Source organism: Streptomyces sp. NPDC014882, from assembly GCF_043081325.1.
GTDB lineage: Bacteria > Actinomycetota > Actinomycetes > Streptomycetales > Streptomycetaceae > Streptomyces.
In genome coordinates this window covers 115,343-173,013 of sequence record NZ_JBIBWL010000014.1, presented here as the reverse complement: position 1 = coordinate 173,013, position 57,671 = coordinate 115,343, and the positions used below count along the sequence as shown (strand labels likewise).

The following is a 57,671-nucleotide window of genomic DNA, read 5'->3' as shown; positions in this document are numbered from 1 at the left end:
AACCTCGACCTCGCGGCCGTGAAGCAGGACATCGCCGAGGTGCTGACGACCTCGCAGGACTGGTGGCCGGCCGACTTCGGCAACTACGGTCCGCTGATGGTCCGGATGGCCTGGCACAGCGCCGGCACCTACCGCATCAGCGACGGCCGCGGCGGCGCCGGCGCGGGCCAGCAGCGCTTCGCCCCGCTCAACAGCTGGCCGGACAACGCCAACCTGGACAAGGCCCGCCGGCTGCTGTGGCCGGTGAAGAAGAAGTACGGCCAGAGCCTGTCCTGGGCCGACCTGCTCGTCCTCACCGGCAACGTCGCGCTGGAGCAGATGGGCTTCGAGACCTTCGGCTTCGGCGGCGGCCGCGAGGACGTCTGGGAGCCCGAGGAGGACGTGTACTGGGGTCCCGAGACCACCTGGCTCGACGACCGGCGCTACAGCGGTGACCGCGAGCTGGAGAACCCGCTCGGCGCCGTCCAGATGGGCCTGATCTACGTCAACCCCGAGGGCCCCAACGGCAACCCGGACCCGCTGGCCGCGGCCCGCGACATCCGTGAGACGTTCCGCCGCATGGCCATGAACGACGAGGAGACCGTCGCGCTGATCGCCGGCGGCCACACCTTCGGCAAGACCCACGGCGCGGGCCCCGCCGACCACGTCGGCGACGACCCCGAGGCCGCCTCCCTCGCGGAGCAGGGCCTCGGCTGGAAGAGCACCTACGGCACCGGCAAGGGCGGCGACACCATCACGTCCGGCCTCGAGGTCACCTGGACCGCCACGCCGACGCGGTGGAGCAACGGCTTCTTCAAGAACCTGTTCGAGTTCGAGTACGAGCTGACCGAGTCCCCGGCCGGCGCCAAGCAGTGGGTGGCCAAGGACGCCGAGGCCATCATCCCCGACGCCCACGACGCGTCGAAGAAGCACCTGCCGACCATGCTCACCACCGACCTGGCGCTGCGCGTCGACCCGGTCTACGAGCAGATCTCGCGCCGCTTCTACGAGAACCCCGACCAGTTCGCGGACGCCTTCGCCCGTGCCTGGTACAAGCTGACCCACCGCGACATGGGCCCGAAGTCGCTGTACCTCGGCCCGGAGGTCCCGGAGGAGACCCTGCTGTGGCAGGACCCGCTGCCGGAGCGGACGTACGAGCTGGTCGACGCCGACGACGTCGCCGCCCTGAAGGAGCAGATCCTCGCCTCGGGCCTGACCGTTTCGCAGCTGGTGTCCACCGCCTGGGCGTCGGCCTCGACGTTCCGCGGCAGCGACAAGCGCGGCGGCGCCAACGGCGCGCGCATCCGCCTGGAGCCGCAGCGCGGCTGGGAGGCCAACGACCCCGACCGGCTCGCGCTCGTGCTGCGCACCCTGGAGGGCGTCCAGCAGGCCTTCAACTCCGGCCGCACCGACGGCAAGCAGGTCTCGCTGGCCGACCTGATCGTGCTGGGCGGCGCCGCCGCGGTCGAGCGGGCCGCCAAGGAGGGCGGCTTCGAGGTCGAGGTGCCGTTCACGCCGGGCCGGGTGGACGCGACCGAGGAGCACACCGACGCGGAGTCCTTCGCCGCGCTGGAGCCGGCCGCCGACGGGTTCCGCAACTACGTCGGCAAGGGCAACCGCCTGCCGGCCGAGTACCTGCTGCTCGACAAGGCCAACCTGCTGACCCTGAGCGCCCCCGAGATGACCGTCCTCGTCGGCGGCCTGCGCGTGCTGGGCGCGAACCACCAGGAGTCGCAGCTCGGCGTCCTCACCACCACGCCCGGCGTCCTGACCAACGACTTCTTCGTCAACCTGCTCGACCTGGGCACGACGTGGAAGGCGACCTCCGAGGACCAGAGCACCTTCGAGGGCCGCGACGCCGCCACCGGCGAGCTCAAGTGGGCCGGCACCCGCGCCGACCTCGTCTTCGGCTCGAACTCCGAGCTGCGCGCGCTGGCGGAGGTCTACGCGAGCGACGACGCGAAGGAGAAGTTCGTCAAGGACTTCGTCGACGCCTGGGTCAAGGTCTGCGACCTGGACCGCTTCGACCTGGTCTGACCTTCTCGCGCACCGGCCGGGCCGCTCCCCTCGGGGGCGGGCCCGGCCGTCCGCGTTCCCCGGGCGCCGGATCCACCGGCACGCCGTCCGGCAGCGCCCCGCCCCGTCCGGCCCGGCCCGCCCGCCCGCCCGCGCGAGGGGGACCCGGGGGGACCGGGCGGGACCCGGGGGCGGGGCCGGGCGGCGGCGTCGCCCGCCACGCCCCGTCACAGGGCGACGACGGCCCGTACCACCGTGCCGTGGGGGGACCGCCGCACGGACGTGTCCAGGGAGTACGCGTCGACCAGGGCGAGCCCGCGGCCGAAGCCGGCGTCCATGTCGGCCGCCTCGCGGCGCCGGGAGGGACGTTCCCGCCACCGACCGTGGTCGCGCACCACCACGGTCAGCTCGCCGTCGCCGGCCACGAACATCACCTCGAGGTCGGCGCTGCCGCTGTGCAGGACCACGTTGGTCGCCAGCTCGGTGACGATCACGGCGAGCGCCTCCTCCGCCGCCGCGGACAGCCCGCGGCTGTGCGCCAGCGCCTTCGCCAGCCGGCGCAGGCAGGGCACGGCGGGCGCGGACGCCGTGAGGGCCGCCATCGCCAGGACGTGCCCGGTGCCGGGGGGCACCGTCTCGCGGAGGCACACGAACTCCGGCGGCCTCTCCACGCCGGGGAGCACCCCGCCGGGGCTCGGATAGGTCACGTTGCTCACGCCGGACTCCTGCCTGGCAGTCGACCGCGTCGGTGGCGGGCCCTGCCGGTACCACTGACCACGGGCCTTACGCACTCCACCGTGCCCGCCCTCCGGAAGCCGCGGCAATCAGGGCAGACTGAGTACGGATACGCAAACAACAAGGCGACGTGTGTGAAGACGGGGTGACGAACCATGCCGGACACCGCCGCACCGGCGGGCGGGGCCGAGGACGCGCTGCTGAGACGGATCACGGCGGCCCTCGCGCCGGAAGGGCCCGGCCGGCCCCTCCTGCTGCTGGTCGAGGGCGCCGCGGGAACCGGCAAGAGCCGCCTGCTGCGCCGGCTCGCGGCGGGCCGGACCGGGACCGTGCTGCGGACGGTCCCCGACGGGCCGCTGCCCGGTCACGGCCCCGTGCTGCTCCTCGTCGAGGACGTGCACCGGGCGGCGCCCGCCGACACCGCGCGGCTGGCGTCCCTGCTCGCCGCCCCGCCCGCGCGTCTCGCCTGCGTCCTGAGCTACCGCCCCGAGGAGCTCGCCGAACCGGGGCTGGTCCTGGGGCCGGGCACCGAGTTCCCCGCCTCCCTCACCGTGGTCCGGCACGTCCTCGGACCGCTCGACGTCGCCGCCGTCCGCCGCATGGCCGACCACGCCCTGGGCGCGGACCGCGTCACGGCCGGCCTGGCCGAGACCCTGCACCGCGCCTCCGGCGGTGTCGCGCAGGTCGTCGCCGACCTGCTCGACCAGCTGGCCGCGGACTCCCCCGCCGGCTCTCCCGCCGGCGGCCGGCCGCTCTGCGTCGACGCCGACCGGCTGGACGCGCCGCCCCGGCTGAACACGCTGGTGCTGCGGCGCACCGCCGCCGTGCCCGCGGAGCACCGGCAGATCGTGTTCGCCGCCGCCGTCCTCGACGAGCCCGCCACCTCCCGCGACCTCGCCGTCGTGGCGGGTCTCGCCGGCCGGGCCGGCCACGACGCCCTGGTCGCCGCCCTGCGGGCCGCCGCCCTCCAGGAGTGCGGCGACGGCCGGTACGGCTTCGCCTCACCGCTCGCCGCCGCCGCCGTCCGCGGCGCGGCGGACGGGCCCGACCGGGAGGCGCTGCACCGGCGGGCCGCACGCCTGCTCGCCGGGCGCCAGCCCGTCCCCTGGGAGCGCGTGGCCGGTCACCGCCGTGCCTGCGGCGACGAGCGGGGCCGGCTGCTCGCCGTCGAACGCGCCGCCCAGCAGTACGAGGACGCCGGCGAGCAGCCGCGCGCCGTGGGTCTCCTGGAGTCGGCGCTGGAGACCGGCACGATTCCCGAGCAGGTCCGCTCCCGGCTCGCCATGCTGCTGGCCCGCTGTGCCGTGGTGGGCCTGCGCTCCGACCAGACGCTGAAGGTGCTGCGGCACATCGTGGCCGACCCCGGCCTGCCTCCCGCCGTGCGCGGTGAGATCCGTCTGGACCTCGGGCTCCTGCAGTGCAACCAGATGGGCCAGGTCATGGAGGGACGGGACGAACTCGCCCGCGCGGTGGAGGAGCTGGCGGGCCGGCCGACGCCGCTGGCCCGGGCGATGTCGGCGCTCGCGATGCCGTACGGGCCGGACGCGTCCTTCGCCGAGAACGTCGTCTGGATCGAGCGTGCCGTGGCCGTCGCGGAGGAGTCGGGGGACCCGGTGGTCCAGGCCGCCGTCGCCGCGAACCGGGTGAGCGTGCTGCTCAACGGCGGCGACCCGGCCGCCTGGCAGCTCGTCGACCGCCTGCCCCGCGACAGCGACATCGTCGGCAGCCGGCAGCAGACCTCCCGCGGGCTGTGCAACGCGGCGGACGCGGCGGTGTGGCTCGGCCACTACGAGAAGTCACGGGCCCTGCTCTCCGAGGGGGTGGAGCTGGCGGCGCGCAGCGGCGCCGTCTACGCCGAGCAGACCGGCCGCGGCTGCGCCCTCGTCCTCGACTGGGCGACCGGGAACTGGTCCGGGCTCGCCGACCGGTGCCGCGCCTTCGTCGACGAGGCCGGTGACATGCCCTACCTCGCCTCCGACGCCCGGATGGTCCTCGGCCTGCTCGCCCTGTCCCGCGGCGAGTGGGCCGGTGCGGTCACCCACCTGACCGGGCCCGGAGCGGCCGACCTCGACACCGGCCCGGTACCGATCTCGGCGACCGTGTCCGGCGCCCTGATCAGGATGGCGCTGGCCCACGAGGACGTCGCCGGCGCGGCCGCGGAGGCGGACGCGGCGTGGCGGCGGCTGCGGGCCAAGGGGCTGTGGGCCTGGGCCGCCGAACTCGCCCCCTGGGCGGTGGAGGCGACCCTGCGGGCCGGGGACGCCCCCGTCGCGAGCGCGATGACCGACGAGTTCGCCGCCGGGCTGGAGGACCGCGACGCGCCGTCGGCCGAGGCGGCGCTCGCCTGGACCCGCGGCGTCCTGGCCGAACACACGGGTGAGACGGCCGAGGCCGCCGCGGCCTACGGCCGGAGCGCCGCCGCGTACCGGGCGCTGTCCCGCCCGTACCACGAGGCGCTCACCTCGGCGGCCGCCGCCCGCTGCGTCCTCGGTCTCCGGGAGGACGACGGTTCCGCCGTCGCCGCGCTCAGTGACCGCGCCACGGTCTTCGACTCGCTCGGCGCCACCTGGGACGCCGCCCGCACCCGCGCCGACCTGCGCCTTCACCAGCCCGCCGGGGAACGGCGGCCGCCCGGCCGCCCCGGCTACGGCGACGTGCTCTCGCCGCGGGAGACGGAGGTCGCCGAACTCGCCGCCGCGGGCATGTCCAACCGGGAGATAGCCACCACCCTGCACCTGTCCCCGCGCACCGTCGAGCAGCACGTCGCCCGGGCCCTGCAGAAGATCGGCGTGCACTCCCGGCAGCAGCTCGCGCACGCCCTCGGGGCGGCGGATTGATTACGTATCCGTGAACGCGCGCCCCGGATGGCGTGGCGGGCCGTGGGCGCACGATGCTCTTCCGGGCGGCGCCGCTCCCCACCCCCCACAGCGGCGCCGCAACGGGGAGGCCGCCACCGCGTGCCACGGCGGACCCGCCGGTCGGCCCGCGGCCCGGCCGTCCGAACCCGACAGCGGACGGCCGGGCCGCGCGCCGACCGGCGGGTCCGCGCACGCGGACCCGCCGCTCCCCGCGGGGCTCCGTCCGGGCCCGCGCCCCGCGGGACGGAGGCGCTCCCGCTCGTCGCCGGGGGCCTGCCGGACGCGGAGACCTCCCATCAAAGCCGCGCCCACCCGTGAGACGGCCGAGGCGTACGTCTCCTCCCCCGTCTCCTCCCCCCGCCCGAACCCGGACCGGCCGTGCCCGGCACCGGCGGAACGCCCGTTCAGGAGCCACCGGACCGGATCACGGGGCGGTCGGATCCTCCCGCCCGGATCCGGCCCGGGTTCACGGGCCCCGATGCCGCTCCCCGAGCCGGTCCGGGCCGGCCCGGACGGACTCCGGCCCGGCCCGAACGGACGGATGGACGGACGGAAGACCCCGGCGCCGACAGCCGCCGGCCCGTGCGGTGCCCGACGGCCGGCACGGTGCCCGACGGCCGGCACGATGGCGCCGTGCACGGGGAGGCGCCGTACACGAAGGCGCCAGGCCGGCTGAAAGGCGCTCCGGTGCGCGAACCGGATTCCGCGGACGTCCGGAGGGGCCTTCGCGCGGACATCGTGACGCCGGCCCGCGCCGGCCGCCGCACGACGTGGCGGCGGGTCCGGACGTACCGGCCGAGGGGACGTCCGGACCGGAGGCGACGTACCGGCGGGTCCGGACGCGCCGGCCGAGGGGACGTCCGAACCGGATGCGGCGGTGTCGACGGCGTGCCTTCCTCGCGGGCGGAACGCGAAAGCAACCGGATTGCGCGCCGGGGCACTTGACGCTCCATCAGAGAGAACTGGCCGGCTCCCACCCGCCGCTTCTCACCGTGCACGGCCGCACGGCACGTCGCACGGGCCGGGCGTGAAACGGCCACCGCGTCCGGACGGCGACCGGCGGAACCGGTCGGCACGCGCTCGCCGCCAGCACCCCCGAAAACGCCGCGTACCGCGTCCGACCGGGCCAACTGCGCTGCGGGGGAGGGTTAATCAGGTATCCGTAGCGGAGCCCACCCCTATAGGCGCACCCGCTTTTCCGGCCGTAGGTTCCCTGCCAACCGGTTGACCGGACAAGCACCCGCGGCGGAGAACTGCGGGCCCGTCCGGCCGGCCGGTGACATGCGCGGCCGAAAGGAGCCGTGTGCGGCGCCGCCGGCCCACCCGGCCGGCGGCGGCGCACCGTGCACCCGGCATCCGGAGACGAGTACGCCCCACCCCTCGGCGCTCGCACCGGGGCTCCCCGGCCCGCCGTGTCGCACACGGCCGCCCCCACAGTCCGATCACGTCCTGCACGCGGCCGCAGGAAGCCCGACTTGTCATGGACCTAACCATTTAGGGGTTCGGTCCCGACACCGGGCCACACCTTCGAAAGGCACTGCCTTGAACGGTTCCCAGCGCATGCGCATATCGCTCCTCACGGCGACCGCCACCGCGCTCCTCTGTGCCGGTACCACCGTCTCGGTGGCCGCGCCCCCCGCCGCGCCCGCCGCGCCCGCCGCGCCCGCCGCCCCCGCGGCCCCGGCCGGCGAGGCCCCCGTCGAGCGCCTCATCGTCGGCTACAAGTCGATGGCCGCCGAGGCCAGTTCGGACGCCGCAGCGGCCAAGGACGTCGCGGCCAAGGGCAAGAAGGCCGGTGAGTCCCTCGACTTCGACCGCCGGCTCGGCACCGGAGCCGCCCTGGTGGACCTCGGCGACGAACTGGGCAAGAAGGACGCCCAGGAGGTCGTGGCCGCCTTCCGGGCCGACCCGGACGTCGCCTACGCCGTCCCGGACCGCCGGATGTACGCCGCGGCCGTGACCCCGAACGACACCGAGTACACCCGCCAGTGGGACCTGTTCGAGGCGACCGCCGGCATGAGGGTGCCGGGCGCCTGGGACAAGGCGACGGGCCAGGGCGTCAAGGTCGCCGTCATCGACACCGGTTACGTCGCCCACTCCGACCTCTCCTCCAAGGTGATCGCCGGATACGACTTCATCTCCGACCCATTCATGGCCAACGACGGCGGAGGACGCGACAGCAACGCCGCCGACCCGGGCGACTGGATGCTGCAGGGTGAGTGCGGCAACAACTACCCCGACCGGGACTACGACAGCTCCTGGCACGGCACCCACGTGGCCGGCACCATCGGCGCCGCCACCAACAACAGCAGGGGCATCGCCGGAATCGCGTACAACGCGACCGTCCAGCCCGTCCGCGTGCTCGGCAAGTGCGGCGGCACGACCGCCGACATCATGGACGGCATCACCTGGGCCTCCGGCGGCTACGTCGCGGGCGTGCCGACCAACCCGAACCCCGCCGACGTCATCAACATGAGCCTCGGCGGCGACGGCGCCTGCGACGCGGGCACCCAGAGCGCCATCAACGCCGCCGTGAACCGCGGCACCACCATCGTCGTCGCGGCCGGCAACAACAACGCCAACGCGGCCAACTTCAACCCGGCCAACTGCAACAACGTCATCACCGTCGCCGCCTCCGACCGTGAGGGCAACCGCGCCTCCTACTCCAACTACGGCAGCATCGTCGACATCACCGCCCCCGGCGGCGAGACCGCGGTCAGCTCCGCCAACGGCATCTGGTCCACGCTGAACAGCGGCTCCCGCGGCCCCGTCAGCGAGAACTACGAGCCCTACCAGGGCACCAGCATGGCCGCCCCGCACATCGCCGGTCTCGCCGCGCTGATGTACCAGGCGAACCCGTCCGTGACCCCGGCCCAGGTCGAGAGCGCGATCAAGAGCAACGCCCGTATGCTGCCCGGTTACTGCTCCGGCGGCTGCGGAGCCGGCCTCGCCGACGCGGCGGCCACCCTCGGCGCGGGCACCACGCCGACGCCCACCGGCAAGGTGTTCACCAACTCCGCCAACGTGAGCGTCCTGGACAACGCCACGGTCACGTCGTCGATCCCGGTGAGCGGCATCGGCGGCTACGGCCCCACCGCCCTCAAGATCGACGTCGACATCAAGCACACCTACCGCGGTGACCTCAAGGTCGAGGTCGTCGCCCCGAACGGCGCCTCCGCCCTGCTGAAGGACTTCAACACCGGCGACAGCGCGGACAACGTCATCACCACGTACACGGTCGACGCCTCCGGCGTCCTCGCGGACGGCACCTGGAAGCTGCGCGTCACCGACAACTACAGCGGTGACACCGGCTACATCGACTCCTGGAGCCTGACCTTCTGACGGGTCCGCTTCCCCGGCCCGGGTGGATCGAGGGGGCCCGCCGATGCCGAGAGGGCGTCGGCGGGCCCTCCCGCCGTTGCCGGCCCGGCGGCTCCCCCGTACCCCTTCCGCGTCCCTCACGAGAACCTTCACGAGAACCGACTCCGCCGTACCGGGCGTCCTGTTCTACGGTGCCATCAGTCATCCACGGCCAGGGAGGAACCGTGCAGCAGCCCGGGACGGCGCTCGCCGAGCGGATCGCCGAGCGGAGAAGGGGCGGGGACGATCCCCGTGCCCTGGTCGGGGAGATGCGGCGCTCGGTACTGCTGGTGCCGGTGGCCGACGGGGGTCTGTGGTCGGTGCGTTCGGGCGGGGTGCGGTGGGTCTGCGGGTTCACCGACGAGACGGCCCTGGCCCGGTTCGCGCTGCGGCACGGGCCCGGTGACCGGCCGGTGGAGTACGCGGCGCTGCTGGGCGCGCGCATCGTCGACGAGATCCTGCCCGCCCTGGACGAGCCCGCCGGCCTCGCCGTCGACATCGCCACCGAGGACGGGTCGATGTTCTTCCCGCCGGTCGCCGGCATCGTCCCGGACGCGGCCGCCGTCGACACCGACGCCGGTACGGCGGGACGTCCGACGGGACCTGGGACGGAACGGGGGCCGCGGTCATGAGCGGTGACGGTACGGACATCGGTCTCGACAAGGCGTCCGTCGCCAAGTTCACGCAGGGCGTGGGCGCGACGATCGACCAGCTCGGCGACCTCGGCGGCGCCACCGGATCGATCATGGGCAAGGGCTTCTCGGAGCTGGCGATGACCGGCATGGAGGCCGGGCACCACGGCCTCTCGGTCGACTTCGAGGACTTCTGCGAGCGCTGGGAGTGGGGGGTGCGCGCGCTGGTGCACGACGCGAGCGAGCTCGCGAACCGCCTCGGCCTGGCGGCGGGCACCCTGTGGGAGCACGACCAGTACGTGGCGGGCACGCTCAAGGTGGGCGCCAACTCCCTGTTCGGCGGCAACCCGCACGCCAGTGAGGAGGAGATCGCCCGGCAGGACTGGGGCGAGGTCTTCACGCCGGACTACCTGGACCCCGACTGGAGTGCCGAGTCGTGGGACAAGGCCGGCGACGAGATGGGGCAGACCTGGAAGGACACCGGCCGCACCGTCCTCACCGAGGGCCGGGGCGGTCAGCAGTCGGAGATCCTCAACGACGCGCTCGGCATCTCCGACGACCAGTGGAACCAGGCGCTGGACGACACCTTCGGCCCGTCGCCGGAGGAACGCGCCCGGCAGGAACAGCAGCAGGGTGAGCCCGGGGGGAACTGACCATGGGTATCGGCGACTTCATCAGCGACATCACGCCCGACTCCGTCGAGGACGTGGTCGAGGACGGCGTCGAGTGGGTGGGCAACCGGGTCGAGGACGCGGGCAACTGGACCGCCGACCGGCTGGACGACGCCGGCTGGGAGTCCGGCGCGGACTGGGTGCGCGAGCAGTCCCGTTCGGTGGCCAACCGGCTGGGCGCCGAGGTCGACGAGATGGACCTCGGCCAGACCGAGGACAAGACCAAGCTGGTCTACGGCAGCCCCGCCAAGATCACCGCCACCGCCACGAGACTGCGCGCCTTCCAGAAGGCCTTCGACGGCACCGGCGACGGCCTCAAGGGCATGGACCCGGCCCGGCTCAAGGGCGAGACGGCCGACGCGCTGCGGGCCGCGGTGAGCACCCAGCCGCCCAAGTGGTACGGCGCCGCCGACGCGGTCGAGAAGGCGGCCACCGCGCTGGACGCGTTCGCCGACACCGTCACCTGGGCGCAGGGGCAGGCGCAGACGGCGATCGACAAGTGGAAGGAGGGCGTCAAGGCCTCCGAGGACGCCGCCGACGCCCACCGCAAGAAGATCGACGACTACAACGGCGCCGTCGATTGCCTCAACGCGCAGCCCGCGGACAAGCGCGACCCGTCCTCGCTGCCGCCCAAGCCCGCCCCGACGTTCGACGACCCCGGCAAGAAGCTGATGAAGGAGGCCCAGGACATCCTCGCCGAGGCCCGCACCCAGCGGAACTCGGCGGCGGAGACCGCCCGCACGGCGGTGCGCGCCGCCCGCGACATGGCTCCGAAGAAGCCGTCGTACGCCGAGCAGTTGGGCGACGGGCTGCAGGAGCTGCAGATCATGGGCGACCACGTCGGCGGCGGCATCATCAAGGGCACGGCCGGGCTGCTCAACTTCGTGCGCGGCGTGAACCCGTTGGACCCGTACAACATCACGCACCCGGCCGAGTACGCCACGTCCCTGAACAGTCTGGCCGCGGGTCTGGTGGTCGCCGCCAACGACCCCGTCGGCACCGGCAAGCAGATGATCGGCGACTTCATGAAGGACCCGGCCGAGGGCTTCGGCCGGCTCATCCCGGACCTGGCGCTGACCGCGGCCACCGGTGGCGGCGGCGCCGCGGTGAAGGGCATCCGCGTCGCCGAGGAGGCAGCCGACGCGGCCCGGCTGCGCAGGCTGGTCGACGACGCCCCGGACGGCACCCACAACCGGCCCGACGGCGAGCGCACCACCGACGGCACCGACCCCGTCGACCTCGCCTCGGGCCGGATGTTCCTGCCCCAGACCGACCTGGAGATCCCCGGCATCCTGCCGCTGGTCTTCACCCGCCGCACCGAGTCCGGCTGCACCGCCGGCCGCTTCCTGGGCCCCGCCTGGACCTCCACCGTCGACGAGCGCCTCCAGGTCGACGCCGTCGGCGTCCTGCACGTCACCGCCGACGGCCTGCTGATCCCGTACCCGCACCCGGTCCCCGGCGTGCCCACCTTGCCGGAATCGGGCCGGGCCCGCACGGTGCTGGCCCGCGAGCCCGACGGCGACTACACCCTCACCGACCCCGACAGCGGCCTGGTCCGCCGCTTCACCGCCCCGCCCGGCACCGAACCGGGCGACGACGGCACCGCCTGGCTCTCCGCCCTCACCGAACGCAACGGCCACACGGTCACCGTCGACCGCGCCGAGGACGGCCTGCCGTCGGCCCTGGTCCACTCGGCGGGCCACCGGGTGACGCTGACCACCGCCGACGGCCTGGTCACCGCCCTGTCCCTGGCCGGCGCGGGCGCGGACGGCACGGACCTGCCCCTGATGTCGTACGGCTACCGGGACGGCGACCTGACCACCGTCACCAAACCCTCGGGCGCCGCCACCGCCTTCGTCTACGACGACCGCCGGCGCGTCATCGCCTGGATCGACTCCAACGGCAGCCGCTACGACTACCTCTACGACGACCACGACCGCGTCGTCGCGGAGGGCGGCGAGGCCGGCCACGTCCAGATCACCCTCGCCTACACCGGACCCGACCCCGCCACCGGCCACCGCACCACCACCCTCACCACGGCCGACGGCCACGCGACCCGCCACCTCGTCGACCGCCACTCCCGGGTGATCGCCACCACCGACCCCCTCGGCCACACCACCCGCTTCCGCCACGACGCCCGCGGGAACGTCCTGAGCCGCACGGACCCGCTGGGGCGGACCACCGCGTACGCGTACGACGAGGAGGGCCGGGTCGTCTCCGCCACCCGCCCCGACGGAAGCGAACTGCGCACTGTGCGAGGCCCGTTCGGCCTGCCGGTGGAGGTCTTCGCACCGGACGGCACCCGCATGGTCCACACGTACGACGAACGCGGCAACCGCACCTCGGTCACCGACCAGGCCGGCTCCACCACCCGCTACACCTACGACGACGCCGGCCGGCTCACCTCCGTCACCGACGCCCTCGGCGCCACGACCCGCGCGGTGTGCGACGCGGCCGGGCTGCCCGTGGAGGTGACCGGTCCCGGCGGCGCCGTGACCCGCACGGAGCGGGACGGCCTCGGCAGGCCGGTCCGGGTCACCGATCCGACGGGTGGCGTCACCCTCCTGGAGTGGCACGCGGACGGGCAGCTCGCCCGGCGCACCGGTCCCGACGGCGCCACCGAGTCGTGGACCTACGACGGCGAGGGCAACTGCCTCAGCCACACCGACGCGTCCGGCGGCGTCTCCCTGTTCGAGTACACCCACTTCGACCTGCCGGTCGCCCGCACCCGGCCCGACGGCGCCCGGTACGAGTTCGAGCACGACGCCGACCTCCGCCTCACCCGCGTCACCAACCCGCAGGGTCTGACCTGGACCTACACGTACGACGCCGCGGGTGACATCGTCTCCGAGACCGACTTCGACGACCGCACCCTCACCTACCGGAAGGACGCCGCCGGCCGGCTCGTCGCCCGCGTCGACGCGCTCGGCGGGACCGTCTCGTTCGAGCGTGACGAGCTGGACCAGGTGATCCGCAAGGACGTCGACGGCCGCGTGACGCACTACGCGTACGACCGGGCGGGCCGCCTCGTGGAGGCGACGGGGCCGGACGGTGAACTGCGCTACCAGTACGACCGTCGCGGACTCACCAAGGCGGAACTGGTCGACGGCCGCCCGGTCCTGTACGCGTACGACGCCCTGGGCCGCCGTACCCGCCGCACCACGCCCACCGGCCACGTCACCACCTACTCCTACGGCGCCGACGGGCTGCCGCAGCGCCTGACCAGCGGCGGTCACCGGATCGACTTCACCCACGACACCGCCGGCCGGGAGCTCGCCCGGGTCTTCGGCGACGCGATCACCATGGCCTCCGCCTGGGACGAGGCCGGACGGCTCGCCTCGCAGCACATCACTGCCGGCGGACGCGACGTCAACAGCCGCGCCTACTCCTACCGCGCCGACGGCCGCCTGACCTCCGTCACGGACGGGTTGTCGGGCTCGCGCACCTTCGACCTCGACCGGGTTGGCCGCGTCACCGCCGTCCACGCCCGGGGGTGGACGGAGCGGTACGCCTACGACGACGCCGGCAACCAGACCTCGGCATCCTGGCCGTCCGGCCACCCCGGCCACGAGGCCACCGGAACGCGCGCCTACACCGGCACCGCCCTCACCCGCGCCGGGGACGTCCGCTTCGAGTACGACGCCCTCGGCCGGGTCGTCCTGCGGCAGAAGACCCGCCTCTCCCGCAAGCCGGACACCTGGCGCTACACGTGGGACACGGAGAACCGCCTCACCTCCGTCACCACCCCGGACGGGACCCGGTGGAGGTACCGCTACGACCCGCTCGGCCGCCGCACCGCGAAACAGCGTCTGGCGGCCGACGGTGAGAGCGTGGCCGAGGAGGTCCGTTTCACCTGGGACGGCCTCACCCTGTGCGAACAGACCAGCCACCAGCCGGACGCCCCGCACACGGTCGCCCTCACCTGGGACCACCGGGACGTCGTCCCCCTGGCCCAGACCGAGCGCATCCTCACGACCGACACCCGCCAGGAGGAGATCGACCGGCGGTTCTTCGCCATCGCCACCGACCTGGTGGGCACACCGACCGAACTCGTCGACGAGAGCGGCGACATCGCCTGGCGCACCCGCAGCACACTCTGGGGCACCACGGCCTGGTCCCGCGACAGCAGCGCGTACACCCCCCTGCGCTTCCCCGGCCAGTACTACGACCCCGAGACCGGCCTCCACTACAACTGCTTCCGCCACTACGACCCCGAGACCGGCCGCTACACCTCCCCGGACCCGCTGGGGCTGGGTCCGGCCCCGAACCCCGTCGCGTACGTGGAGAACCCGCTCGGCGGGTGCGACCCGCTGGGCCTCATGCCCAAGTACACGAAGGAGGAGAAGGCACAGAAGCGGGTCGACAAGATCGTGGACGAAGTCCTCGCCCGGGCGCAGAACGGCGAACTCAAGAAACACGCCGACTACCACGGGGACACAGGGCACGGCTTCACCGACGAGCGGGTTCTCGAAATCCTGAAGAACCCCGATGCCGTATACCAGTCATCGGGCCAGTCAGGAAACTTCATCTTCCGAAAGGACAATGACATCGCCGTGGTCTACGGGCCCGGCTCCAAGCAGGGCCAGGCCATCACGGCGTACGGAGAGTCGGGCATCAAGGGTGATTCCGGCGCGAAGGCGCTCGGCGGCAGTCCGTCAGACCCCGGTAAGCCGGTTACCCACGAGGATGTCGTGGAGGGCAGGATTCCGGGCAAGTTCGGCAACCTGGCCCCAGGAGTACAGATCAGATGAGGCATGAATGACCACCAAACTGTCGTTCGACGGCGACTGGCGCGCCACGGTGACGGACGACCCGCTGCACATCACCCCTCGCTTCGCAGGCGACTCTGTACGCGTCATGCACTACGCGGACACGGCGGAGCGTGTGCGGTTCCTCGCGGACACCTTCGGCAGCCAGGACTGGCTGTGGGACACGCCTGACGTCCTGCGGTTCGACCCGCACAGCCGGAAGCTGGTCGGGGCCGAGCTCCAGCTGCCGTACGTGTCCGCGGCCGCCGAAACCTCCACCCGCCTCCCCGTCCTGCCCGCGGTACGGCCGGGCGGGCTCCGTGCGGACGAGGTCCGGGACTTCCGACACGAGACGTGCACGGTGCTGTGCCGCTCTCCCGGAGACGCCGTACTGGTCTCTCTGCGCGATCTCGACGTGCTGGAAGAACCGGTGGACGCCTGCATCGGCATCGCCCCCGACGTGGCGCTCCTCGTCCAGCACGGCGCCGTCGTCGGCTGGAGCCTCACCGACCCCGCGCGCCACCTGACCCTGGCCTACGTCGACCCGGACCCCGCCCCACCGTCGCCGGCCACCCGTCGGCTGCTCGCCGAGTGCCTGGACCTGGTCACACAGCCAGTCGTCGACGACCTGCTGGACGGCGAGCCGAACGCCCTGGCCCGGCTCCGGGCCGCCGACGAGTCCCTGCGGGACCAGCACGAGGACCGCCACCGCGCCGCCGCCCTGCGATCACTCATCGCCTCCATGGTCCAGGACTACGGGAGTTGAGAGCCCCGGGGTCCATGAAATCGTCGGAGTACGCGGTATCCGGGTTACTGGTCACCGTGCGGCGAAGGCAGGAGTCGGACATGTATCGAGAGTTCATCGCCCCCGGCGACGAGGAGGTCTACCAGGCAATCGGCGAGTGGCCCTGCTCCGACGAGAGCGGCGCGCGGGTTCTCACCCTGCGAAATGATTCCGGCCAGTCTCTCGTCCTCTCCTACGACGCGCCTGCGAGGTCGGTGAGGATTCGCTGGGTGGACGACCGGGGAATCGAGGTGCTGGACGTCTTCCGCGAGAGCGCGACGCGCCTTTCCTTCACCTCAGGGCGCCCCACCCGGAACATTTCCATCGATTTCGACATGGGTGAGTGCACGGGGACGGTGGAGATCCAGGTGACGCCCCACCTGTCTGTACGCGATCGCCTCTTGTTCTCATAGAAAGCGCAATGAGTTTCCATGGTCACCGAAGGACCAGAACACCGAGAGTCACGGGACCTGACGAAGGCACTGTCCGTGGCCGCCGCTCACCGGCCTGGCCACAGGGCCTGGTCGCGTCCCTGTGACGTCGACCCGTCCAGTGCGGCAGCACGGCAACTGGCGCTGCTGGACGCGCTCACCGACGGGACGTGTGCCGCACCGGACTTCGCGCACGGCTGGTGGAAGGCCCGGCGCGCTTCCCAGGCCGACGGGGAAAGGATCCAGGGGGCCCTCGGCGATCTCTTCGACCAGGTGTTCATGATCCTCGAGGACTACTCGGTCGACCCCGACCTCGCCGAACCCGGCGACCTCGACGACGCCGGACTCCAGACAGCAGTGTCCGCGGCCTGGGGGACGTTCCGTCGCCAGGAAGTCGACCGGACCCGCCAGTGAGGTCCTCCCGGCCCGATTTTCGCTTCCGTACCGATGACAACGGGCGCCCCGCATTGGATTCCCGTGGATTCATTGAAATCGCACGCAGGGTCCTGAAGGGCGATGCGCAGGCCCGAGAGCGCGCCGCCGACGAGGTGACCGACCACCTGGGCGCCTGGACACCGGCTCAGGCCTCGGCCCTGGCGACACTCCTGGCGGCCGCTGCCGTCTCCGAAGGGAGCAACGCCGCCCTGGAAGCCGAGTTGCACGCCCTCGTCGAGCTCGCCTCCACCGGCCACGTCGGCCTCGGCACGCTTTCCCCACTGCGTGAGATCCCCCTCGCCGGTCTTCCTCCTCAGTTGCGGGGCTACGTCGATGATCTGCTGGAGGAGGGATCGTGAGGGGAGCCGCGAGAACCGGCACCGGGCCGACGCCCTGCTCGAACTGATCGCCATCTACGCCGAGGACTGCGGGAACCGATGACGACCGACCGGGAAGCCGCCGTACGGCTGCTCGAGCGCTGCGGGCTCGAGGTGACGGGAGGGGTGGCGCACGGCGGCCCACCCGTGGATGCCGCCCTCCACGCGGTCAACGGGTTCGAGGTCGAGCCGGTCGCCACGGTCCCCGCCAGCACCCCGCACGCCGCCGGCGAACTGGACGCGGCGTGGCATCACCACGCGGCGCAAGCCTCACTGCGCACGGAGGACGGCGAGTTCCTCGTCCTGCCGCCCATGCCGGGCGGGAGCGGGGTCGGCTGGATCCGCGTCAAGGACCGGGGCGGCGAGAACCTCCCGTCCCGCGTCTCCGACGTGACGGGCTCACCCGAATTCATGGCCGCGTCGGTCGAGGGCCGCCGGCTGTGCGCCGTCTCGGTCGAGGAGGTCGACTACTGGGTGGTGGTGCACGAGTTCCCCGTCCGTCAGGAGGGGCGGGACATGCCCGATCCGATCCCTGCGGCCAGGAGCCTCGGCCGGGCGGTCGACGGCGCCGACAGCCGGCAGGTCGACGAGGCGGCTCGTGAGTTCGTCGAGAAGCTCACCTTCGCGACGGCCGCCGAGATCCTCGCCATGCTCCGGGACGTCCTCGCCGAGGACTGGACGGCCCTGCCGCCCTGGGCCCGGAACCTCGCCTACCGTCTGGCCTGCCTGCAACGCCCCGACGACCCGCGACTGCTCCGGGAGGCGGCAGCGGACCTGCTGTGCTTCGGACCCGACTGGGACACCTTCGCCGAGGACCTCAAGAGGCGCGCCGCGGAACTCGAATAGTCCGGTCACGCAGGGCTCAACCGGCATCTCGGCTCCCGTCCGGCGCGGCCGCCCGTACGAAGGCGGCGATGCTCGGGAGGCCGGGGGCGTAGCCGTCCGAGGTGTCCACCGCCAGGGTGGGGACGTCGAGGGAGATCGGCACGAAGGACTCCAGCGAGTGCTCGCCCGCCGCGATCCTGTCGAGCAGGTCGCGGTCGCCGTGCGCGGCCCGGTGGGCGTCCTCCTCGGCCCGCCGGACGATGCGGTCGTGCGCGATCGCGGCGGGCGTGACGCAGCGGACGACGCGGATCCGGGCGAGGTCCGTGAGGGGTTCCAGGTGCGGCCGCCACAGCCGGTCCTGGTAGGCGGCCTCGGCCACGGTCGTCACCCCGGCCCGGAGCATCACCTCCAGCACGCCGAAGAACGCCTCCAGCGCGGGGCGGTTCAGTGGGTCGTCGCCGCCGCCCCGGTAACCGGGGGTGGACAGGACCAGACCCTGCTTGATCTCGTCCCGGACGACCGCGGGGCAGCCCAGCTCCCGTGCGAGGGCGTGGGCCAGCGTGGTCTTCCCCGTGCCGGGGCCCCCGCTCACCACGGCCAGCGTGGCTGAGGTCATGACAGGTTCACCCGCTCAGCCGCCCGTCCTTGACGGCCGAGACGAAGGAGGCCCAGCCGGCGGCCGGGAACACCAGCACCGGGCCGTGCGGGACCTTGCTGTCCCGTATCGGGACGGCGGCGGTGGCGAAGTCGGGGGAGAACTCGAGGCATGCGCCGCCGTCCGAGTTGCTGTAGGAACTCTTGCGCCACGTCACGTTGCCAAGGTCGATGGATCGCACGGTACTTCCTCCAACAGGCGCCGGATGAATTTCAGCGACTCGGCCCGGGTCAGTGCCAGGTCACGGACTGCATCGTAAGCGGCTTGCAGCTTCTCGACCGCCGCATCGTCCTCGATCAGGTCACCCCGGTGCGCGTTCTCCGTGTAGGCCACCGTGCGCTGCTGCGGCAGGCGCAGGAACCACACGTCGGTGCTGTCGAGACCGTAAGGGCCGGCGCTGAAGGGCAGCACCTGAACGGCGATGTGGCGGCGCTCCGCCACCTCGGCGAGGTGCTCCAACTGCCCGCGCCACTCGGAGGTGTCCAGCAACGCCGTCCGCAGGACCGCCTCCGAGAGGATCGTCCGGAACCGGGGCGCGTCCTCGCCCTCCAGCACCTCCCGCCGCCCCATCCGCGCCTCGACCTGCTGCTCCAGCTCCTTGCCCTTGAGGCCGCCCGCCGCCAGTACCTCCCGCGCGTACCCCGGTGTCTGCAGCAGGCCCGGCAGCACGCTCACCGCGAAGTGCCACAGGCTCACCGCCTTCGCCTCCAGCGCCATGTAGCGCCGGTACCACTCGCGGAACTGCGTGTGGTCCCCGGCCGCCAGCTCCCAGAGCGCGAGCAGCACCCGGTGCTCCGCGGGTCAGGTCGACGTCGTCGTCCCGTCCCGCTGGATGCTGTCGCCGCGGTTGTTCACGGAGATGGAGGTGCCGATGCGCCGGAAGTCGTTCATCACGCCCAGCATGCCCTTGTCCGACGGCAGGAGGGCGAGGAGCTCGGGGTCGTCCTTCAGCAGGTCGTGGAGCGTCTTCTTGTAGGCGTTGTAGGCCTTCGCCGTGTAACCGGGCTCCATGGCCGCGCCCAGCCGGTGGTCGTTGGTGACGGCGATGGAGGCGAGGTCCATGAGGTAGCAGTCGAACAGGTCGGTGACGTCCTTGGGCTTGGCGTTCTCCTCCCCGTCGCGGGCGTCGCGCGCGAACTTCCTGGCCATCTCCAGGACGATCTCGCGGTAGATGCGGTGCCGGGTGCTGCTCTGGTAGGCGGCCATGATGTGGTCGGCCTGGCCCGCGCCCTCCGTGCTCATGGTGCGCGGCGGGTTCACGCCCTCCAGCCCCGGCACCGGCAGGGGGAAGCTCTCGAACATCGCCTCCTCGTCCGGAAGGCCCGCGTTCTGGGAGGCCAGGGGGTGCAGGCCGATCTCGTGGGCCAGCATGCCCATGACGTAGCCGATGTCGTACTTCTCGAAGTAGTAGCTGGCGAGGTTGATGTCGACGCCGTCCGCGCCGCGGTCGATCACGTCGGCCGGGGTCTCCGTGGTGCGCACGTGCAGCGTGATGCGGACCGGACGGTCGCCGACGTACGCGCGGATGGTGTCGTGCCCGCGCAACAGCTCGATGATGCGGACCGCCCTGTCGCGGTACCCCTCGTTCGTGTGCTTGAGGTTGGTGAACTCGAAGTTCCCGGACTTGAAGGGAACGAGCATCCGGGGCGCCACGCCACCGGCCATCGCGCTCCCGGCGTGTGCGTCGGCGTCCGTGCCGGGACCGGGGTCGGGGTCGGGGGCCGGTTCGGTCCGCTCCCCGGCCGGGGCGGGCAGCGAGACCGGGTCCACCCACACCGCCTGGCGCCGGTCGGGGACGGCCGCGCCGCGGGCCTCCTCCCAGCTTCGTCCCGCCTCCTCGGGCATCGGGGTCACGTCGCCGATGAGTGCACCCAGCAGGGCGAGGTGGCGGTCGCGCAGGCCGGCGGCGGCGAGGGAGGAGTCCTCCGGGGCGGCGTCCAGGTCGCCGAGCAGGCTGCCGAGGATGTGCGGGCGGTGCGGGGCGTCGGCGTCCCGGTACTCGTCCCGCAGACCGAGCTGGTGGGTCAGCTCGTGCACCAGCTGCACCGGAGCCGCGTCCGCCCACCAGGTGTTCTGGTCCATCGTCCGGTCCCGGCCCACCAGGTCCACCGTCAGGTGCGGCGAGCCGGCCGGATCGACGAACTCCACCGTCACGTGCAGACGATCGCCGCTCGGCAGCCGGTGGCCCGCGGCGTTCAGGAACTCCTGGACACCCCGGTCCAGTTGTTCGCGTACGCGCGCCTTCTGAGTCTCCGTGCCGCGCAGTGCGACCCGCACCGTCAGATCGGTGACCGGCTCGCCCCGGTACGGGAACCGCCGGATGTCGAAACTCGACCGCACCACGAACCGGGGACGGCTGTCCCGCGCGCCCTGCGGGCGTGCCGGGGCGGAGGACGAGGGGGCCGGGTCGGCCTGCGGCAGGCGGGGCCGGGCTTCGGCCGGGCCGCCGGCGGTCTCCGGCGCGGCGGTCTCCGGCGCGGCGGTCTCCGGCGCGGCGGTCTCCGGCGCGGCGGTCTGGATGCTGTCGCCCTTGTTGGTGAACGTGAAGCTGGCGCCGAGGCCGAGGAAGCCGCCCGTCACCTTCCACCAGACCTTCTCCGGCGGCACGAGGCTCCGGAGCGGGCTGTCCTGCGCCAGTCGGGCGATGAGCCGCGTCCGGTAGGCGTTGTAGGCCTTCGCCGTGTTGCGGGGTTCCCAGGCCGCGTCCTTGCGCCGGTCGTTGGTGACGGCGATCGTGGCCAGGTCCATGAGGTAGGTGTCGAACAGGTCGGTGACGTCCGTGGCCCTGGCACCCTCCTCCCCGTTGCGTGCGTCCTCGGCCAGGACTCGGCCCATCTCCAGGACGACGTCCCGGTAGATGCGGTGCCGAGTGCTGCTCGGGTAGGCGGCCATGACGTGGTCGGCCTGGCCCGCGCCCTCCGTGCTCATGGTGCGCGGCGGGCTCGACTCCTCCAGCCCCGGCACGGTCAGCGGGAAGTTCGCGAACATCGCCTCCTCGTCGGGGATGCTCCGGTCCCGCGAGGCCAGGGGGTGCAGGCCGATCTCGTGGGCCAGCATGCCCATGACGTAGCCGATGTCGTACTTCTCGAAGTAGTAGCTGGCGAGGTTGATGTCGACGCCGTCCTCGCCGCGGTCGATCACGTCGGCCGGGGTCTCCGTGGTGCGCACGTGCAGCGTGATGCGGACCGGACGGTCGCCGACGTACGCGCGGATGGTGTCGTGCCCGCGCAGCGTCTCGATGATGCGGATCGCCTTGTCGCGGTACTTCTCGTTCGTGTGCTTGAGGTTGGTGAACTCGAAGTTCCCCGAGGTGAAGGGCACATGGGCCGGCGCCGCCGACTCGCCGGAAGGCGGGCCCCCGTCCTGCGGCATGCGGGCGGGGACGCCGGTGGGCGTCGTGCCGTCGGGGGACGTCGTGCCGTCGGCAGGCTGGGGCAGGGACACCGGGTCCACCCACACCGCCTCACGCGGGTCGGGGACAGCCGCGCTGCGGGCCTCCGCGAAGCCGAGACCGTCCTTCTCCGGCGCCGGGGTCACCTCCCCGATCAGCGCGCCGAGCAGGGCGAGGTGCCGGCCACGGAGACCGGCGGCGGCGAGGGAGGCGTCCTCGGGTTCGGCGTCGAGGTCGCCGAGCAGGCTGCCGGGGACGTGCGGGCGGTGGGGGGAATCGGCGTCCCGGTACTCGTCGCGCAGGCCGAGCTGGTGCGTCAGCTCGTGCACCAGCTGCACCGGGGCCGCGTCCGCCCACCACGACACCTGGTCCATCGCCCGGTCACGGCCCACCAGGTCCACCGTCACGTGCGGGGAGTCCGCGGGATCCACGTGCTCCACCGTCACGTGCAGACGGTCGCCGTTCGGCAGCCGGTACCCGGGGGAATTCAGGAACTCCTCGACACCCGAACCGAGTTGCTCGACGACACGGGCATTCTGCTCCTCCGCACCACGCGTCGCGACCCGCACCGTGAGATCGGTGACCGTCTCGCCCCGGTACGCGAACCGCCGGACGTCGAAACTCGACCGCACCACGAACCGGGGACGGCTGTCCCGCGCACCCTGCGGCCGTTCCGTGACCGACGGACCGTGGGAGGCGGGGTCCGGGCCGGTCTGCGGCAGTCGGGGGCGGGCTTCGTAGGCCGGGGCGGGCCGCTGGATGCTGTCGCCGACGTTGTTGGCCGCGATGCTGGTGCCGAGCCGTGTGAAGTTCGCCGCGACGCCTCGCCACCCCTTGTCGGGGGGCAGGAGGGCCTGGAGCGCGGGGGCGTCCGCCAGCTGTTGGCGCAGCAGCTCCTTGTAGGCGTTGTAGACCCTGGCCGTGTTGACGGGCTCCAGGATGGCCCGTCCCCGGTGGTCGTTGGTGACCGCGATCGTCGCCACGTCCATCAGATACGTGTCGAACAGGTCCGTGACGTCCCTGGCGGCCGCGCCCTCCTCGCGGTCGGCGGCCTGCTGCGCCAGGACGCGCGCCATCTCCACCACCACGTCGCGGTAGATGCGGTGCCGCACACGCTCCGGCGAGGCCGCCATGACGTGGTCCGCCTGCCCCGCCCCGTCCGTGTTCATCACACGGTTCGCCGGCAGCCCCGGCACCGGCTGCGCCACACCCCTGTTGCGGTTCTCGTCCCCTGCCAGCTCGTCCCGCGCCGACGCCAGCGGATGCAGACCGATCTCGTGCGCCAGCATCCCCATGACGTAACCGATGTCGTACTTCTCGAAGTAGTAGCTCGCCAGATTGATCTGGACCCCGCGCATCTCCGCCGGGGGCCGGTCCGCCAGAGCATCCGCGAGATCCGCCCGGGCCGCCTCCGCCGCCTCGTCGTCACCCGAGTCGGCCGCGGCCTGCAGAGCGCTCGTCGCGGCCCTCTGACGCTCCACGTCCAGGTCGATCACGTCCGCCGGTGTCTCCGTCGTCCGCACGTGCAACGTGATCCGCACCGGACGACCACCGACGTACTCACCGATCACGGCATGACTGCGCAGCGTCTGAAGGACACGCACCGCCTTGTCCCGGTACGCGTCGTTCTCGTAGTTCAGATTCGTGAACACGAAATTGCCCGACCCGAACGGCAGCAGCCCCTCCCCCCGCCGCATCCGGGCGGGTACTTCGGTGACGGCCGAGGCATCGGTGTCGCCGGCCGGCCGGGGCAGGGACACCGGGTCCACCCACACCGCCTCGCGCGGGTCGGGGACGGCCGCGCTGCGGGCCTCCGCGAAGGTCCGGCCGGCCTCCTCCGGTGCCCGGTCCACCTCCCCGATCAGCGCGCCGAGCAGGGCGAGGTGCCGGTCGCGCAGACCGGCCGCCACGAGGGAGGAGTCCTCGGGGGCCGCGTCCAGGTCGCCGAGCAGACTGCCGAGGACGTGCGGGCGGTGCAGGGCGTCGGCGTCCCGGTACTCGTCCCGCAGACCCAGCTGGTGCGTCAGCTCGTGCACCAACTCCACGGGGGCCGCATCGGTCCACCACGTGTTCTGGTCCATCGCCCGGTCCCGACCCACCAGGTCCACGGTCAGGTGCGGCGAATCGGACGGGTCGACGTACTCCACCGTCACGTGCAGACGGTCCCCGCCGGGCAGACGGTAACCCGGATCGTTCAGCAACTCCTGCACGCCCAGGCCGAGTTGTTCGCGTACACGCGCGCCCTGCTCCTCCGTGCCGCGCAGCGCGACGCGGACGGTCAGGTCGGTGACCGGGTCACCGTCGTGCGTGAACCGGCGGGCGTCGAAGCCCGACCGCACCACGAACCGGGGGCGGGTGTCACGCGCGCCTCGCGGCAGCGGCAGGACCTGCCCGTTCACGTTCTCTTCGGTCTGCCGGTCGCCGGTGGTCTCGTGCGGGAGCCGGGGGCGGGCCTCGCCGGCCGGGGCGGGCCGCTGGATGCTGTCGCCCCGGTTGTTCGTCCCCACACTGGTGGCGAGCCGGGCGAAGTCCCCCAGCACACCGAGCATGCCCTTGTCAGCGGGCAGCAAGGTACGAAGGTCACCGTCCGCAGGCAGACGGGCGGCCAACTGCGCCTTGTAGGCGTTGTAGGCCCTCGCCGTGTAGCCCGGCTCCGTGGCCGCCCGTCCCCGGTGGTCGTTGGTGACCGCGATCGTCGCCACGTCCATCAGGTACGTGTCGAACAGGTCCGTGACGTCCCTGGTGCTGGCCCCCTCCTCGCGGTCGGCCGCCTGCTGCGCCAGGACGCGCGCCATCTCCACCACCACGTCACGGTAGATCCGGTGCCGCACACGCTCCGGGGAAGCCGCCATGATGTGGTCCGCCTGCCCCGCACCCACCGTGTTCATCACACGGTTCGCCGGCAGCCCCGGCACCGGCTGCGGCTTCCCCGCGTTGTCGGCCTCGTCCCGGCCCAGACCGTCCTGCGCCGAGGCCAGCGGATGCAGACCGATCTCGTGCGCCAGCATCCCCATGACGTAACCGATGTCGTACTTCTCGAAGTAGTAGCTCGCCAGATTGATCTCGACGCCGCGCATCTCCGCCGCGGGCCGGTCCGCCAGAGCATCCGCCAGCTCCAGCCGGGCGGCCTCCGCCGCCTCGTCGTCACCCGAGTTCGCCGCGGCCTCCAGCGCACGCATCGCGGCATCCTGACGCGCCACGTCCAGGTCGATCACGTCCGCCGGCGTCTCCGTCGTCCGCACGTGCAACGTGATCCGCACCGGACGGCCACCGACGTACTCACCGATCACGGCATGACTGCGCAGCGCCTCGATGACACGCATCGCCTTGCGCTGGTACGCACCATTGTCATAGTTCAGGTTCGTGAACACGAAGTTGCCCGACCGGAACGGCCGCAGCTCCTCCTCTTCCTGCCGCATCCGGGCAGGGACTTCGGTGATGGCCATGGCCTCGGAATCCCCGGCCGGCCGGGGCAGGGACACCGGGTCCACCCAGAGGGACTCACGGGTGACCGGTGTGGCGGCGGACCGCACGGCCTCCCAGCTCTGCTCGCCGTCCTGGTCGCTCCCCTGCGGGTCGAGGTCGCCGATCAGAGCGCTCAGGAGAGCCAGGTGCCGGTCGCGCAGACCGGCCGCCACGAGGGAGGAGTCCTCGGGTTCCGCGTCCAGGTCGCCGAGCAGACTGCCGAGGACGTGCGGGCGGTGGAGGGAATCGGCGTCCCGGTACTCGTCCCGCAGACCCAGCTGGTGCGTCAGCTCGTGCACCAACTCCACCGGCGCGGCGTCCACCCACCAGGTGTTCTGGTCCATCGCCCGGTCGCGACCTGCCAGGTCCACCGTCAGGTGAGGCGAGTCGCCGACGTCGACGGGCTCCACCGTCACGTGCAGACGGTCACCGTTCGGCAGCCGGTAGGCGGGATCGTTCAGGAACTCCTGCACACCCGCGCTCAGCTGCCTGAAGACGCGTGCGCTCTGGTCCTCCGTGCCCCGCAGCGCCACCCGCACGGTCAGATCGGTGACCGGCTCGCCGACGTGCGTGAACCGGCGGGCGTCGAAGCCCGACCGCACGACGAAGCGCGGACGGCCGTCCCGCGCCCCCTGCGGCAGCGGCCGGCCGGAGAGCGCACGCTCACCCCGGTCACCGGTGCCCTCCTGCGGGAGGCGGGGGCGGGCCTCGCCGGCCGGGGCGGGCCGCTGGATGCTGTCGCCCCGGTTGTTCGTCCCCACACTGGTGGCGAGCCGGGCGAAGTCACCCAGCACACCCCAGCGGCCCTTGTCGGCCGGCAGCAGGGCACGCAGACGACTGCCCTGCGGCAGGTGCGCGTCCAACTGCGCCTTGTAGGCGTTGTACGACCTCGCCGTGTAGCCCGGGTCGGTGATCGCCCGCGCCCGGTGGTCGTTGGTGACCGCGATCGACGCCAGGTCCATCAGATAGGTGTCGAACAGATCCGTGACGTCCTTGGCCTTGGCGCCCTCCACGCCCACCCGGGCCCGCTGCTCCAGCACACCCGCCATCTCCACGATCACGTCCCGGTACATGCCGTGCCGGATCGACTGCGGGAACGCCGCCATGATGTGATCCGCCTGGCCCGAACCGATCGTGTTCATGAACCGCGGCTCGCTCAACGACTCCAGACCCGGCACCGCCAACGGCATCCCCGCGAACAGGTCCTCCTCCTCCGCGATACGCCCGTTGCGCGAGGCCAGCGGATGCAGACCGATCTCATGCGCCAGCATCCCCATGACGTAACCGGTGTCGTACTTCTCGAAGTAGTAACTCGCCAGATTGATCTCGACACCGTCGACGCCGCGGTCGATCACATCCGCCGGAGGCTCCGTCGTCCGCAGACGCAACGTGATCCGCACCGGACGGCCACCGACGTAGTTCCTGATCGTGCCGTGCTCCTCCAGCAACTCGACGATCCGCATCGCCTTCTCGACATACCGGTCCGTCTGGTTCAGGTTCGTGAACTCGTAATTCCCCATCCGGAACGACCGCAGGGCGGGCTCCGACCCCGTCGGCGCCGCGTCGGTGTCCTGCGGCATGTGCGCCGGGACCTCTGCGGCCGTCGAGCCCTCGGAGGGGCTGGGCAGGGACACCGGGTCCACCCACACCGCTTCGCGGGTGTCCGCAACGGCCGCGCTCCGGGCCTCCTCGAAGGTCCGGTCCACCTGCTCGGGTGCCGGATCCACCTCGCCGATCAGTGCGCCGAGCAGGGCGAGGTGGCGGTCGCGGAGACCGGCGGCGGCGAGGGAGGAGTCCTCCGGGTCCGCGTCCAGGTCGCCCAGCAGGCTGCCGAGGACGTGCGGGCGGTGCGGGGAACCGGCGTCCCGGTACTCGTCGCGCAGGCCCAGCTGGTGGGTCAGCTCGTGGACCAGCTGCACCGGGGCGGCGTCCGCCCACCACGACACCTGGTCCATCGCCCGGTCCCGGCCCACCAGGTCCACCGTCAGGTGCGGCGAATCGCCGACGTCCACCGGCTCGACCGTCACGTGCAGACGGTCACCGTTCGGCAGCCGGTGGGCCGGATCGTTGAGGAACTCCTCCACGCCTGCGTGAAGCCGGCCGAACACGCGGGTGTTCTGCTCGTGCGTGCCGCGCAGCGCGAGACGGACCGTGAGGTCGGTCACCGGCTCGCCGGCGTGCACGAACCGGCGGGCGTCGAAGCCCGACCGCACCACGAACCGCGGACGGCCGTCCCGCGTCCCGCTCGACGGTGATGCGTCGGGCGACAGGGTTCGCGGCGCCGTGCCGATGCCGGTACCGGGAAGCCGGGGGCGCGCCTCGCCCGTGTTCCCGCTCGGCTGTTCCGGAGCAGGGGGCTCGGGCCGTTGGATGCTGTCGCCGCGGTTGTTGGTCGCGATGCTGGTGGCGAGTTGTGTGAAGTCCCTCGCGACGCCGAACAGACCCTTGTCGGAGGGGAGGAGTGCCTGCAGCGCGGGGGTGTCACCCAGCCGGGCGTGGAGCATCTGCTTGTAGGCGTTGTAGACCCTCGCCGTGTAGTTGGGTTCCTTGACCGCGTTCATCCGGTAGTCGCTGGTGACCGCGATGGACGCGAGGTCCATGAGGTAGGTGTCGAAGAGGTCGGTGACGTCCTTGGACCTGGCTCCCGCGACACCGACCCGGGCGTGCTGCGCGAGCACCCTGGCCATCTCCACGACGATGTCGCGGTAGATGCCGTGCCGGATGGTGGCGGGGTAGGCCGCCATGATGTGGTCGGCCTGGCCCGCGCCCTCGGTGTTCATCGTGCACGGTGTCTTCAGGTCGGTCAGTCCCGGCACCGGCAGGGGCATGCCCCGGTAGGCCTCCTCCTGCTCCGGGATGTCCGTGTTGCGGGAGGCGAGGGGGTGCAGGCCGATCTCGTGGGCCAGCATGCCCATGAGGTAGCCGATGTCGTACTTCTCGAAGTAGTAGCTGGCCAGGTTGATCTGCACACCGTCCGCGCCCAGGTCGCGCACGTCGGCCGGGGTTTCGGTCGTGCGCAGGTGCAGGGTGATACGGACCGGACGGTCTCCGACGTAGTTCTTGATGGTGGTGTGCTCGTCGAGCACACCGATGACCCGGACCGCCTTGTCGAGGTACCTCTCCGTCTGGTTGAGGTTCGTGAACTCGTAGTTCCCCAGCTTGAACGGACGCGGGGCCGGCTCGGTTGCCGCATCGGCGTCCTGCGGCATGTGAGCGGGGACCTCGGTACCGGTGGTGTCGCCGGTGGGCCCGGGCAGGGAGACCGGGTCCACCCATACCGCTTCGCGCAGGTCCGGGACGGCGGCGTTCCGGGCTTCCTCCCAGCTCCGGCCGGCCTCCTCGGGCGCCGGGGTCACGTCCCCGACGAGCGCGCCGAGCAGGGCGAGGTGCCGGCCACGCAGACCGGCGGCGGCGAGGGAGGCGTCCTCGGGTTCGGCGTCGAGGTCGCCGAGCAGGCTGCCGGGGACGTGCGGGCGGTGCGGGGCGTCGGTGTCCCGGTACTCGTCGCGCAGGCCGAGCTGGTGGGTCAGCTCGTGCACCAGCTGCACCGGGGCGGCGTCGGTCCACCACGACACCTGGTCCATCGCCCGGTCCCGGCCGACCAGGTCCACCTTCAGGTGCGGCGAACCGGCCGGGTCGACGTGCTCCACCGTCACGTGCAGGCGGTCGCCGTTCGGCAGCCGGTGGCCCGCGGCGTTCAGGAACTCCTCCACACCCGCACCGAGCCGCTCGCGTACGCGAGCCTGCTGATCCTCCGTGCCCCGCAGCGCGACGCGGACGGTCAGGTCGGTGACCGGGTCACCGGCGTGCGTGAAGCGGCGGGCGTCGAAACCCGACCGCACGACGAAGCGCGGACGGCCGTCGCGCGCACCCTGCGGCAGCGGCTCGGCGGGGAGCGGAACCTCGTTCCGGGCCTCCTCGGACTGCCGCGCAGTGCTCTGCGGCAGTCGGGGGCGGGCTTCGTAGGCCGGGGCGGGCCGCTGGATGCTGTCGCCGACGTTGTTGGCCGCGATGCTGGTGCCGAGCCGTGTGAAGTTCGCCGCGACGCCTCGCCAGCCCTTGTCGGGGGGCAGGAGTGCCTGGAGCGCGGGGGCGTCCGCCAGTTGTCCGCGCAGCAGCTCCTTGTAGGCGTTGTAGACCCTGGCCGTGTTGACGGGCTCCAGGATGGCCCGTCCCCGGTGGTCGTTGGTGACCGCGATCGTCGCCACGTCCATCAGATACGTGTCGAACAGGTCCGTGACGTCCCTGGCGGCCGCGCCCTCCTCGCGGTCGGCGGCCTGCTGCGCCAGGACGCGCGCCATCTCCACCACCACGTCGCGGTAGATGCGGTGCCGCGCACGCTCCGGCGAGGCCGCCATGACGTGGTCCGCCTGCCCCGCCCCGTCCGTGTTCATCACACGGTTCGCCGGCAGCCCCGGCACCGGCTGCGCCACACCCCTGTTGCGGTTCTCGTCCCCTGCCAGCTCGTCCCGCGCCGACGCCAGCGGATGCAGACCGATCTCGTGCGCCAGCATCCCCATGACGTAACCGATGTCGTACTTCTCGAAGTAGTAGCTCGCCAGATTGATCTGGACCCCGCGCATCTCCGCCGGGGGCCGGTCCGCCAGAGCATCCGCGAGATCCGCCCGGGCGGCCTCCGCCGCCTCGTCGTCACCCGAGTCGGCTGCGGCCTCCAGAGCACGCATCGCGGCAGCCCGACGAGCCACGTCCAGGTCGATCACGTCCGCCGGCGTCTCCGTCGTCCGCACGTGCAACGTGATCCGCACCGGACGACCACCGACGTAGTCGCTGATCACGCCGTGGCTGCTCAACGTCTGAATGACACGCACCGCCTTGTCCCGGTACGCGTCGTTCTCGTAGTTCAGGTTGGTGAACGTGAAATTACCCGAGCCGAAGGGGAGCAGACCTTCCCCTCGCGTCATCCGGGCCGGGACTTCGGTGCCGGCCGGGCCGTCGGAATCGTCGGATTCGCCGGCCGGCCGGGGCAGGGACACCGGGTCCACCCACACCGCCTCGCGCGGGTCGGGGACGGCCGCGCTGCGGGCCTCCTCGAAGCTGCGGCCGGCCTCCTCGGGCGCCGGGGTCACGTCCCCGATCAGCGCGCCGAGCAGGGCGAGGTGCCGGTCGCGCAGACCGGCCGCCACGAGGGAGGAGTCCTCGGGGGCCGCGTCCAGGTCGCCGAGCAGACTGCCGAGGACGTGCGGGCGGTGCAGGGAATCGGCGTCCCGGTACTCGTCCCGCAGACCCAGCTGGTGGGTCAGCTCGTGCACCAGCTGCACCGGGGCCGCGTCCGCCCACCACGACACCTGGTCCATCGCCACGTCACGGTCGACCAGGTCCACCGTCAGGTGCGGCGAATCGGCCGGGTCGACGAGTTCCACCGTCACGTGCAACCGGTCGCCGTTCGGCAGCCGGTAGGCCGGATCGTTGAGGAACTCCCCCACTCCTGCGGCGAGTCGGCCGAAGGTACGCGCGCCCTGGTCCTCCGTGCCGCGCAGCGCGACGCGGACGGTCAGGTCGGTGACCGGGTCACCGTCGTGCGTGAACCGGCGGGCGTCGAACCCGGAGCGCACCACGAACCGGGGACGGGTGTCCCGCGCGCCCTGCGGCAGCGGCGGTGTCCGCCCTTCGGTCTGCCGGTCGCCTGCGCTTCCCTGCGGGAGGCGGGGGCGGGCCTCGCCGGCCGGGGCGGGCCGCTGGATGCTGTCGCCCCGGTTGTTCGTCCCCACGCTCGCGGCGAGCTGCGCGAAGTCACCCAGCACACCCCAGCGGCCCTTGTCGGCCGGCAGCAGGGCACGCAGACGACTGTCCTGCGGCAGGTGGGCGGCCAGCTGTGCCTTGTAGGCGTTGTACGACCTCGCCGTGTAGCCCGGATCGGTGATCGCCCGCGCCCGGTGGTCGTTGGTGACCGCGATCGACGCCAGGTCCATCAGATAGGTGTCGAACAGATCCGTGACGTCCTTGGCCTTGGCGCCCTCCACGCCCACCCGGGCCCGCTGCTCCAGCACACCCGCCATCTCCACGATCACGTCCCGGTACATGCCGTGCCGGATCGACTGCGGGAACGCCGCCATGATGTGATCCGCCTGGCCCGAACCGATCGTGTTCATGAACCGCGGCTCGCTCAACGACTCCAGACCCGGAACCGCCAACGGCATCCCCGCGAACAGGTCCTCCTCCTCCGCGATACGCCCGTTGCGCGAGGCCAGCGGATGCAGACCGATCTCATGCGCCAGCATCCCCATGACGTAACCGGTGTCGTACTTCTCGAAGTAGTAGCTCGCCAGATTGATCTCGACACCGTCGACGCCGCGGTCGATCACGTCCGCCGGAGGCTCCGTCGTCCGCAGACGCAACGTGATCCGCACCGGACGGCCACCGACGTAGTTCCTGATCGTGCCGTGCTCCTCCAGCAGCTCGACGATCCGCATCGCCTTCTCGACATACCGGTCCGTCTGGTTCAGGTTCGTGAACTCGTAATTCCCCATCCGGAACGACCGCAGGGCGGGCTCCGACACCGTCGGTACGGCATCCGGGTTCGTGGGGGTGTCCGAGCCCTCGCCGGCACCGGAGAGCGTGCTCAGTTCGCGTGCTTCCTCTTCCCCCTCCGACGACTCCGGTGAAGCGTCGGGGGTCCGGGACACGGGTGACGGGGGCAACGGGACCGCGGCCGCGTCCTCGTGGGGCGGCAGCGGCAACCGGGGCGGCACGGACGGCGGCGCCGAGGGCTGGACGACGGGCGGGACCACCGGCTCGGCGTCGGCCTCCGCCGGCTCGGTGTCGACCGCGACCGGCTCGGTGTCGACCTCCACCGGGTCGACGGGCGGCGAGCCGACAGCCGCCGCTTCGTCGACGGCCGTCGCGTCCACCGGCTCCGGGGTCACGGACGAGGGGTCCACCGAATCCGAGTCCACGGACGACGAGTTCACGGACGGCGAGTTCACGGACGGCGAGTCCACGGGCTCCGGGACCACGGACGGCGAGTCCACGGGCTCCGGGACCACGGACGTCGCTGCCGTCGATGCCGTGTCCACCACCGGCGTGTCCGCGGAAGGCGTCTCCCGCACGTCCGATGTCGTCTGCGTCTGCGTCTGCGTCTGCGTCTGCGTCTGCGTCTGCGTCTGTGTCTCCGCCCGGGTCGGTTCGGGGGCCGGGGTGCGGAGGGTCAGGGGGACGATGTCGCCTCCCCGGCGGCGGAGCCGGATGTGCGTGCCGTCGGTGCCGTCCGGGCCGGGGTAGGTGTGGGCGGTGCCGTTCTCCTCGACGAGGGTGACGGTGGTGCCGGTCGCCGCCGCGGCCCACCGGGCGACGGCGTGGTCGGCCTCGGGGCCCCAGGGGGCACGGGTGAGGTGGCCGCGCAGGTGCGCTTCCCGCGCCTGCGGGCTCGGCGTGGCGCCGCTGCGCAGCCCCACCAGGGGCGGCGGCGAGAAGAGCGAGTCGCGCTGCGCCGGGTCGCCCGGAAGGCCGTACAGACGCAGCAGCTGGGTGGGCGAAAGCTGGGCGGAGTGGCGCAGCCGTGCCACTTCGGGGCCGTACGTTCCGGGCTGTTCCGTGGCGTGGCGCAGGGCCGTGGACAGCGCGCCGAAGAAGCCGTTGCCCCGGCCGGTGGGCGTGCCCTGGGCGTAGGTGGCGCCGTCGGGGGCGGTGAGGACGCCGTCGCGGGCCAGGCGGTAGCGCGGGCCGCTGCTCTCGGCAGGCGGCGCCCAGGGCGGGGTGGTGTGGCTGCGGTGGGCCGGCTGCCGCGTCGCGGGGGTGCCGTCGGTGGCGGGCGCCGCCGCTGTGTCGGGGGCGGCTCCGGTCGCGGGTGCCGGCAGGGCGACGGTCACCGGGGCCGGGGTGCCGGGCGGCAGGGCGGCGTGGAAGAAGCCGTCGGCGGAGAACAGGACCGGGTCTTTCACCGGGTCGACGGCGGCCGGGTCGGCGCCGTGCGGGAGGAAGACCTGCTCGCGGCCCTCACCGGTCACCACGGTGAGCGGGGTGCCGAGGATCCGGGCGGCGAGGGCGGGCAGCAGGTCGGCGCCGCCGTGGTCGCCGGCCCGGCGCACGGGCGGGGCGGGTTCGCCGTCCGTACGGCCGGTGTCGTCCGGGCGGGGCTCGGGCGCGAACGGGCGGGACAGGGCGGCTCTCGCCAGCTCGATCCGCTGCCCGGTGGTCGGCCAGAAGGTCAGCGGGAGACGGCCGAAGGCGTCGAACTCGGCCTGTTGCGCCGGGGTGAGCGTCACTCCGGCCTGGTCGAGTTCGGTCTGGGTGAAGGTGTCGGCGACGTCCAGGGCGAGGGCGTCGAGGAGGTCCTCGTTGCCGTCGCCGCCCAGCGCCCAGGCGAGGCGTTCGCGGGCGGCGTCGACGGCCTCGGCGGTGACCGCCGGATCGCCGGGGGCTTGCGTGAACCGGTCGGCGAGTTCGGTGCCGAGCAGGTGGGGCAGCCGGCCGTGGGCGTCGGCGGCGGCGAGGAGCGCGTGGAAGAACGAGGCGCCGTCGTGCGGCATGTCGTGCACCTCGCGCACCGTGGCGCCGTCCGGGGAGGTGAGGGTGCGCGGGGCGGAGCCGGTGGCGTCGGTGACCGTGTACGGCTCCGGCGCCTCGGAACGCCACCCCGGCCGGGTGTACTCCTGGGGCGGGCCCGGCACCGGGCCCGCGGACGTGCCCTGGTGGTGGGCGGTGAGGCGGGAGGCGGCGAGGTGCAGCCGGTGGTGGTCCGCGGCGGCGGCGTCGGTGCGCTCCTGCCACCGGCGGACCTCGTCGCGGGCGGCCTGCCAGGCGACGACGGCCGGCGACTCGGCGAGCTCCCGCGGCAGGACGGTCGACAGGTCGAAGCGCTCGTCGCCGAGCGCGGCCCGTTCCTCGGTGCCCAGGTCGAGCCAGGCCTCCCGGGCCCGGGCCCGGGCGTCGTAGTAGCGCTGCTCGGCGGTGGCGAGGTCGCCGGCCGCCTGGGCCTGCGCGTCCCAGGCCTTGCCGACCTCGTCGGGGAAGGTGGTGTCGTCGAGGAGGCCGTAGTCGCGGGCGATGTCCTCGCGCAGCCAGACCAGGGCGGTGGTCTCGGCCTCGGCGGCGCGCGGGCCGCGCCTGGCCTTGCCGAGCGCGTGGAGGGGGCGGCTGTCGGTGAGCCGGTGGTCCACCTCGGCCACCGACAGCCAGCTCACCGGCAGCGCGAACAGCATGCTGCGGTCGGTGCCGACCTTGAGGTGGGTGCCGAGGGTGGTGTCCGCGGTGGCCTTGGTCACGGTGCCGTCGGCCGCGCCGCCGACCGGGACCGCGGCACTGGGGATGACCGCGCCCGCTCTGTCGGTGTTCGTCGTCGAGGCGATGCCCGCGGCCCCCTCGACGGTGTCGGTGACGCCGGACTCCAGCGCGTCGGAGGTCTTCGTCCGCTGCATGGCCTCCATGCGCGGCTTGTTCTCCACGGCGAGCAGGCGGGCGCCGCGGCGGTGCATCTTCGCGTACAGGCGGGAGTCGGCGGTGTGGAACTGGCGCAGGAGGCGGGCGGAGGCCTGGACGGGCAGCGGTGAGCCGTTCGCGCTCAGCGCGTCGCGGAAGGCCGCGGCCAGGCCGGTCTGGGTGGTGGCCTCCTGCTGGGCCTGGGCGGGGACGGTGCCGAGACCGGTGAGCGGGGTCCGGCGGGCCTTGCGCACGGCCTCGGCGAGCCGGTCGCCGGTGTACCGGGTGCCGAGGTCCTTGTCCCCGACGCCGTCGGCGCGGGCGGTGGCGAGGGTCAGGGCGTCGTGCACGTTGGCGGCGCCGTGGATGTCCACGGCGAGGATGCCGGAGCCGACCAGGTCGTCGAAGGGCAGGACGTCCGAGGCGTCCGAGGCGTCCGAGGCGTCGGAGGCGTCGGAGGGGCCGCCGGCGGCGGAGGCGCGCCAGTCGGCGATGCGCTCCGGACGGGACTGGGCCGCCGTCAGCAGCCGCACCGCGCGCTCCGGTTCCCTCACGTCTCCCTCGGTGAGGGCGCCGTCGGAGCCGTCGCCCTCCGGGGTCAGCAGGTTGGCCGAGACGATCTCCCTGAGGCTGCCGACGTCGGTCTGGGCGCGGGGGGCGAGCGGGTCGCCGGCCGCGTCCGTCATGGTCACGGTCAGGGTGTAGGTGGTGACGATCTCGGCGTGCGTCTGGGCGGTCGTCATGTTCGGCATCGAGGTGCGGCCGCTGGTCTCGGTCCGGGTGCTCGACTCCTGCTTGGCCGCGGTGCCCTGCAGGGAGGGGTCGGACATGAGGACGCCGCCCTGCTTCGTGCGCGGCTTGCCGCTCGCCGTCGTGTCCGTCTGCGTCGTGCGCAGGCCGACGCTCGCCGACGCGTCGACGCCCCGGTCCCGGGAGGCGGAGTCGGCGTCGTCGCGGGCGACGGTGCGGTAGTCCTCCAGCTCGAAGCCGGTGCGCAGCCGCTCCACGGTGGTGGTGACCGGGGTCAGCTTGAACCGGACCTGCGCGGGACTGCCGCCGACCGGCAGGTGGGTCGGGCTGGTCCAGGTGCGGTGGCGGACCGGCAGGGTCATCCCGTCGGTGGTGAGCTCGTGCAGGTTGGCCCGGAGGAAGTCCGGGGAGAGCCGCTGGAGGACCTGCTCGCGGTCGTGCGAGGACACCCCGATCTCCTCGAGCTGCCGCATCAGCGGGGGGACCGCCCGGCCGGCGTCCAGCCGGCCGCTGGGGTGGCCGGGGAAGCGGCGGCCGCGCAGGAAGGCGGGCACCCGGTAGCCGCCGCCGAGGTTGTCCGGGGTGGTGGTGCCGATGCCGTCCGGGGCGAGCCCGGCCTCGATGGCGTCCTGCATCGGCAGGTGGAACATCACCGCGTCCCGGATGCGCTGGACCGCGGCGGCGGCCCGGCGCGGGGCGAGCCCGGAGGCCAGGCGGTCGGAGAGCCGGCCGGCCGCGGAGCTGATCCGGGCCGCCGCACGGGTGCCCACCATGCCCATCGCGGCCGTCCAGCGGTCGCGGACCGCGACGGTCTCGACGACGTCGGCGACCACCAGGTACGCCCGCCCGGCGAACGTGAGGGTGGTGTTGTGTCCGGGGGTGAGGGTCTTCGCGGCGCTGCGTCCCGCACCCCAGGAGTACTGGAGGCCGGCGGCGTACGAGCCGATCATCGCCTGGGTGCCGTCGGTCCGCAGGAGCGGCGTGTAGGCGCCCTGGAGGCCGACGGTGGCGCGTCGGGCGGTGCTCTCCGTGCCGGCGATGCGGTGCTCGTTGCCGACGGTGGCCTCGAAGCTGGACGGCTTCGGGTCGCTCTTGACGCGCAGGTTGTGCAGTTCGCCGCGGATCGCGGCCTTCAGGTAGTGGGTGCGGAACGGTCCAGCCCCGTTGAGCCCGGTGATGCGGGAACCGAACGGGCCGAGGTACTGGCCGAGTTGCCCGGCCACGCCGAGGTTCGCCACCGCCCGGTGCAGGGCGGTGCGCACGGGGGCGGCGGGTGCGCTGACGTGCCAGGTCTCGCCCGCGGCCTCGTCGGCGGTGGCCTGTACGAGCTGCTGGCGCCGCTGTCCGCCCTCGACGCTGAGGACGACGTGCGGGGCGCTCAGCAGCCTCTCGGTGAGCCGCTGGCCGGCCGAGTCCCGCCCGGGCAGCGGGCTCGTGCCGTCGAGGAGCTGGTCGGCCTCGGCGGCGGAGGGCGGCGGTCCGGGCGTCGGCGTGGTGGTCGCGGGCGCCGGTGCCGTCTCCCCGGGCGCGGGGTCCGCCGGGGGGTGGCGCTCGGAGGCGTGCGCGGCGGGCACCGCCAGCTCCACCCGGCCCACGGTCTCCGTGCCCCGGTCGAACAGCGGGCGTTCCTGCTTCCTGCTGACGAAGTAGCCCGCGCCGAGCACGCCGACCGTCAGGAGCCGGGCCCAGCCGCGCGGACGGAGGTGGCCTTCGAAGGAGGCGCTCAGCTCCACCCGGTAGCTGTAGAGGTCGGCGCCGTCGTGGTAGGTCAGCTGGTCGTGGGTGACCGCGACCGCGGCCCGGGTGGCCTTCTGCTCGGTGTGGGCGTACCGGGCCCCGACGGCCGTGTTGCCGGCCTGGCGGGGCACGTTGACCTCGGGCACCTTGTCGTGGTCGCGCAGCAGGATGCCCAGTTCGGCGCCGCCGGACAGGGTGCTGGAGGACTGCTGTCCCTGGCCGGAGACCTCGGTGCCGATCACCGCGTTGCGCAGCGAGCGCTCGGTCAGGGTGGTCTCGAACCGCCGGTCGGTGAGCCGGGCCCGCAGGATCAGGGTGTGGTGACCGCGGCGGAGCTTGCCGTCCTCGGTGAGGGCGACCGGTATGCCGGTGGTGGTCAGGTCGTCCAGGCTCTGGGCCAGGGTGGGGCGGTTCAGCGCCTCGCGGACCTGGCGGTCGTTGTGCAGCGCGGTCCGCATCCGCCCGTCGCCGTACCAGAACTTGGCCAGGCGCGGGTGCTTCAGCATGAGCGGCGGGACGAACAGGGACGGGTACGAGCGGTGCAGGGTGTCGATGACGGCGTCCGCGAAGACGCGCAGGGGGTCCTGCGGGGTGGAGGACTGGTCCTGCGGGGTGGAGGGCTGCTGGTCCTGCTGGTCCTGTGGGGTGGAGGGCTGCTGGTCCTGCCGGTCCTGTGGGGTGGAGAGCTGCTGGTCCTGCCGGTCCTGCGGGGTGGAGGGCTGCCGGCCCTGCTCGCCCTGCGGGGTGGAGGGCTGCTGGTCGGCGTCGTTCTGGTCCTGCTCCGCCACCGGGGTCAGGCCCGTCGCCGGGGTCTGGTCCGTCGCCGGGGTCTGGTCCGGGCCCGTCGCCGGGGTCTGGTCCTGGACGGTGGGTGCGAGCGGCTGCGGGCGGTCGGGCAGGAAGCCCTCGGCACGGACCTGGCCGCTCAGATGGACCGGGTCCTCCCGGGTGAGGTACCACGGCACCGGGGGTTCGGCGTCCGGGTCGGGGCCCGTCTGTCCGGGGGTCCGGCCGTCCCAGCCCGCGAGCCGGCGCGCGTCCCGGGTGGACATCCAGTCCAGGCTGACGACCCGGACCGGGCGGGCCGCGGACGCCGGTTCGCCGGCCTTTCGGATCATCAGGGTGCGCTCCACCCGGTAGAGCGCGACCGGGTGGTTGCGGACGCGGCCGGTCGTCTTGCGGGCCGCGTCCGTGCCGAGGTAGTGGCTCCGACCGGCGCTGAAGTCGGCGCGGACCATCGGGCCGCCCTGGATCCGTACGTCCGTCTCCGTGCCTTCGAGGTTGTAGCTCGGGCCGGCGGTGACCTGGATGCCGAAGCGGGTGTCGCGGACGTGGCCGCGCTGGTTCTGGTAGGTGGTCTGGGTCAGGTCCCGGATCTCCGCCTTGACCGACTCGGTCACCAGGGTGGCCCGGTGCGGGATCGACCGCTCGACGATCAGGTGCCCCAGCGGGTGCCGGCCGCTGCCCCGGGTCAGCTCGGGTCCGCTGACCGGTCCGGTGAGCCGCCCGAACAGCGCGAGGAGCCGTGTCGGCCTGACGTAGGAGACGAGCGTGCGGTGCGCCGAACTGCCCGGCCTGGCCCCGGAGACGGCGATCGCCAGGTCCTCCGGAGGGTCGACGAGGTGCAGTCCGGCGATGGTGGTGGCGCGCGGCTCGAGCCCGTCGGGGAAGGTCAGCGTCCGCGGCGCGCGGCGCGGGCCCTTGAAGGCCACGGTGAAGTCGTCGGGCAGCCGCCAGCTCAGCCCGTCCCGCACGGCGAACTGCGCGGTGTGCACCTGGGCGCGCTGCCAGCGGGGGCCCGGCGCGGGCGAACCGGAGGAGGTCTCCCGGCCGCCGGTCTCCGGCGCCTCCGTGACCCGTTCCACGCGCACCCGGTAGTGGACGTCGTCGAGGTGGAGGTGCGAACCGTCCACGGCGCGGTACTCGTTCTGGTTGTACGCCTGCGTGCCCTGGGTGTAGTCCGTCCTGCGGGTCCAGCCCAGCGAGAGGCCGATCTTCACCAGCCAGCTGAGCGGCGGGCCCATGCTGACCGCGGCGGCGATCCGGCGCCCGAAGCCGACACTGCGCCCGCCGCCCGTACCGGCCTGGCCGCGGCGCATGGTGTCCAGCTTCACGGTCGCGCCGTTGACGTCGGAGAAGCGCTCCCAGCGGTGGTACGGGACGGCCTCGACGGTCATCTCGTGGCCGACCCCGGACTTCTCCCGGCCGACGAGGCGCGCGCCGCGCGGGGCGGTGAAGGCGCCGGGCTGGTCGGTCAGCAGGCGCAGCAGCTCGGCCTCGGGGAACTGGTCGCGCAGCTTCTCCGGCAGCTGGCCGAGGATCTGCCGGGCCACCTCCTCGGGCGAGCGCAGGGTGAGGACGCCGGGGCCGGTGAGGAGCCCGCCCCGCGGCGACCGGGCGCTGTCGTCCGTACGGCCGCCGCGGCTGCCGTCGCCGGGGTCGGCGGCGGGGTCGCCGCTCGGATCGGCGTCGGGACTGATCAGTGCGGCGGGCAGTCGGCTGCCGTCCTCGAAGGTGACGGTGCGCGGGGCGGGGCCCGGCGCCGCGGCGTCCGGCCCGGTCAGGACGCGTGCCGGACGGTAGCGGTCGAGCTGGGTCTCCAGCGGTACCGGGTCGCCCCGGTCGGGGGCCTCGGTGGCGGGGCCGTCCGCGGTGGTGGCGGGGGCGGAGTCGTCCGCGGTGGTGGCGGGGGTGGGTGTGGTCGTCGGGTCCGGGGCCGTGGTGGACGTCGGGTCCGGTCCGGTGGTGAGCGGGGCCGGGGTCGTGGTGGACGTCGGGTCCGGTTCGGTGGTGAGCGGGGCCGGGGTCGTGGTGGACGTCGGGTCCGGTTCGGTGGTGATCGGGGCCGGGGCCTTGGTGGACGGAGGAGCCGGTTCGGTGGTGAGCGGGGCCGGGGCCTTGGTGGACGGAGGGGCGGAGACGGTCGTCGGCGCCGGTTCGGGGGTGATCGGGGCCGTGTCCGGGACGAGGGCGTCGTAGTGGTCGGTGCCGTTGTAGGCCAGGTGCAGGGGGTCGCCGGTGGCGCCCGGGTGGAGCGGGATGACGAGGACGTCGCCCCGCACCGTCGGGTGGGGCTGGACGACCCTCAGGTCGAGGTCGAGGGTGTGCGCCAGGACGTCCGGGAGCAGGTCGCTGAACGGGGTGGCCCACAGCCCGGGACGCTCGGCGACCGCGGCGAGCAGCCCGCGCCCGCCGAGCCGCCGTGCCTCGGCCGGGGTCGGTGCCACCCGGGCGAGTTCGGGGTAGCCGCTGTTCCGGAGGATGTGCTGCCACTGGTTCACGTCGCCGTCGGTGACCACCGCCTGGGCGATGTCGTTCCACTCGTTGGTGATCCAGAACCGTGCGACCGGGTTCCGCACCCCCGCCAGGGCCCGCATGCGCAGGTCGTCCACCACGCTGAGCACCGGATCGGGGACGAGGCCGTCCGCGACGGCACCCAGCTCGGTCCCGGTGACGCGGTTGCGCACGAGTGCGCGCAGCCCGGCGATGTTCAGCGCGGCCCACGCGGGCGGTACCTCCCGGCTGCGCGCGCTGTCGAGGACGGCCCGGAAGAGGCAGTTCCCGCCGCCCGGGGTGACCAGCTGCCGGAAGGCCCTGCCGTCCGCGCGCACGAGGTCCGGCGGCCCGGACCCCGCACGCTCCTTGCTGAGCAGGGTCATGTCCTCGGCGAGGGTCGCCGGGCGGCTCGTCGCGGGTGCCAGGTCGGGCCGGCGGCGGGCGAGTTCGGCGGTGTCCTCGGGGCCGAGGGCCAGTTCGGACAGCGGCAGCGGGGTGTCCGACAGCGACCAGGTGACCCGGGCGGAGGGTGCGTAGGAGAGCCCGCGGACGTCCTCCGGCGAGACCAGGGTGGTCGGCGGGAGCATGGGCGGCGGCGCGGGCAGCAGGACGTCGAGCGTGGTGCGGGGGCCCGCCGTGGCCCGCAGGCCGGCCGCCGCGCGCAGGAAGGCGGTGTACTCCTCGACGGTGGGGTCGGCGTCCCGCCCGGCCGGGGCACCGGCCGCCGCCGGACCGGCGCCGGTCGTCACGGCGCGCCGGTCGACGACCATCCGGCGCAGCAGCTCCGGGGTCATCCGGCCGTCGCCGTAGCGGGCCGCGGTGTCCGGGCTGTGCCAGCGCAGGCCGTCCACGAAGGCGAGCCCGGCGAGGAGTTCGTGGTTCTCCGGCCGCTGTTCGGCGTCCGGGCCGAGGACGTCGCGCAGGGTGCGGATCTGCTGGAGGGTACGGGTCCGCGCGAAGCCGTCGGCCGGCTCCGAGCCGTCGTGCAGGCCGGCGACGCGCGCCAGCCCGTCCAGGTCGGCGCCGGCGGGCTCCGGGGTGAACAGCCGCCACCGTCCCGGCCCGTCCTTCCCCTCGGTGAGCACCGCCCGGACGTCCCCGTGTCCGTCCCGGGCCGTACCCACCTCGGTGGTCGGCGCGTACACCGACCGGCCGGTGCGGTTGGCCACGTGCTGGGCCACCGGCAGGCCCGCCACCTCCGGCTGCCGTCCGGTCTCGCAGGAGAACAGGACCAGGGGCCGGTCCTGGTCGCCGTCCCGCGCCCAGGACTTGAGCACCTCGCCGAGCTGTACGCCGCTGACCTTGACGGTGGGGCGCGCGGCGTCCTCGGTGCCGAGGGTGACGGTGCGGGAGGTGCCGTGCGCCGTGAAGTAGTCGGCGCCCCGCTCGGTGCCCGCGCCGGGCAGCGGGGCGGGCGGGCCGGTGAAGACGGTACGGCGGACGGGCGGGGCCCCGGTGCTCGTGCCCGCCGGGTCCGGGGCGATGACGGATGCCGGGGACGTGGGCGAAGCCGGGGGTGCGGGCGAAGCCGACGGTGTGGCCGGGGTGTCGGGCGGGGTGGCCGGCGCCGTGGACGTGGTGCGCACGCCGCGGAAGGTGTCCTGGCCGAGCAGGGCCCGCCGCGCCGCGCTGTGCGCCGTGCCGTCCTCGGCCGGGCTCTGCGAGACGGTCAACGTCCTCACCGCACGGCCCGGTTCGGGCTGCACGGCGGTGTCCGGAACCCAGCGCCGCAGCTGCGCGACGGGCACCGTGTGGCCGTCCAGGGTGGTGACGAACGGCTCTCCGGCGGGCCGCGCGGACTTCTCTCCGTCCTTCTCTCCGGCGTCCGCGGTGTCGCTCGGGGTCGCGGCCCGCACGACGATCCGTCCCGGCGGCGGGGACGGTACGGGGGGTACCGGCGTGGAGTCGTCCGGTACGGAGCCGTCCGACGTGGTGGACGGCGGGGGCGTGGGCGTGCCGGTCCCGGGTCCGCGCCCGTCACCGGACCCGGGAACGTGTCCGCCGGTCCCCGTGTCGTTGCCTTCGGTGTCGCCCTCGGCGCCCTGATCGGTACCGATGTCGATGCCGATGCCGCTGTCGCTGCCGGATTCCAGGTGGAGGTCCGTGGCCGTCTCGGTCGAGGGGCGGGACGGGGTGTCGAGCTTCGCGGCGGGGGGTTCGGTGGTGGCCGACGGCGCCGGGTCCGCTCCCGTGGCGTCGGCGGCGGATGTCGTACCCGGGAGCCGCGTCGGGGGCGTGACCGGGCCGGCGGTGACGGCGTCGCCGTCGGACCCCGCGGTGCTCTCGGTGACGGGGCGGGGCGCCGGGTCGGGGGCCACGCCGAGGGCGTCGGCGAGCGGCAGCAGGACGTCGGCGCCGGGGAACGCGAAGTCGGCGGAGCTCGTGGTGACCGGGGTGCCGACGCCGTACGGGGCGTTCGCGGCATCCGGGCCGGCCGCGGTGCCGTCCGCCGGCGCGGCGGACGGCGGACCGGCGAGCGGACGGACCCGGACCGGGGCTCCCGGTCCCTCGCGGGTCAGTTCGACGGCGGTACGGACCGGGCGTACGCCGGTGTCCGGCGTTACCGCGGGTCCGAGGACGACGGCGTGGTCGGTACCGGCGCCGTCCAGCAGCGCGGTGGCCTCGGGTGAGCTCTCCGTGGGTGGCGGCGTCGGGGAGACCAGGACGGTCAGCGGCGGAGCCTGGACGGGCTCGGGGTCCGCGTCGCTCCGGGCGTCCGCGCCGACGGTGTCGGTGTCCGTGCCGGTGTAGGAACCGGTCGTGATCACCTGCGGCGGATCGACGGCGGTGGTGTCCGGGACCGGGGCGAGGGTGGTGTCGTCGGTGTCCGAAGTGACGGTGGTGTCGGACGGGTTGTCGACCGGCGTGGAGGACGTGACCGTCGGAGGAGCGGTGGTCTGCGGCCGCTCGGAGGTCCGGGGGGAGTCGTCCGTCGTGGTCTGCGCGCTGTCCGGGTCGGCCGTGGTGCCCCGGCCGTCGGTGGTCCGGGGGGACGGGTCGGGGGAGGCGCTGGTTGCCGGGTTGCCCCCGGGGGTGGGGACCCCACCCGTCCGGGTGCCGGTGTTGGTGTTGCTGTTGGTGCCGCTGCCGGTGTTGGTGCTGCTCGTGCCGGTGCCGGCACCGGTGCTCGTGTTGGTGCCCGTACCGGCGCTGATACCGGGTGTGGCGGAGGCGTTGGGTCCGTCGGTCAGGTCAGCCGCGCCGGACACACCCGGCACGTCGAACGCCACGCCCTGCCGCTCCGGCGTGTCGCCGGTCCGGTCGTCCGTGCCGGGGACGGTGTCCGCGGCCGGGGAGTCGGTCGTCGTCGCGGGACTCTGGCCGGAGGGGCCCGGCGGGGCGGTGACCGGTGCGTCCACCGTGACCGGGGTCCCGAAGCCGTCGAGGGTGCGGCGCACCGTGTCGGCGTCGCTCTCGGCGGCGGGGCTGTTCCCGGCCGGCACCACCCGGACCTCGGGTCGCCGGGACAGGTCGCCGTGCAGGCCGTCGCGGACGCCGATCTCGGTGCTGCCGGGCCCCTGGCCGCGCAGGGCGGCGAGGTCGCGCAGGGCCTGTTCGCGCACCTCGGCGGGACCGTCGTGGACCTGCTGCCACAGCTGGTTCTCGGCGGCGGTCACGGGCAGTGGGCCCGGGAGGTGGGACGACGGGCCCTGCGTCGTGTACGGAGGCAGGTCGCCCGAGACGTGCGGCGGCGGCAGCTGGCTGCCGGTGACGTCGCCCTGCCCGGTGCCCGGGGCGGGACCGGTGCCCGGGGTGGGTACGGTGTCGCCGCCGCCCGTGGTGTCCGGGCGGGAGGGGCCGTCGGCGTCGCCGGAGCGCGAGGTGTCTCCGGTGTCCCGCGTGCGGTCGGTGTCGCCGCCGCCGGAGACGGTGGGCGGCGGCTGGTTGCGCAGCTTGTCGATGGCGTGGCGCAGTTCGGCGCCGGTGTTCAGGGCGGTGCCACTGAGCGTGGCCTCGACCTGGCTGCTGAGGCCCGCGCCGACGAACGTGGACCAGTTGGTGGACCAGTCGCCGTCGAAGGCGCCCTTGATCAGGATCTCCGCGAGGGCCTCGCCGGCGCCGGCGGCGAGGAAGTCGGCCGTGCCCTTGAGCCCGTAGTGTCCGGCCACCGCGCCCGGCCGGTCGGCGTTGTGGCGCAGGATCTGGTTGTTCCGCCACAGGGTGGGGTTGTTGCGGAACGACAGCGGGTCGTTCCGGAAGGTGACCGGTACGTTGCCGCCGGGTGTGGGGCCGCCGCCGTAGGGGTCGGGGTCGGGGCGGTTGCCGGGGCCGTTGGAGCTCGGGGTGGGGTCGGGATGCGGCCGGGGGCCCGGACCGTTGTTCTTGAACTCGGGCTTCGGGGTGTGGTGGAAGTTCGGGTTGTTCTTGAAGTCCAGGTCCCGGTTGTTCTTGAGGTAGTTGATGTCGTAGCTCTTGACGAGCTTCTTCGCGAAGTCGTCGAAGATGCTGGTGAGGAGCCCCGCCGCGGCGCCGAACGCGGCGGACTTGAGGATGTCGCCCCAGTCGAAGCGGTCGGGGCGGCGGCCGTTGGGCGCGAAGTTCATCATCGCCAGCCGCACCGCGAAGGTCATGAACGCCTCTTGGAACGCCTCGGTCAGCGAGGGCGCGAGGTGCAGCCGCTGGAGCAGGTGGCTGAGGGTGGTGAGGATCATGAACCGGCTGCGCAGCTTGGCCATCATGATCTGGCTGGCCGTGGCGCCACCGGTGAAGAAGGACATCGCGAGGTAGATGGCGATCTCGATGAGCAGCCGGATGACCTCGGCGATGACCTGCCACTTGGACTCCATGATGTCCATGGAGGTCTTGCGCCGGCCCTCGGCGATCTTGTCGAGCTGTCCGGCGAACTCGCGCAGGTAGTTCTTGCCCTGGTCGTCGATGAGCATGCCCATCGCCCTGGCGTACGACTTGGAGAGGTCGTCCGGCATCGACCGGGCGATGTCGTGGACCGACTTGTCGATCAGCGAGGAGAGCCGGTCGACCTTGCGGCCGAGGCCGGAGTAGGGCCGGCGGCTCTCGTACGCGAGGTCCTCGTCGGCGTCGATGAGCCTCTCCCCGGTGAGGATGAAGATCATCGCGTTGACCTCGGGCGACGGCTGGATGCTCACCGGGGGCCGTCCCCGAGGTCGCGCGGGCAGGACGGGGCGGCCGCTCCCGGCGTGGTGCGGGAGCGGCCTGCGGGGCGCGGGTCAGCGGCGGCCATGCCCGGACGAGCCGCCGTCGCCGCCGAGCCCGTCGGTGTTGATGCGGTTGTCGATCCGCTCGATGTCCTCGAGGTGGCGGTCGCGGGTGTCCTTCATCATCCGGACCTGGCTGACCGTGGCGTCGGTGATCCCCACCAGCGCGTCACGGATGGCCATCATGGTCTCCTTGGTGGTCTGCCGCTCCTTCTGCTCCTGCGGCTTGGCCTTCTCGGCGAACTCGCCCGAGGTGCCGGGCCACGAGACCGTGGGTGCCAGTTCGTCGAGGAACTCCTCGGTCACGTCCCTGGCCAGCTGGCCGATCTCCTCCAACTGCCGTGCCAGGGACTCGATGCGCTGCGGGTCGACGTAGTACCGCTCACCCATGGTCAGTCCTCCCCGTCGTCGCCGAGGGCGTCCCGCCAGGCGGGGGTGGCCCGGTCGTCGCGTGCCGTGTCCTCGTCGTCCTCCCGCAGCACGTCGGGGCCGAAGATCCGCTCCCAGTCCAGCTCGAAGCCCTTCAGTTCCGGCACGTGGGCGCTGGGCTCGGTGAAGGGCGCCATCGCCTTCATGACGTGCCGGTTCATCTTCAGGCGCGCCGCGCCGGCGGCCTCCAGGACGCTGGCGGCCAGTTCCTGGGGGGACATGTCGCGGTACTTGCTGTCCAGGAACTCGATCCCGGTCAGCTCGCCCTGCGGGCCCACGGTGGCGCGGACGGCCCGGTCGGAGGAGAGCACCGCGAACGACGCCTGCCGCAGTTCACGCTCGGTGCGTGCCACCGCCTCCTGGGCGGCCTGGAGTTCGGCCATCGCCTTCTCCAGGCGCTTCTCCAGCGGTTCCGTCACGCCCGTTCCGTCCCTTCCGCGTCGTTCTCCCGAATGTCCTGGCTCGACGTCAAGTCGCCCGCCCCGGAACCCGGTTCGTCAGTTGCTCTGCCGATCTTGCCTGGTGGTGACCCCGCTGGGGAAGCCGGGGCCGGGTGGGATTCGTCTCCCCGGGCGGCCGTACCCGCTCAGCCCGGTGGCAGGAGCCGATCCGCCGCGGCGGCCGTACGGCACCGTCGCGGCGACCGCGGGGACCCGCCACTGCGGTCACCGCCCGATGACGGCCGGGGTGCCGCCCTCCTCGGTGCCCCACACGTCCGCGTCCTCCTCCAGGTAGTCGGCGGAACTGGTGGCCCTGCGGCCCGGCTCCGCCTCCTCCTCGGGGACGTCGCCGCCGGTGGTCGCCACCCGCGAGGCCGGCGCCAGGAAGGTGTCGCTGTCCTCCTGGCGGTGCCAGGCGCTGCGCCGCCGGCGGTTGCGCCGCTCGCTCTCCTCCGCCGCGTCGACCAGCACGGCGCGCACCCGCTCCCCGTTGCCCTTCTCGGCGCCGCCGCCCATGCCGCCCGCGCCCATGCCGCCCATCGGCATGCCCGGCGTACCGGGGGTGCCGGGGGCGCCCGGTGCGCCGGGGGTGGCGGCCGCGGTGAGCGGGGTGGCCAGGCTGTCGGCGACACCGTCCGAGAGGGGCGCGACGCCGCCGGTGGCGCCGCCGCCCTGGAGGAGCGAGTCCGTCCCGGAGAGGCCGCCGCCGATGCCCGTGGAACCGCCGCCGACGCCCGCCGCGGAGCCGGCGCCGCCGCCCAGGCCCAGGTCGGAGAGCGAGAGGTCCCGGGTGGTGGTGCCGCCGCCGCCCGTCCCGCCGAGGCCGTCGAGCAGGTCCGACAGGTCGGAGTCGCCGGTGGTCCTGATCGGGTCGAGGTCGTGCAGGTCCACCGTCCTGGTGTGGCCCTGCGGGTCGGTGACGGTGACGACGCCGGTCTCCGGGTCGATGCTCTGCTTGCTGCCGTCGGGGAAGGTCGTGTTCAGCCGGCCGTTGTCGAGGACGGTGGTGGAGCCGTCCGGGTTGGTCACCTTGGCCCCGTGGGTGAGGTCGGTGACCGTGGTGGTGCCGTCCGGGCGGGTGCTGGTGAGCAGCCCGGTGTCGGGGTCGAAGGTGGCCTTGCCGCCGTTCGCGAAGGTGGTGGTGAAGTCGCCGTCGTCGAGCGCGGTGTGGCCGCCGGTCGGGGTCTCCAGGCCGGCCCGGTCACCGCCGTTGAGGTTTCCGAGGTCGCCCAGATCGCCGTTCGACTCGGTGGGCAGGTCGGTGTTGATGTCGCCGAGGTTCCCGAGGTCGCCCAGATCGCCGAGGTTGCCCAGGCTGTTCTGCCCGTTGAGGCCGCCCAGGCTGCCGAGGTTCTCGGTGGTGGTGGTGCCGTCGGGGTCCTTGGTGACCGTCTGGCCGGTCGCGGGGTCGACGGTCTGGACGGTGCCGTCGGGGAAGGTCGTGGTCAGCTTGCCGTCGTCGCCCAGCGACGTCACCGAACCGTCCGGGTTGGTCACCTTCAGGCCGTCGCCCAGGTCGGTCGTGGTCGTCGAACCGTCCGGGTTGGTCGTCGTGAGGACCCCGGTGTCGGGGTCGAAACTCGTCTTGCTGCCGTCCGGGAGCTCGGTGATCACGTCACCCCCGCTGGTCAGCTCGGTGCTGCCGCCGGTCGGGGTGTCGAGCACGCCGTCCCGCAGACCGCTGTTGAGGCCGTCCAGGCTGCCGAGGTTCTCGGTGGTGGTGGTGCCGTCGGGCTTGGTGGTGACCGTCTGGCCGGTCGCCGGGTCGACGGTCTGGACGGTGCCGTCGGGGAAGGTCGTGGTCAGCTTGCCGTCGTCGCCCAGCGACGTCACCGAACCGTCCGGGTTGGTCACCTTCAGGCCGTCGCCCAGGTCGGTCGTGGTCGTCGAACCGTCCGGGTTGGTCGTCGTGAGGACCCCGGTGTCGGGGTCGAAACTCGTCTTGCTGCCGTCCGGGAAGTCGGTGGTGAGCCTGCCGTCGTCGAACTGGGTCCGGCCGCCGGTCGGGGTCTTGAGGGAGCCGCCCAGCCCGCCGCCCAGCCCGCCGTTGAGGTTGCCGAGACTGCCGAGGTTCTGGTTGATCACGTCGTTGGCGGCGTTGTTCGCGCCGCCCGGTCCGTTGCCGGTACCGCCGAGGTCGCCCCCGCTCTCGGTGGTCAGGTTGTTCCCGTTCAGCAGGTCGTCGAGGTTGCCGAGGCTCTGCTGGTTGAGCGCGTTCGGGTCGTTGAGACCGCCGAGGCTCTGCTCCACGGCCTTGCGCTGCTCCTCCGCCTCACGCTTGGCCTCCTCCTGCTCGCGCTTCTGCTCCTCGCGCAGTTCGTCCTGGTACTTGCGGTCCTCGTCGCGCTGCTGGTTCTGCTCGTTGCGCAGTTCGTCCTGGAGGCGCTTGGCCTCCTCCTGCTCGCGCTTCTGCTCCTCGCGCAGCTCGTCCTGGTACTTGCGGTCCTCCTCGCGCTGCCGGTTCTGCTCCTCGCGCAGCTCGTCCTGGTACTTGCGGTCCTCCTCGCGCTGGCGCCGCTGCTCCTCGCGCAGCTCGTCCTGGTACTTGCGGTTCTCCTCGTTCTGCCGCTTGATCTCCTCCTTCTCCTCCTCCTGTTTCCGCTCCTCGTAGTCCTGCGAGGCCGTACTGGTCGACTTCGGCTCGGGCACGTTCTCCGAGAAGTCGTCGCCGAGTTCGAGGAAGTGGTTGTTCAGGTTGGACTGCACCGTGGCGGCGGCCTTGCCCAGCTTCTCGTCGACGGCCTGGGTCCAGATCTTGACCGCCTTGTCGCCCACCTTCGCCCAGTTCGCGATGTCGGTGAGGTCGCCGTACTCGGGGTGCACCTGGGTGAAGCCGGTCTTCGGGCTGTGCCTGACGGTCGTGCCGTAGCGGGTGGTGGTCGACGTGATCTCCGTGTTGGCGATGTTGTGGGTGTCCACCCACTGGGCGAGGTCGTCCAGGACGTAGCGCAGCACCCGGTGCGGGTCGTAGTAGGGGGACTTGGCCCACTCCAGCCACGCCTTCAGCAGCTCCCTGGCGGAGTCCTCCAGGTACTTGCGGCCCAGCGAGAGGGCACGCGAGTACACCGTGCTGCCGGTCGTCGTCGTGGTGTCGTCGGCGGCGGTGGGCGAGGAGTTGAACGTCTCGACGTAACTGTCGTAGTTCTCGCGGATCTTCGTCAGCAGGCTGCGGAAGACCTCTGCGGCCTCGCCCTTCCAGCTCGCGTCGTCCCGGCCGAACCGGTCCTCCCAGTCCTTCAGCACCACCGCGTGGTTCTTGAAGAACTGCGCGGCGTAGTCGAAGGACTCACCCGTGGTGTCGAAGGAGTTCAGGTCCACCACGTCGGCGGCGGGCACACCCAGATCGCTGAACCGGGCTTTCTCCGTGGAGGCACCGGCTGCCAGTAGCTCCATGAGCGCCGCCCGCGGCCCGTTCATGTACCGGGCGAGCGGGATGGTGCTGAACTTGTCCCCGTGGTAGTCCTTGAACTCGTTGCCCTCGCGGACCTGCGCGTTGTTGACGTCGTCGGTGTTGGGGTCGGCGAAGATGACCTTGTCATCGACCTTCACCCGGCCCTCGAAGACGATCCTGGCCTGCATGATCGACCGCTTCTTGCCGCCGTCGAAGAACCAGATGTCGTAGTCCTCGCCCTTGTTCGTCAGGAACCCGGAGTCCTTGACGAGCAGGCCGAGGCTGCGCTCCTTGATGTCCATCCGGAAGAGCTTGCCGCCGTGGTCGGACCGGAGCGTGTCGAAGATCGTCTTGCGGTCCGGCACCGGATAGCCGGTGATGTGGGTGACCAAGGTGGCCCAGGTGTCGCTCGACGGGTCGCCTGCGTCGTCGAACTTGTCGACGTTGGCGACGGAGTTGGGATCGTACTGACCGGCCACCGGGCGCCCTTTCTGGTCGGTTGTCGTCCTGGCCGGCGCACCGTCTCCTCGTGCGGGGGTGCGGCCGGGTGGTGCGCGTGCGGGCGTGCCGGCCGGCGCGGCTGCCGCCGGCCCGCACGCTACGGGCTCAGTCTTCCTCGGTCGTGCTGCCGGTGGTGCCGGCGGTGAGTTCGTCGACCTCGTCGAAGGTCTGGAGCAGCGTCTGCGCGTCGATCGCGTCCAGGTTCTTGTTCTTGGTCTTGTTGGCCTTCTCGATGGTCTCGGTGAGCGCCTCCTTCATCTCCTTGAAGAGCTTCATCTGATCACCGAGCAGCTTGTCGATGGCCTCGGCCGCGGTGCGGATGTCCGCGATCAGACTCGGTCCCGAGACGAGGGGGTCGCTGACCATCTTGCCGATGCGCAGCAGCTGCTGTTTCTGGTCGAGGTTGCCCGGGGTGGTGTGCCCGTCGATGAGCTGGCCGAGCGGCCGGATGCCGGCGGACTCGTCGCCCACCTCGCGGCGCTTCTTCGCGGCCTTGTAGACCGGATCCACCTCGAAGTCGCGGAAGTCCTCCATCTCCTTGAGGTCGAAATGCGTGACATCGGCCTTCTCGGCCATGGGACGTTCTCCTGCCGCTTGGTGCCGGACGGGGCGGGGAAGGGGGTGGTCCGGCGTCTGCCGCCGGACGGGGCCCGGTCGCCGGGCCTCCCTCCGACGCGGACGGAGGGAGGATCCCGGTCGGCTCCGGGCCTCTCGTTCGATCGTCCCGGTGCCACGGCGTGACCTCCGCCGCGGCCCCGGGACGGGCCGATCCGCACCGGGGACCGCGGGGCCCGCCGTCCGGATCACGCCGGCTCACGGAGTCCGGACGAAAGACCCTAGCGGGCCCGCACGCTTCCCCAGTTCTCGGCGCTCGCGCGCTCGTCGCGGGAGTGGTTGTCGTGGATCATCTGGATCAGCTGACCGTTGTCGCCGAGCAGCGTGGCCATGTTCTTGGTGGCCTGGTCCCACTCCGCCTGGACACCGCGGTACATCTCCTGGTCCGAACCCTCCCAGGAGGTGATGAGCGGCTTCAGCTCGTCCTCCAGGGTGTTCAGGGTGGTGATGATCTGCTGGGTCTGGTCCATCAACTCCTCGATGGCATGCCGGACCGTGGCGTACTGCAGGTCGATGATGCCGTCGGCCATGACGTCTCCTCTTCGGTGACCGGGCCTCGGGCCCGGGAAGCTCTCGTGGTCCGGCCCCGCCGAGGGGGGCCGGTGCGGCACGGGGGGTGGGTCAGCGCAGTGCTTCGAAGACGCCCTGGCTGGTCTTGCTGTTGAGGATCTCGGTGAGGTCCTGGTTCTCCTTCGCCAGACGGTTGGCGGAGGTCACGTTCTCCTGGAGGGCGTCGACCATCTTGCTGATCTGGATGACGACCTTCTGCGCCTCGGCGTTCCAGCTGCGGAACAGCTTCAGCAGGGCCTGGCCCTCGTCGCCGCCGACGCCCGAGCGCGCAGCGATCTCGGCGACGTTGTTCTGGATCCTCTCGACCTGGGACCGGGCCGACTCCAGAGAGGAGACACCGCCCAAGCCCTTGGCATAGTCCGCTTTCCTCGCGGCACTGTCCGCCATGTCGCGTTCCCTTCGTTCGAGCACGTCTCGTCGCACCGTTGTCCGCTGAGGCTAAGGAGAAGCGAGGGTTCCGCGCAACGTGGCTCAGGAAGATTTGAGGATCGGTCAGATTGCTTATCGCTCACGCAAGTTGTCCGTAAGTTTCGGGAAAGTGAAGACGTCCCGCTCCCGCCCCGGTCGACGAGGCGGGAATCGCCCGCGAAACAGGGCGGTACGGGCGGAGAACGGTCACCCGGAGAAGCGCCACGGGCATCCAGGAGGACCGTTTCCGTGACAAAGGACGGGCGTTCACGGGTTTCCCCCGGCGGCGTCCGACCGGAAAATCTGAGCTTTTTCTGAGGTTCGCCCTCGCGCCCGGACCGTGGCGACTCGGCCGACCTCGTCGACTTCCCCCCACCGGGGGCGAGTTCGGATCATGTCTTTCCCGCCGGGCTTTTCTCCGCCGCCCTGTGCGGTGCTTGCCGCGACCGGTGTGCGGTGTCGGTTGTGCGCGCCCTGTCCGCGGCGTCCGTGATGCCGGTGGCGCCCCGGCATCCGCCGCGTTCACCACGTCCGTCACGTCGACCGCGTTCACCGCGTCCGTCACGTCCCTTGCGTCGTGGTCCTCTCCGTGCCCTCTGCGGCTTCCGCGCCCTCGGCCCCCTCGGTGCCCGCCGGCTCCCCCCGGTCCGGCTCGTCGCCCTTCCCGCGCTGCTCCGGGCGGTCGCCGGCACCGCACTTCGGAGCGGTGACCCTGGGTTCCACGGCGCCCGTGGCGGCGGCCGGGTCGAGGTCCGCGCCGGTCGGGAGGGCCGCGAGGAGCGGTGCCGGGACCGAGTCGATGTCGGTGGCCCCGTAGCCGAGTGCCGCCAGCGCGTTCTTGCCGGGGATCCGGTACTTCACGCCGTTCTCCGCCACCAGGTAGGTGGTCCCGGCGTGCGCGGCGCCGCTGGCGTTCAGGGCCCGGATGAGGGCCCCGCGGCCCGGCCGCACCACCGTGGCGTCCGTCGGGACGCAGGCCGCCTCCAGGGGCTCGTCGGTGCCCGTCGACACCGCGACCGGGGCGAGCCGGGTCAGCGGGACGAGCACCGAGCTGATCCGGGCGCCGCCGTCGTCGCCGTCCACCTGCGCGCAGAGCGCGGTGCCGCGGGGCGCGGACTGCGGCAGGGGCGGCGCGTCCGGCAGTTCCGCGGACCCGGGGGTGGCGGAGTCCTTCGCCCGGTGTTCGCGCAGCGCGTCCGCGCCGAGCGTGCGCACCTCGGGCGACCGCCCCTGGTAGGCGTCCTTCTGGGTGGCCGGGTCGCCCAGCACCAGGGCGGCGCCGAGCCGGGTCAGCGGCACCAGCCCGTCCTCGCGGAGCAGGTGGTAGGTACTGTCGCCACCGGGCACGCTGACCTCGAACAGCTGGCCGATCCGGCTGGCCTCGCCGCCGAGCACCGGGCCCTTGTCGCCGCGTCCCGGCACCGCGGGCGGGCTCAGGGCGGGGCCGGGCGCCAGCGCGTCGAGGAAGGCGGCCGAGACCGGCATCGGCCGCTGGGAGCCGTAGCCGAGGGCGTTGCGGGCGTCGGAGGCGCGGTCCAGCGGCAGTCTGCTGCCCCGCCACACCAGGTACTCGGTGCCGTCCGGCCCGCTCACCAGCACGCCGCGGTCGCCGCCGATGCCGTCGGAGTCCAGGGGCGCCCCGGCCACCACGGTGGTGGTCCCCGGTTCGTCCACGCCGGTGTCCGCCACGGCGCCCGAGGTGTCCGGCAGCGCCCCCTCCGGCCCGGTGACGCACAGGTGCCAGGCCCCGTCGTCGAGGCTGCCGGGCGCGGGCACGGCGTCCGGCGCACCGGGGATGCCCACCGGGGCGCCCACCGGGACGTCCCGCAGGGAAGGGGTGCGGACGTCCGCGGTCGGCAGGTCGGAGCCGCCGATCAGCCGCGCCGAGGCGTAGTTGCGCACCGGGTGCAGTACGCCGTCGGTGCCGGTCCACAGGTACCGGGCGCCGGTGTCACGGTTGACCACCAGGTGCTCACCGTCGCGCCAGCCGTCGTTCCCGCCGGGGCGCAGCAGGCCGTAGACGGTGGCGACCGCGCCGATCAGGACGGTGACCAGGACGCCGAAGACCACGCCGCGGGTGGTGCGCCCGAGCGGGCTCTCCGGGGCGTCCGGGTCGGCCATCAGCAGGCCCGAGCTGAGCCTGCCCATCATGAAACCGTGGGCGTGTACCTGGTCGCGTTTGGACTGCACAGCCTCTCCTCAACTCGTTCTCGGTGTCCCGGTGCCGGCGCTCAGCCGAACAGGCCGCGCAGCCAGCCGAAGAGGCCCGCCACCCAGACGCTGAGCGGCAGCAGCGCCACCGCCAGGCCGGTGTGCGCCAGTTCCGCGGCACGGCCCCAGTACGGCAGCATGCGGCGGCCGGGCACCGTCCAGGCGGCGATCACCAGCGCGGCCGCCGCGGCGAGCAGCACCGCGAGGACGACCAGCCGTCCCTCGCCGTGCTGGTCGACCGCCCACGCGCGGGCGAGCAGCAGCAGTCCGCAGACGCCGGGCACGGCCAGGGTCAGCCGCTGCCCGATGTGCACCAGGCCGCGGGCGTGCAGGAGCAGCAGCAGGCTCAGCGCGAGGGCGGTCAGCACCTCGGGCAGGTCCGGGCGCTCGGCGAGGACGACCAGGGCGGCCGCGGCGACGACGCCGGTGGCGGCGAAGAGCGCGGTGACCCAGCGGCCGGCCAGCTCGGTGCGTTCGGCGACGTCGTCACCGGCGTAGGGCTCGATGCCCTCCTGGAGCTGGCCGGCGGAGGACGGCAGCGCCGGCATCCGCATCCCGGCCAGCTTGAAGGCGAACGGCGCCACCGCCCCGGCGCCGAGGGCGACGACCGTCGCCACCAGCGCCATCGCGGCCGACGCGTCGAGGGCGGTGTAACCCATCAGCGCCCCGGCGACGGCGGCGGCCAGGGAGACCACCGCCGTGGCCAGCAGCGCCGGGGCGCCGACCGCCGTGGCGGCGAGTGCGAGGACCGCGCCGCCCGCGCCGGCCGCGCCCGCGGCGAGCAGCCGGGCGCCCGCGACCTGCGCCGCGTCGGGGCCGCTCAGGTCGCCGCCGGGCAGCAGCCAGCCGGCCAGGGCCAGACAGGGCGCGACCAGCAGGCCGAGGGCGGTCGCGGAGAGCCGGTCGCCGACCGCGCGGCTGGCCGAGCCCGCACCCGCGAGCACGAGCAGTCCGACGACGGCCGCGCAGGCGACCCGGAGGGAGCCGGAGCCGGGCAGCGCGCCGGGCCACAGGACCAGGGCGAGGGCGCCCGCCAGCGTCGCCACCGCGGCGCCCACCAGCGTTCCGCGGGCCGCCTCGGGGCTCCAGTTGTGCAGTCGGCGGGCCGCGGTGTCGGCGATCCCGTCCACCAGGTCGTCCAGCCGGGCCTCGGGCAGCGCCTCGGTGTGCGGGCGCAGGTGGAGCACGGCGCCGTCGGCGAGGCCGGCGCGGGCGAGGGTGGTCTCCTCGTCGAGCGGGGGGTCACCGAGCCGCTGGAGGACCCAGCCGGCATGGTCGAGTCCGGCCTCCTCGGCCTCCTCCCCGACGTAACGCAGCAGCGTGGGCAGGAGGTCGGCGACCGGCACGTCGGCGGGCACGGCCAGATCGACGCGGACGCTCGGCGCACGTACGGTCAAGCGGCACAGTTCGGCCATCGCGCTGTCGGTCATCAGCTGAACTCTCTTTTTGCGTGGAGGCGTTGGCTGGGGGCTTCCCTCGGCAGAGGGGGACGTGCGAAGCGTACGGAAGGCCGGAGGGGCCGGGAACGGAGGGGCCGGACAACGGAATTGGTCCGCGCGCGCCCGGCGACACCTGCCCCGCGTGGACAGGTCGTGTTCCGTGAATGCAGACTACTGCCTACACCCGCCGGATCGTGCTGCGGACCTGACTCCCTGTCCGTATGGAGTTGATCGTCACGGGAGTCGGCCGTTCCCCGCTATCCGCCCGAAAGATGCAGCCGGCGTTCACCGCGTCACGCGGACTCCGGAGAATCAGACCGGCGCGGTCTTACCCGCCGCCGGCTGCTCCGGTATTCCGGTGCGGGCCGGAAAGCCAGTGAAACCGGAGGTTTCGTTCCTTGAGTGTGGTGCTGTTCCGCCGGCCCGCCCGTCGCCGCGGACCCGAGATGCCCGAGGGCCAATTGACCCTCCAGGAGCCGCCGGTGCTGGCCGAGACCGTGCCGGACACGTCGGCGATATGGACCTACCTGCCGATGGCCCTGATGTCGGTGTCCATGATGCTGATGTTCCTGCGCCCCGGCGGCGGGAACGGCGTCTTCATGTACCTGGCGATGGGTGTCATGGCACTCTCCGCCGGCGCCATGCTGCTGGGGCAGCTGATGCGTCGCTCCAGCGAGCGCAAGCAGCGCCTGAAGGGCGAACGCCGCGACTACCTCCGCTACCTGGCGCAGACCCGCAAGCGGGTCCGGAGCACCATCACGGAGCAGCAGCGGGCGCTCGCCTGGCGCCACCCGGAGCCCGCCTCGCTGCGCTCCCTGGCCCGCACCTCGCGGTTGTGGGAACGCCGCCCCGCCGACGAGGACTTCGGCGAGGTCCGGCTCGCCGTCGGCGAGCAGCAGCTCGCCCTCACCCTGAACCCGGTCTCCACCCGCCCGGTGGAGGACCTCGAACCGCTCTGCGCGCACGCCCTGCGCCGCTTCATCCGCGCCTACTCCACCATCCCCGGGCAGCCCCTCGGCCTCTACCTGCGCTCCTCGGCGCGGATCCTGCTGCGCGCCGAGGAGACCTCCGCCGGGGAGGCGGCCGTCGGGGAGCGGGCCGGGCCGGGCGGCGGCGCCGGGAGCGGCCCGGCCGGCGACCCCGACACCGAGCCGGTACGCGCCCTGGTGCGCGCCGTGCTCGCGCAGCTCGCGGTGTTCCACGCGCCCGAGGAGCTGTGGATCGCCCTGTGCGTCGGCGACGAGCGGCGGCCCGACTGGGAGTGGGCCAAGTGGCTGCCGCACGCGCTGCACCCGTACGAGGAGGACGGCGCCGGCAAGGTCCGCCGGATCACCGCCGACCTCGCCGAGCTGGACGACCTGCTCGGTGCCGAGTTCGCCGAGCGCCCCGGTTTCGACCCGGACGCCCGCCCCGGCCGCGACGAGCCCTACACCGTCGTCGTCCTGGACGGCGTCACCGTCCCCGAGGGCCACCGCTGGGAGGGGCACGGCTACCGCAACGCCGTGGTCCTCGACGTCGGCGGGGCGCTGCGCTGGCGGCCCGGCCGCAACACGCTGCGGCTGACCGTCGGGCCCGAGCGGGTGAACCTGGTGCGCACCGACCGCAGCCGCAAGGAGCGTTCCGTGCCGCTCGGCAGCCCGGACCGGCTCGGCCCGCTCGGCGCGGAGTCACTGGCCAGGCTGCTCGCCCCCCGCCGGATGAGCCTGGGCGCCGACGTCGCGCAGCCGCTGGACACCGACGTCGAACTGACCACCCTGCTCGGCATCCCCGACCTGCACCGGCACGAACCGCGCACCCTCTTCGACCGGCACACCGGGTCCGCGCGGCTGCGGGTGCCGATCGCGGTCGGCGTGGATGGGCGCCCGGTGGAACTCGACATCAAGGAGTCCGCGCAGGGCGGCATGGGCCCGCACGGCATGCTCATCGGCGCCACCGGCTCCGGCAAGAGCGAACTGCTGCGAACTCTCGTCCTCGGGCTCGCCCTGACCAACTC

Annotated in this window: 24 protein-coding genes and 1 pseudogene (2 of these 25 running past the window's edge); 12 read left to right on the top strand and 13 right to left on the bottom strand. The window is 73.1% G+C overall.

The window, feature by feature from the left end; translation table 11 throughout:
* Positions 1 to 2,016, top strand: the 3' portion of a protein-coding gene (gene katG, locus ACF09K_RS27565) for a catalase/peroxidase HPI (protein WP_392247706.1). 210 nt of this gene lie to the left of the window's left edge; the window shows 2,016 of its 2,226 coding nt (coding positions 211-2,226); its start codon lies beyond the left edge, outside the window; its stop codon occupies positions 2,014 to 2,016.
* 206 nt (positions 2,017 to 2,222) lie between these two features.
* On the opposite strand, the gene ACF09K_RS27560 is transcribed toward katG, so the two are convergent.
* Complete coding sequence (locus tag ACF09K_RS27560; protein ID WP_392247704.1) at positions 2,223 to 2,711, bottom strand: ATP-binding protein; 489 nt, start codon at positions 2,709 to 2,711, stop codon at positions 2,223 to 2,225.
* Between the two features lie 174 nt (positions 2,712 to 2,885).
* Here ACF09K_RS27560 and ACF09K_RS27555 point away from each other — a divergent pair, with 174 nt between their 5' ends.
* The 10 genes from ACF09K_RS27555 to ACF09K_RS27510 all read left to right on the top strand — a co-directional run bounded on the left by ACF09K_RS27555 (position 2,886) and on the right by ACF09K_RS27510 (position 17,872).
* The gene (locus ACF09K_RS27555; RefSeq protein WP_392247702.1) at positions 2,886 to 5,567 is read left to right on the top strand and encodes a LuxR C-terminal-related transcriptional regulator; all 2,682 of its coding nucleotides are present in this window, start codon (positions 2,886 to 2,888) and stop codon (positions 5,565 to 5,567) included.
* Positions 5,568 to 7,148: 1,581 nt separating this feature from the next.
* Positions 7,149 to 8,930 carry a S8 family serine peptidase gene (locus tag ACF09K_RS27550; RefSeq protein ID WP_392247700.1) on the top strand — a complete coding sequence of 594 codons (1,782 nt, stop codon included), beginning with the start codon at positions 7,149 to 7,151 and terminating at the stop codon, positions 8,928 to 8,930.
* A 203-nt stretch (positions 8,931 to 9,133) separates the two neighbouring features.
* Entirely contained in the window at positions 9,134 to 9,580 is a 447-nt protein-coding gene (locus ACF09K_RS27545; RefSeq protein WP_392247698.1) for a hypothetical protein, read from the top strand.
* The gene (locus ACF09K_RS27540) at positions 9,577 to 10,233 is read left to right on the top strand and encodes a hypothetical protein (protein ID WP_392247696.1); all 657 of its coding nucleotides are present in this window, start codon (positions 9,577 to 9,579) and stop codon (positions 10,231 to 10,233) included. The genes ACF09K_RS27545 and ACF09K_RS27540 overlap by 4 nt, the downstream gene beginning before the upstream one ends.
* Before the next feature lie 2 nt (positions 10,234 to 10,235).
* Positions 10,236 to 15,002, top strand: a complete 4,767-nt coding sequence (locus tag ACF09K_RS27535) for a putative T7SS-secreted protein (RefSeq protein ID WP_392247694.1) — start codon at positions 10,236 to 10,238, stop codon at positions 15,000 to 15,002.
* Positions 15,003 to 15,009: 7 nt separating this feature from the next.
* Positions 15,010 to 15,765 carry a hypothetical protein gene (locus ACF09K_RS27530; protein ID WP_392247692.1) on the top strand — a complete coding sequence of 252 codons (756 nt, stop codon included), beginning with the start codon at positions 15,010 to 15,012 and terminating at the stop codon, positions 15,763 to 15,765.
* A gap of 80 nt (positions 15,766 to 15,845) precedes the next feature.
* On the top strand, positions 15,846 to 16,196 hold the full coding sequence (locus ACF09K_RS27525; protein ID WP_392247690.1) for a hypothetical protein: 351 nt from the start codon (positions 15,846 to 15,848) through the stop codon (positions 16,194 to 16,196).
* Between the two features lie 18 nt (positions 16,197 to 16,214).
* A complete protein-coding gene (locus ACF09K_RS27520) occupies positions 16,215 to 16,628 on the top strand; it encodes a hypothetical protein (RefSeq protein WP_392247688.1) in 414 nt (137 codons plus the stop codon).
* A 134-nt stretch (positions 16,629 to 16,762) separates the two neighbouring features.
* A complete protein-coding gene (locus tag ACF09K_RS27515) occupies positions 16,763 to 17,008 on the top strand; it encodes a hypothetical protein (RefSeq protein ID WP_392247686.1) in 246 nt (81 codons plus the stop codon).
* Positions 17,009 to 17,086: 78 nt separating this feature from the next.
* Entirely contained in the window at positions 17,087 to 17,872 is a 786-nt protein-coding gene (locus ACF09K_RS27510; protein ID WP_392247684.1) for a hypothetical protein, read from the top strand.
* Between the two features lie 16 nt (positions 17,873 to 17,888).
* Here ACF09K_RS27510 and ACF09K_RS27505 read toward each other — a convergent pair whose 3' ends face one another.
* The 12 genes and pseudogenes from ACF09K_RS27505 to eccD all read right to left on the bottom strand — a co-directional run bounded on the left by ACF09K_RS27505 (position 17,889) and on the right by eccD (position 55,669).
* The gene (locus ACF09K_RS27505) at positions 17,889 to 18,467 is read right to left on the bottom strand and encodes an AAA family ATPase (protein ID WP_392247682.1); all 579 of its coding nucleotides are present in this window, start codon (positions 18,465 to 18,467) and stop codon (positions 17,889 to 17,891) included.
* 7 nt (positions 18,468 to 18,474) lie between these two features.
* Entirely contained in the window at positions 18,475 to 18,687 is a 213-nt protein-coding gene (locus tag ACF09K_RS27500) for a DUF397 domain-containing protein (protein ID WP_392247680.1), read from the bottom strand.
* A pseudogene (locus tag ACF09K_RS27495) lies at positions 18,660 to 19,292 on the bottom strand (DUF5753 domain-containing protein); the annotation flags it as partial. The pseudogene ACF09K_RS27495 and the gene ACF09K_RS27500, both read right to left, overlap by 28 nt.
* Positions 19,293 to 19,307: 15 nt before the next feature.
* Positions 19,308 to 45,605: a hypothetical protein gene (locus ACF09K_RS27490; RefSeq protein ID WP_392247678.1), complete on the bottom strand. Its 26,298-nt coding sequence runs from the start codon at positions 45,603 to 45,605 to the stop codon at positions 19,308 to 19,310.
* 81 nt (positions 45,606 to 45,686) lie between these two features.
* The gene (locus ACF09K_RS27485; RefSeq protein WP_392247676.1) at positions 45,687 to 46,064 is read right to left on the bottom strand and encodes a hypothetical protein; all 378 of its coding nucleotides are present in this window, start codon (positions 46,062 to 46,064) and stop codon (positions 45,687 to 45,689) included.
* Between the two features lie 2 nt (positions 46,065 to 46,066).
* Entirely contained in the window at positions 46,067 to 46,522 is a 456-nt protein-coding gene (locus ACF09K_RS27480; protein ID WP_392247674.1) for a YbaB/EbfC family nucleoid-associated protein, read from the bottom strand.
* A 246-nt stretch (positions 46,523 to 46,768) separates the two neighbouring features.
* Entirely contained in the window at positions 46,769 to 50,413 is a 3,645-nt protein-coding gene (locus tag ACF09K_RS27475; protein ID WP_392247672.1) for an AAWKG family protein, read from the bottom strand.
* A gap of 127 nt (positions 50,414 to 50,540) precedes the next feature.
* Positions 50,541 to 51,011: a type VII secretion system-associated protein gene (locus tag ACF09K_RS27470; protein WP_392247670.1), complete on the bottom strand. Its 471-nt coding sequence runs from the start codon at positions 51,009 to 51,011 to the stop codon at positions 50,541 to 50,543.
* Positions 51,012 to 51,271: 260 nt separating this feature from the next.
* The gene (locus ACF09K_RS27465; RefSeq protein WP_392247668.1) at positions 51,272 to 51,580 is read right to left on the bottom strand and encodes a WXG100 family type VII secretion target; all 309 of its coding nucleotides are present in this window, start codon (positions 51,578 to 51,580) and stop codon (positions 51,272 to 51,274) included.
* Positions 51,581 to 51,671: 91 nt separating this feature from the next.
* On the bottom strand, positions 51,672 to 52,007 hold the full coding sequence (locus tag ACF09K_RS27460; protein WP_392247666.1) for a hypothetical protein: 336 nt from the start codon (positions 52,005 to 52,007) through the stop codon (positions 51,672 to 51,674).
* 582 nt (positions 52,008 to 52,589) lie between these two features.
* The gene (gene eccB, locus ACF09K_RS27455; RefSeq protein ID WP_392247664.1) at positions 52,590 to 54,218 is read right to left on the bottom strand and encodes a type VII secretion protein EccB; all 1,629 of its coding nucleotides are present in this window, start codon (positions 54,216 to 54,218) and stop codon (positions 52,590 to 52,592) included.
* A gap of 41 nt (positions 54,219 to 54,259) precedes the next feature.
* On the bottom strand, positions 54,260 to 55,669 hold the full coding sequence (gene eccD, locus ACF09K_RS27450) for a type VII secretion integral membrane protein EccD (RefSeq protein ID WP_392247661.1): 1,410 nt from the start codon (positions 55,667 to 55,669) through the stop codon (positions 54,260 to 54,262).
* A gap of 407 nt (positions 55,670 to 56,076) precedes the next feature.
* Here eccD and eccCa point away from each other — a divergent pair, with 407 nt between their 5' ends.
* On the top strand, positions 56,077 to 57,671 hold the 5' end (the start) of the coding sequence (eccCa, locus tag ACF09K_RS27445) for a type VII secretion protein EccCa (protein ID WP_392247659.1). The gene runs 2,479 nt beyond the window's last position; 1,595 of the gene's 4,074 nt are visible here — the first part of the coding sequence; the start codon lies at positions 56,077 to 56,079; its stop codon lies off the right edge, out of view.

What these genes read in the sequence shown, in the direction of transcription:
- ACF09K_RS27555 (WP_392247702.1), top strand. Translation starts at nt 2,886, where the DNA reads ATGCCGGACACCGCCGCACCGGCGGGCGGGGCCGAGGACGCGCTGCTG.
- ACF09K_RS27550 (WP_392247700.1), top strand. Translation starts at nt 7,149, where the DNA reads ATGCGCATATCGCTCCTCACGGCGACCGCCACCGCGCTCCTCTGTGCC.
- ACF09K_RS27540 (WP_392247696.1), top strand. Translation starts at nt 9,577, where the DNA reads ATGAGCGGTGACGGTACGGACATCGGTCTCGACAAGGCGTCCGTCGCC.
- ACF09K_RS27535 (WP_392247694.1), top strand. Translation starts at nt 10,236, where the DNA reads ATGGGTATCGGCGACTTCATCAGCGACATCACGCCCGACTCCGTCGAG.
- ACF09K_RS27530 (WP_392247692.1), top strand. Translation starts at nt 15,010, where the DNA reads ATGACCACCAAACTGTCGTTCGACGGCGACTGGCGCGCCACGGTGACG.
- ACF09K_RS27525 (WP_392247690.1), top strand. Translation starts at nt 15,846, where the DNA reads ATGTATCGAGAGTTCATCGCCCCCGGCGACGAGGAGGTCTACCAGGCA.
- ACF09K_RS27520 (WP_392247688.1), top strand. Translation starts at nt 16,215, where the DNA reads ATGGTCACCGAAGGACCAGAACACCGAGAGTCACGGGACCTGACGAAG.
- ACF09K_RS27510 (WP_392247684.1), top strand. Translation starts at nt 17,087, where the DNA reads ATGACGACCGACCGGGAAGCCGCCGTACGGCTGCTCGAGCGCTGCGGG.
- ACF09K_RS27505 (WP_392247682.1), bottom strand. Translation starts at nt 18,467, where the DNA reads ATGACCTCAGCCACGCTGGCCGTGGTGAGCGGGGGCCCCGGCACGGGG.
- ACF09K_RS27485 (WP_392247676.1), bottom strand. Translation starts at nt 46,064, where the DNA reads ATGGGTGAGCGGTACTACGTCGACCCGCAGCGCATCGAGTCCCTGGCA.
- ACF09K_RS27470 (WP_392247670.1), bottom strand. Translation starts at nt 51,011, where the DNA reads ATGGCCGAGAAGGCCGATGTCACGCATTTCGACCTCAAGGAGATGGAG.
- ACF09K_RS27465 (WP_392247668.1), bottom strand. Translation starts at nt 51,580, where the DNA reads ATGGCCGACGGCATCATCGACCTGCAGTACGCCACGGTCCGGCATGCC.
- ACF09K_RS27460 (WP_392247666.1), bottom strand. Translation starts at nt 52,007, where the DNA reads ATGGCGGACAGTGCCGCGAGGAAAGCGGACTATGCCAAGGGCTTGGGC.
- eccD (WP_392247661.1), bottom strand. Translation starts at nt 55,669, where the DNA reads ATGACCGACAGCGCGATGGCCGAACTGTGCCGCTTGACCGTACGTGCG.